Here is a 56,291-nt window from a genome sequence, read left to right as displayed (position 1 = left end):
GTCGACGGCGCGCGCTTTGCGCTCAAGCAATATCCCCGGCAAGCATCCGATCCGCGCGACCGGCTGGCTACGGAGTTCAGGGCCCTTCAGTTCATGCGACAGGCCGGTGCGACGCAGGTACCGGCGCCGCTGGCCTCTGATCCCATGTCAGGGTTCGCACTGTATGACTGGATCGACGGACAGTCCCCCGTGGCAAATGCGTCCACGGTCGAGGCGGCGATAGCATTCGTGGGCGAACTGCTTAAGCTTTCCGGCCACCAAACCGCTGCCATGATGCCGACCGCGTCCGAGGCCTGCTTCAGTCCCGCAGATATTGTTGCGCAGGTGGAGCGGCGGTTTGCGGTGCTGAAGGACGCCGCGGCTTCGCACGCACATCTCGATGCTTTTCTCGCCGTCCGATTTGCCGGAACTGCCGTTCGTACGGTGGAGCGTGCGAAGGAACTGTGCCGTGGAGAGCATGTGGATTTCGACGCACCGCTCGATTCGTCCGCCCGTTGCCTTAGTCCGTCCGATTTCGGTTTTCACAACGCATTGCAGCGGCCGGATGGGCGTCTCGTGTTCCTGGATTTCGAATATTTCGGCTGGGATGACCCGGTGAAGCTGACATGCGATTTCATGTTGCATCCCGGCATGAATTTGTCGCCCGATCTTGCGCGGCAATTCCGCCAGGGCATGGTCGGCCTGTTCGGCGCAGAACGCGGTTTCGACGTGCGACTGCGCGTCTGCCTGCCGCTCTATGCCCTGCGATGGACAATGATCCTGCTCAACGAATTCCTGCCCGAGCGATGGGCGCGCAGGGTCGCGGCCGGCGTTCAGGCCGAGCACCGCGACGTGTTGGAGCAACAGCTCGAGAAAGCGAAGGCGATGCTTGCCAGAGCCGAGACCGCGGATAGCTCGACCTAGCGGGTCAGCGTATTTGCCGGTGCGGTGCTGCCAAGCCGGGGCAGGGCAAACAGCTTCTCGGCAACGAGATTGACGAAATAGCGCGAACCTTCGCGGGTGAAGTGCGCGGCATCCCACGCCATTGGAATATCGGGTGCGTCCGGCACCATGGTCAGGCAACCATCCGTATTGCACAGCTGCTTGATTGGCGAAATGTACTCGATCCCGAGGGTGGCGGCCCGCCCGGCCATATCGCGATCGATATCCTCCATGTGGTGGACCACTCCGAAGGTCATGCGGCCGGGCAACGTCGCCGAATGGTGCTCACCGACATAGCGTGACAGCACATCGGGCAGCGTTCCCTCCCAATGCGGCACCGGGCCTATCAGGACAATTCTTTCAACCCCCATGTTCCTCAGGATTTCCACCGTCCCGGCAAGTCGGTCGAGCGCGTCCTCTTTCTCCGATTGCGGCCAGTCATGAGCTAGCACGACGACTTTGGGTTTGATCTCCCCAAATTCCTTTCGGATCGAGTCGTTGATCGGACGGCAGAGCGGAACGCCAACCTTGTCGAAATCAAAGACGGGCGGACAGGAACTCGACGTGAATTGAGCGATGGCGAACCTGTCGCTTGCCGGGTTGTCCTTGATCCCGCGGTAAAGATGGGCGCCATGGGAGTCGCCCCAGATGGCCAGCACCGGAGCGCCGGCAGCGATCTTGTCTGCCTCGACACAAATCGGCGAGAAAATCTGCTCCTTGCCGAACAGCAGGCAGTGGTCGTTCCTGTAGTCGATCCAGTAGTTGTATTTCCGGTACTGCAGCACGCTCGCAACGTTGTCCAGGTTTCGTTGCGGAAGCCCGTTGGTGATATTGGCTGCAAAGCCGGCGCCGAGCACCGCTGCCATGATTGCGGCAGTCGCCGTCGCCGATAGGCTGAGGGAACGCCAGCGAGATTTGCTGCGCCTGAGCGGAAGCTCAACGACGACATACGTGAGCCATGCAAGAAGAACGCTCAATGCCATGGCGCCGACAAGTTGGGCCGTGGAGGGAACGAGCACGTTCGTTCGGATGAAATACAGGACGGGCCAGTGCCAAAGATAAAGCGGATAGCTGATCAGACCGATGAAGACGATCGCGCGATTTGAAAGGACATTTCGGTTGAGCCACGCCTGCTGGCCGGCCGAAATCAGCAGGAACGCACCTCCCACCGGCAATAATGCGCGCCAGCCGGGAAAGAGACTGTCCTTGTTCAGACGGTAGAGAGCAATCGCGATCAGGCATAATCCAATGACGGATTCCAGGTCGGCGAGCGAGATCGTGCGGCCGGTGCGAGCCTGAAAGGACTGGTCGATGGCGGATTTGACCCGTGTCGCGCCCGAAAGTTTGAACCAGGCGAGAACTGCCCCGGCCAGTAGCTCCCAAAATCGGGCGTGCGGCAGGTAGAAGGCGTCGGCCGCCTCGATCCTGACCGCGTAGCAATTCGCCGCGAATGAAACGACCATGATGGCGACGATGACCGGCAACTGCTTCATGCGCGCGCGAGCGCACAGGTAAAGTACCAGCGGCCAAACGATATAAAATTGCTCTTCAACGCCCAGCGACCACAGATGCAGCAGCGGCTTCGCCTCTGCTGCGGTGTCGAAATATCCCGATTGCCGCCAGAACAGGATGTTTGCCACGAAGGTCGTGCCGGCCTCGATCTCCTGACCGAGTTGCTGATATTTGTGAGGCACCAGCGTGAACCAGCCGAAGATCAGGCACGATCCCAGGACCACGATCAGCGCAGGGAAAATCCGCAATATGCGCCGGGCATAGAAGTCGGCGAAGCTGAAGCTGTTCTGATCCAGACCTTTCATGATGATCGAGGAGATCAGAAAGCCGGAGATCACGAAAAAGATGTCGACTCCGACATACCCGCCCGGCGCGAGGCCGGGAAACGCGTGGAACGCGACGACCGAAACGACTGCAATCGCTCGGAGTCCATCGATATCGGGACGATAGTCGACGCTTTCGTTTTGGCCGATGGGAGAGTTGTTCATAAACGCGAATTCAGGGCTGAGGCCAGGCCGCTCAGGACCACGACGATGACGGTGAAGACACAAGCTCACGCAGTGGAACGTTTGAGCAATGCACGATGGGCGACTGCCTGTGCACCGACGGCCCTGATAGCATCCGCACCCGGGCGGGGGAAGTAATCACAGCGGGGGGATTGCGGGCAAGCGAAAGCGCCGCAGCTTGTCTACGCGAAGGCGGAATCTCCATGACGGCGACCGGAAGGCCGCGTCGCGTGAAAGGCCTTCATCCAACGCCTGGTCCGGATAACGAGATCAGTTCTTGATTGGCGCGATAAAGCCGGTATGCATTTTCATAGCCTGCTCGCGAAGGTCGTAACCGGCTGACGCGGCAATTGTAGTATTCTTTGTGTCGGAATATGTAATGATTACAATTGGTTGCTATCGAATTTATCGCGCGGCGCGCGATGGCGGGCGGCGTCTGCTTTCGAGAACGAACGTGCATCGGCAGAAGGGTGCCACGTCCCGATGAGTTCAAGCGCACAGCACGGTGACGGCGAGGCTTCATTCGAGCGCAGTGCCGAGTCTGATCGGGCAGCATCGCAGGTCGCCTTGTTGGCACCCGCTCTCGCCGAGATTCCCACCCGATTCTGGTTCTCGATCCACGTAGCTTTGACCGTCTTCATCGCATGTGCGCTGCTGTGGGTGGCGCTGAAGAGCGCAATTGCCTCGGGCGTCGATCTGACTCATTCGGAACTGCGCGACCGCATTCTGTACCTGCCGTTCTATATGTTCGGCCCAGTGGCGGTCGTCCTGGCCAATTGGCGCGTCGCTGCGCGTCAGATGCCGCCGCCCGGCAATGCCATCTTGCTGTTTGCAATCGTCGGTCTCACCCACCTCGGTCTGTTGGCTGCAAGCACGGGTCTGCAATTCCTGTTCCTGTGCATGGCTCTGGCGAGTGTTGTCGCTGCGCTTCGCTGGCGGCGCGGACAATACGAGCCGGCGGTCATCGCTGCGTCGACCGCCCGCCGCGTGAATTGGGTCGACGCGATTGCGATCGTCGCCATCTGCATGCTGCTTCTCCCTGCAAGTAGCGACCGGCTGGCCGCGCACATCGGCATCAGCATCGCGAAGATCAGCTATTTCGTTGGTCCGGGGCTTTACAGCTACGGCTCTCATTTGACGCCTGGTCTGGATTTCTACTCTCACTACGGCCCGGGGCTGGGGCCGGCCTTCTCGTACCTGATGGGATCAGGCTGGAGAAACGTAGCGATCAGCGCCGTCGAGCTGACCGTCGCAATCACCTTGTTGTTCTATGGCGCCGAGTATCTGTTGCTGATGTTTTTGACCGGCAGTCGGCTGCTGGCATTCGCCGCGCCCGTTTTCACCGCGGTACTGAACTTCTCGACTTATCTTGCGTTCGATGCCCCCTCGGCATATCCGGCCCGATATCCATTGCTGTTTCCGTTCGTGCTCGCCTTCGGCTGGTTCTGTGGAGGGCGGCAGCGCTTGGCGCCCGTGCTCGTGATGTCGATCTTCGCCGGCATCTCCTTGTTCTGGCATACCGAGGTCGGGCTCTATCTGATCCTGGCGGGATGCGGCGGGATATTCATCTCACGCTGCAATCGGCCGCTTGAGCTCGCTACGATCGTCATTTTCGTGGTCGGATCGATCGCGATGTTCTTTGCCGTGTCTTGGCTATTTCTGGGGCCGTCGTCGCTATCCTGGTCGTTTCTGACTGCCGCCGTGCAGCCGATCATGGCCTACGCAGGAGGGTGGGACGGCGAGGTGGTGCGGTGGAATACGATCTGGAGCGTGTTCTACAACCTTCCCCTGCCGACCGTCGCCATCGTCACGATCGGCGGGCTCTGGTTTTTCATGTGGTGCCGGCCTGACGCCTTGAGCGTGCGCGAACGGCAGGTCGCAGGTGTACTGGCGATGCTGTCCTTTGTCGGTCTCGGCATGCTGACGAAATGGATCAATCGTTCGCTGGATGCCGAGTGGCACCAGAATGCCGCGCCGCTCATCGTTGTGATCTGCTGGTGGGGGCATTTTCTCTGGAGCACTTCCGGAGCGCGTATCGCCCTCGCAAAAGCGGGCAGGGCCACGCGTGTCGGCGTGGCGGCTGCGCCTTTTCTTGCGGCCGGATTGTTTCTTCTCAAGGTCACCGATCGCGCGAACCCGTATCCTTACGGGCTGCCGGCCTACATAGCCTATCCCAGCCTTGCCAAGGCGATCGTCGCACCCTCGCATCTGTACGACGAGCTTTCCTACCGCGACTATTTCGCGAGCACCGACACGATGGGGTGGGATTGGCCGCAGCTACTGACCGGGATATCGGCCGACGACATCGCGTTGATCCAGCGGCATGTTCCGCCTCATCAGCGTGCCCTGGTGGTATCACTCGTCGACTGGGCCTATCTGGCTGAAGCGCAACGCCCGCCGAAATCGGTCTTCATGCCGCTGATGTTCGCGTTTGACCCCGCCTTCGTCGACCGCTCGTTCAGGGATGCCGACCTCGTCTTTGTCGATAACCGTCCCCTGAACCAAGCCCCGGACGCCTCCGAGCAGCTTGTCAATCTGATCAACAAGGATTATGCCCCAACGAGCGAGCGCTCCACCACCTTGACGCTCTATCGCCTGAAGAAATCCGCGGAACAACCCCGTCCCGAAAGCCCTCCACGATGACTGCCGATTCGGTTGCTCTTGCCCGGTCTCCAAAGAGCCTGCCACTTGATGAACGATCGATCTGGTTGCGGCGCCTGGTGGTGGACGCCCTGGTCGGTGGTGAGCGCGGTCACGTCGGCTCGTCGATGTCGCCGATCGAAATTCTGCGCGTGCTCTATGACGACGTGCTGCGCCATCGGCCCAGCGAGCCGGGCTGGTCGCTGCGCGATCGCTGCATTCTGAGCAAGGGCCATGGATGCCTCGCCCTCTATGCGCTGCTGGCCGACAAGGGTTACTTCCCGACCGATCTGCTCAAGACGTTCTGCCGCAAGGGATCGATCCTCGGCGGTCACCCCGAGCACGGCAAGGTGCCCGGCGTCGAGGCCTCGACCGGCGCGCTCGGCCACGGCCTCTCGATCGGCGTTGGCATGGCGCTGGCCGCCCGCATGCAGAAGCGCGACAGCCGCGTCTTCGTGATCATGGGTGACGGCGAAATCAACGAGGGCTCGGTATGGGAAGCGGCGCTTTCCGCAGGCAAGCACAAGCTGTCCAATCTCGTCGCCATCATTGACTACAACAAGATCCAGTCTGCCGGCGCGACCGCTCACATCCAGGAACTGGAGCCGCTGCTCGACAAGTGGCGGGCTTTCGGATTTGCGGCCGAGGAGGTCGATGGCCATGACGTTGCAAAGCTGCAGAAGCTTTTCGCACGTGTGCCGCTCGATGCCGGCCGGCCAACTGCGATCGTCTGCCACACCGTGAAGGGGAAGGGGCTCCCGTTCGCCGAGCACGACCCCGAATGGCATCACAAGTCGAAGGTTACAGCCGAGCTCGGCGAGCGCCTTTATGCCGCCTTGGAGCCGCGCTGATGCGACAGACCTGCGTTAACATGGTGTACGAGCTGGCCAAGGCCGATGACCGCGTCGTCTTCATCGGATCCGACCTCAGCCCCGGCCTGCTGGCCGGCATGCAGGAACAGTTTCCGGACCGCTGGTACATGGAAGGCGTCTCGGAGCAGAACGTCATCGGCATGGCAGCCGGCATGGCCCTGGACGGTGCGATTCCCTATGTCAATACGATTGCGACCTTCATCACCCGCCGCTGCTACGAGCAGGTCGCTGTCGATCTATGCGTGCACGACCTGCCGGTGAGGCTGATCGCGAACGGCGGCGGGCTGGTCTACGCACCGCTGGGCCCCACGCATGAAGCGATCGAGGATATCGCGATCATGCGGGCGCTGCCCAACATGACCGTGGTCGCGCCGGCCGACGCCGAGGAGATGAAGCGGTTCATGGCCGTGTCGGTGGACTGGCCGCACCCGATCTACATACGGCTCGGCAAGGGCGGCGACCGGGTGGTGACCAGGCCGGAGCATGGCTTCGCGATCGGGCAAGCCTATCTGCTGCGCGAAGCCGAGGGCGGAAAATCGAACCCGGTCCTGCTCGTCGGAACCGGCGTTGCAACCACGCAGGCGCTGCAGGCCGCAGAGATGCTGGCGGCGGACGGCATCGCCTGTCACGTTCTGCACATGCCGACGGTGAAGCCGTTGGATGTCGCCGCCATTGAAAAATACGCGCGCGCATCCCGTCTCGTCGTCACGGTCGAAGAACATACGGTCATTGGTGGCCTCGGCAGTGCCGTCACCGATGCGCTGGTCGAGCGCTTCGACGGGCGCGTGCCGAGGATACGCCGGATCGGCATTCCCGATGTCTTCGCCAGCGACTACGGCAACCAGGAATGGCTGATGGAAACGTTCGGCCTGCATGCCGCAAACATCGCCGACGTGGTACGGAAGGCCGTTGGCTCCGACTAACAAGGTTCCCAGAACAGTCGCCTCGCTTTGAAAATCGGAAAGACCCTGTGACCATGCAGCTCTGCCGTCTCTGCCGCTCCGATCGGTTGCGCCCGGTCATCGACCTCGGACCCATGCCGATTGCCCACCGGATGTTGCGTCAACGGGACGAGAGCGAAGAGCGTTTTCCGTTCGCCGTGAAAGTCTGCGATGCCTGCGGACTGCCGCAAATCGCCGAGCCGATCGATCCCGATATCCTGTATCGCGACTTCAACTTCAACTTCAGCAGCTGGAAGGTCGAGCCGCACGAGCCCGACGAGCTCGACACCATCCACTCCTTCGTCAAGCCGAGAAGTGTCTTCGAGATCGGCTGCAACGACGGCCGTTTCCTCGAAGAGCTGCGCAAGCGCGGTGCAGAGGCCCTTGTCGGCGTCGAGCCGAATTCAGTATCGAGCGAGATTGCCCGAAAGCGCGGGCTCGAAGTCCATTGCGACATGGTGAGCCCGGCGATCTGTCAGGACGCCGTCGCACGTCACGGCAAGTTCGACCTCGTGGTGTCGCGCCAGGTCCTCGAGCACATCGGCGATTTCGAGAATTTCTTCGATTGTATCGACCGCACGCTCTCCGATGACGGTTACCTGTTCATCGCCGTTCCGGATTTCGCGCCGGGCCGCGCGGCCGGCGACATCTCCGTCCTGTGGGAGGAGCACGTCAACTACTTCACGGAGGAGACGCTGCTGGCCTTGCTCGCGCGCAAGGGGTTCGAGGCCGTTGCCGTCAAAAAGTACAATTTCAGCGGCGGCTCGCTTGCAGTGACGGCACGCCGCAGCAAGCTGAACCCGCCGGCGTTCGACGGCGGCGCATCGGCTGCGGCGGCGGAGAAGTTCGGCGAGTTGGCCCGCGACTATGGGCGCCGCCTGGTTCCCGCGCTCTCGCGCCTGAAGGCCAAAGGGACGGACATCGTGATGTATGGCGCCGGATGCCGGGCCTGCACGTACACCAACTCGCTCGAGCTCGGTTCGCTGGTCGATTTCGCCATCGACGATCAGAAGGAGCGTCAGGGCCTGTTCATGCCGGGCTCTCGCATCGCGATCCGTTCGCCGGATGAGCTGAAGAAGTCGTCGGCGCCTCTCGTTTGTCTCCTCGCGGTGAACAACGAGAATGAAGCCGTGGTGACGGCGAAGCTGAAAAACATGCTCGACCGGCCGCACGCCATCTTCTCGATCTTCGCGCCCGCCGACATCTGGCGGGAGCTTGATCGCCTCGAGACGCTGTAGGGATCAAGCCGGCGAGGAGCCGGCTTGGTCGGGACCTCCGCGGCTCACTTCAGGCTGATGTTCTGCATCATCTTGATGTTGAAGTACCGGGGGTCGTTGAGCGAGTTCGGCAGACGGCCGGACTTGAAGGCGTCGACCAGCCCCGACACGGCCTGCTCGATCGTGTGCGTCGGCGCAAAGCCGAGCTCGCGGCGGATCTTCTCCGACGAGACGTGGTATGAGCGCAGATCGTCGGTCGGCTCCACCGCGACGTCGACATTGCTGCCGACCACCGACTTGACGATATCGGCGATCTTCATCAGCGAGTGATTCTCGTAGCCGATATTGTAGGTCTTGCCGTCGATCTTCGCGTCGTCCTGCTGCAGCAGGAACAGATAGGCCGCGGACATGTCCTCGATGTGCAGGTTGGGTCTGCGCTGCGTTCCGCCGAACACGCGAATGCGGCCCGTGTTGACCGCGAGATTGGTCAGGATGTTGACGACGACGTCGAGCCGCTGCCGCGGCGCGTAACCGCAGACGGTGGCGGGACGGACGGTGCATGTGACGAACCCCGACGCGGCCTCCTCGGCAAGGTCGGTCTCGCACATCGCCTTGAATTTCGAGTAGTCGGTCAGCGGCTCACAGGACAGATCCTCCGTCACCTCGGCCTCGTCCTTGATGCCGTAGACGCTGGACGAGGACGCGTAGATGAAGCGCTTGATGCCGGCCTTCTTCGCGGCGCGCACCATCGGCCGGAAGCAATCGTAATTGATGGATTTTCCGAGCGACGGGTCGAGTTCGAACGACGGGTCGTTGGAGATGCAGGCGAGATGGATCACCGCGTTGTTGCCGCGCAGGGCCTCGTTGATCGCGGCCTCGTCGCGGATGTCGCCCTTGATCAGGCGCAAATTGGGGTTGTTGCGGACGGCGTCGAAGACGTCCTCGCCGTACATGAACAGGTCGAGCACGGTGACCTTGTGGCCCGCGGCGAGCAAATGGGGAACCAGCACGCTGCCGACATAGCCGGCGCCACCGGTGACCATCACATTCCATTTTTGATCAATCACTGTCGTTCTCCAGAATTGCCGTTCGCGTTACTTCAGCAACGCGGTGACGAATTTGACCAGTGGCACCTTTTCGACCGAACTGCGGTGGCCGACGATACCGACCTTGATCGCGCCTGCAGCGTTGCCGATGAAGGCGACGTCCTCGATATTGCCGCCGGCGGCGACCAGAGGCGCGGTGATCGTCAGGAAGGCGTCCCCCGCGCCGACGGTGTCGACGACTGTCTTGGTGAAAGCGGGAACGCGCGCCACGCCGGTCTTCGACGAGAAGGGGTAGCAGCCGAACGAGCCGTGCGTGATGATCATGTTGTCGCAGTCGATCTTGCCGTGCAGTCCGTTCTCGATCACCGACGCGATGTCGCTGAACTTGTCGGTGGCCGCCAGCCGGGCTTCCGGCGCGTCGATGCAGAGGTAGTCGGCCCGCGGATATTTCGTGACCAGATTATAGCCGTGGTTTCCGCTGTTGCTCTGGGCGTTGATCGCCAGGAACTTGGAGTTGGCGATCAGGGCATCGATCGTGCTTGGCGCGATCATGCCGTGACCGAAATCGGTGACGATCACCACGTCCCCGCCGCGAACGCGCTCGGCGGTGATTTGGTCGATCTCCTTCCGCTCGGCCTCGTCGAGCGGCGTGTCGTCCATGGTGTATACTTCGAAGAGCTTGTGCAGATATCCAAGCTCGACGTACCGCAATTTGCGGGTCGTCGGACGGCCCTGAATGCGGATCGGCGTGAGCGTGACGTTCGGGCGGACATGCGCGCGGATGAACTCTTCCGGGTAGTCGTTGCCACCGAGCGTCGTGACGATCTCCACGGACTTGCAGAAGCTCGCCACGTGATTGGCCGCGGCAATGACGCCGCCGGCAAATTGCTCGCCGTTCTTGAACAGTGTGGCGACGATGTTTTCCTTCGAGGCCTTTCCGAGCGCCGTGACGTACTGGTATTCGTCGATGATGGTGTCGCCGACCAGCACGACGTGCATGTCCTGGATCTTGTCGATCAGCTTCAGCAGGCGTTCGGCGCCGCCGCCTTCGCGCACCTTCTGGAGGTAGTCGCGCAGGGGGGGATCGTAGATGTCGAAGTAGCGATTCATCAGCGACGACGAGCTGAAGGTGACGTCGCGCGTGAAGACGACGCGGCCGCCATGGCGTTCGACGACCTCCCGCTCGGTGGCGATCTTGCCGGTGACGTCATCCTCGGGATTTTCGTAGTCCGAACCCTTCACGTAGATGTCGGGGCGTACGGCATCGAGGATCGGCTCGGCGCTCGAGGTCCGGTTGATTCCGACCCAGTCGACCGTGCCGAGCGCGGCCAGCATCTCCGCGCGCATGTTCTCCGGAAAGATCGGCCGTCCCGGTCCCTTGTTGACGAAACGGTCGGCCGTCACGGTCACGATGACGACGTCGGCCTCGTTGCGCGCTGCCAGGATGTGCCGGACATGGCCGAGATGCACGAGATCGAACACGCCGTGGCAGAGTGCGACGGTCCGGCCTTCTGCCTGCGCGGCCCGCGCGATCGCGGCCAGTTCCTCGATCGTCTTGATCTTCTCGTGCGGGGCCGGATGGCCGGTCGGCTTGTCTGTCGGAGCATTACCCATGTGAATTACCTAAAGCGCAGGTCGGTCTCGGTTGACCGACCCGGAAATGATCGGTTGGCGGCGAGAGCATTGAGTTCGAACGCGTCGGCTCAACGGCTTGCCTTCTGCGACGTGCCGGACGCCGAATCGTTTTCGCCACCAAGATATTTGAACCAGTCCTTGGTGGCGTCGGCGATCTTGTCCACCGTCCAAAGGGGAGCGTCCTTGTACTGGTCCATCGACTTCAGCATCGTCGCGACGCCGACCTCGAACTTCACTTTCGGGGTCCATTTCAGGACCCGCTTGATCTTGGTGATGTCGGCGTAGGTGCAGTCGGGCTCGCCGGGCCGCTTGGGAATGTGGACCTTGTCGCCGCCGAGAAGCTCGACCAGCCGGTTGACGCTGTAGGTGTTGTCGGAGCCGACGTTGAATATCTCGTTCGAGACCTCCGAGCGCGCGGCGGTCACGAAGGCATCGGCGACATCGCTGACGAAGGTGAAGTCGCGGGTCTGCTCGCCATCGCCAACCACCGTGAAGGGCTTGCCGGCGAGCTTCTGCGCCATGAAGACGCCGAACACCGCACCGTAAGTGCCCGTGGTACGGTGGCGCGGCCCGTACACGTTGAACAGACGCAGCGCGACCGCGGGCAGCTTGTAGACCTGGCACCAATGCATGACGCACTGCTCACCGAGATTCTTGGTGAGCGCATAGGGATACATCGGACGGATCTCGGCGCTCTCCGGGGTCGGATAGGCGTTGGGAATTCCGTAGCAGGACGACGATGCGGCGTAAACGAAGCGGCTGGCGCGAGCCTGCCGCGCGGCCTCGAGAACGTTGACCGTGCCGTCGACATTGGCGCGATGATAGGGGATCGGGGACTCGATCGAGGGAACGATGTCGGCCAGCGCCGCGAGATGGAAGACCCAGTCGACACCGTTGAAATACGGTCTGATCGAATCGAGGTCGGTGACGTCGGCCCGCACGATGTTGAGCTGGCTCGAATTGGCACGCGCGGCCAGATTTTCGGGCCGTCCGATCACGAAATTGTCGAGCGCGATGACCTCGTGGCCGTCATCCAGGAGGCGATCGACGAGGTGACTTCCAATGAAGCCGGCGCCGCCAGTAACGATGCATTTCATGGGGAACATCCGTGACGCGAATGCCCAGCGAAACAGGCTCGCCAATGTTTGAGTGAAACCCGAAAGCCGACTACCAGCCGCTCGCAAACTTTGCAAGTATTATACCTTTGCAATCCCTGGTAATAGCCGGTATCACCCCGTCATGTTGCAATCGAGCCGCCAGCCCATGCCAGCCGAGTCCGTCGATCCCGATCACAAGGCTTTTCTCGACGATTACGTGCAACGCCTCCATCGCGCGACGGCGGCGGACGACGGTGTTTTTGCCAGGATCTCCGCCACGCGCGCGGCCTGGTTGCGCGCCCGCGAGCAGGGTGGCCGCGTCATCTTCATCGGCAACGGCGGCTCGGCCGGTATCGCCTCGCATCTGGCTATCGATCTGGCGAAGAACGCCGCTGTGCCCGCACTGTGCTTCAGCGATGCAAGCATGATGTCGTGCCTTGCCAACGACTACGGCTTCGAGGACTGGATCGCGCATGCCGTGCGGTTGAGCGCCCGCGCCGGCGACTGTCTGGTCGCGATCAGCTCGTCGGGGCGTTCGAAGAACATCCTCAATGCGGTTGCACAGGCACGGACGATGAAGCTCGGCGTGATCACGCTGTCGGGCATGAACGAGGACAACCCCCTGCGCAACCTCGGGGACATCAATTTCTGGGCCGACAGCCGCAGCTACAACATCGTCGAGACCACGCACCAGTTCTGGATGATGGCCGCGATCGACCTCGTTATCGGTCGCGCGGAATATCCGGCATCCTGAGGCGGGCATCCGATGCAGTCGCGGCTCAAGCAGGCGGTCCTGTTTTCAGTAAAACTTCTGCTGTCGATCGCCGTGCTGGTCTACATCGCGCGCGGTCTCGACCTGCATGCGTTGCGGACTCACCTCGTCTCCGTCGATCCGTTCCTGTTCGTGCTCGCGCTCGCGCTGATATTCGTTCAGACCTTCGCGCTCAACGGCCGGTGGGAGCTGATCATGCGCGCGCTCGGCGTGTCGCTGGACTGGCTGGCCGGCTGGCGAATCCTCATGATCAGCCTCTGGTTCAATCAGGTATTGCCGTCGTCGGTCGGCGGCGATGCGGTGCGAATGTGGCTGCTGCGCCAGCGTGGCGTGCAGTGGCCGGAAGCGGTCAAGGGCGTTGCAGCGGACCGTTTCACGGCGTTGATCGGGCTGATCGTGCTGATGGTGGCCGGATTGCCGTTCCTGATGTCGCGCGTGTCCAATCAGGCCGCGATCCTGGCCATCGGCGGGCTGACATTGGCGGGCGTCGCCGGCACCGTGGTGCTGTTGACGCTCGATCGCCTGCCCAAGCGCCTCATCGCGTTTCCCGCGATCGAGAGCTTCGTCCGGTTCGGAACGCTCGTCAGATTCCTTCTCCTGCAATCCGAGCACCGCGGTTTGCTTTTCGGATCGGCGCTCCTCATCCATCTCGTGACGGCGGCGGCTTGTTATGCCCTGGCCCGCGGCGTAGGAGCGCAACTCTCGGTGGTGGACGCCGCCGTTCTGATTCCGCCGGTGATCCTGCTGACCGCAGTTCCGATCTCGATCAGCGGCTGGGGCGTTCGTGAAGGGGCGATGGTCGCCTGTCTCGGTCTGGCGGGCGTTCCTTCCGAGGAAGCGCTGTCGGTTTCAATCCTGCTGGGTGCCGTCAGCGTCCTCATCGGTCTCGCAGGCGGCGTGATCTGGCTGGCAAGTCCGGAGCGCGGCTCATATTCGGCGGACAAGGCAGCGAAGGCTGCGGAAGCATCGGCGGACTACGGGCTGGCGAAAGCCGAGGAGGTATCGAGCCACCCTTGATCGCTCTTGAATCATTGCCGCCGATCTGATCTCCACAGGGTAGGATTGCCTCACCCGCGCGTGTCTCCGTTTTCCGGTCCCACAATGAAAAACCTGTTCTACGTTCGTCATACCTGCCGCCTTTGTCATTCGGACAAGCAGGAACTGGTCGTCCCCATGGCTGGCATGCCCATTGGCACGCCGAACTTCCAGGTGCCGGACGCCAGCGTCGACGATCCCGTCTTTCGGGCCGCCGTGCCGATGGCGCTGCACCTGTGCGCAGACTGCGGCCACCTCCAGATTCTCCATGTCGGCAATCCGGAGATCCAGTACCGCAACTACGTCTACACGACCTCGCTCTCGCTCGGCCTGCGGGAGCATTTCGCAGGCTATGCCAACGACGTCATCAGCCGTTTCGGGATTGCGCCGGGCTCGCTGGTCGTCGAACTCGGCAGCAATGACGGCTCGCTGCTCGGCTTCTTCAAAGAGCGCGGCATGCGGGTACTGGGTGTCGATCCCGCCGTCGACATCGCGCGGCGTGCGACGGAAGCGGGGATCGAGACTATCGGCGATTTCTTCACCGATGCCATTGGTCACCGCATTCTGCAGAGCCATGGTGCGGCCAGCGTCGTCATCGCCAATAACATGATCGCCAATGTCGACAATCTCGATCCGCTGGTGATCGGGGTTCGCGACGTGCTTGCGCCGGACGGGTTGTTCGTTTTCGAGACGCAATACGGCGTTGACGTCACCGAGAAGAACCTTCTCGACACTGTCTACCACGAGCATCTGTCGTATTTTAACATCAAGCCGCTGACGCGCTTCTTCGCGCGGCTCGGCATGGAATTGATCGACGTCCAGCACATCTGGACCAAGGGCGGTTCGATCCGCGTGACGGTGCAGCGCGTTGGCGGCGCCAAGAAGCCGTCTGCGGAGGTTGCCCGCTTCGTCGCCGAGGAAGACCGGCTCGGCGTCGACCGGCCGGCCTATTATGCGCCCTATGCGAAGAGAATCGCCGCCATCCGGGACGAGCTGGTCGCGATGGCCGATGCCGCCCACGCGCGCGGTCAGCTGGTGGCCGGCTACGGCGTCTCCGTCGGCACCACGACCCTGCTGCCGCAGTTCGGCCTGGAGAACAAGATCGACTTCCTGGTGGACGACGACCCCAAGAAGGCGAACGTGATGGCCGGCCCGGGATACGACATTTCGATTCTGCCGCCCGCAGCCCTTTACGAGCGCAAGCCGGCGTTCGTCGTCGTCTTCGCCTGGCGCTATGTGGATCCGATCCGGGCCAAGCATGCCCGTTATTTCGCCGAGGGCGGAAAGTTCGTGGTGCCGCTGCCCGGTATCTCCGTGGTCGATCGGGCCGACTGACCGTGCCAGGTCGCTAAAGGGGGGCAGGAGAGGGACCCCTTTACTGTCGTTCTGCAAGGAACCGGCTGAAGCTCCGGGACGGCGCTTTGGCAGGGGCAGATAAGCCCTTGATCGGCCTGGGCTCTGTTCGGTCGTCCGGGGAGGTCGGGTTGTCCGCGCGAGCCCTCTCTATCTTGACCTTTGGTCCCATCCGCAGTAGATACCCCGCACTCGCTGCCGGCCCGTTAAACGCGGATTTCCGGCGCGGCTTTGAAATCCCCGAACAATCGAGCCCGGTTTCCGGCTCATCCTTCAAGACAGAGGGCTGGGCCAACGGCGGCTGTTCGGATCCCTGAAATTCATTCGCGTCTGTCGACGGACGTTGGACATCAAACGATGGCAGTCAGCCCGTTCAAGTTCTTGCAGGAAGTGCGCTCGGAGACCGCCAAGGTCACCTGGCCAACCCGCCGCGAGACCACGATCACCACCATCATGGTGTTCGTGATGGTCGCCGTGGCCTCGATCTTCTTCTTCGCCGCCGACCAGATCATCCGCTACCTCATCACCTTCCTTCTGGGCATCCACTGATGGCAACAGCAACGGCTCAATTGTCTGACAAGCGCTGGTACATCGTCCACGCCTATTCGAATTTCGAAAAGAAGGTCGCCGAATCGATCCGCGAGCAGGCCAAGCAGCGCGGGCTCGAGGAGCTGTTCGAGCTGGTGCTGGTCCCGACCGAGAAGGTCACGGAAGTGCGCCGCGGCCGCAAGATCGACGCCGAGCGCAAGTTCTTCCCGGGCTACGTGCTGGTGAAGATGAAGCTGACCGACGAGGCGTTTCATCTGATCAAGAACACGCCGAAGGTGACGGGCTTCCTCGGCGCCGAAAACAAGCCGATGCCGATCTCGGAATCCGAGGCCATGCGCATCCTGCACCAGGTGCAGGAGGGCGTGGAACGGCCGAAGGCGTCGGTGTCGTTCGAGATCGGCGAGAACGTGCGCGTGGCCGACGGCCCGTTCGCCTCGTTCTCGGGTGTGGTCGAGGAAATCGACGAGGCGCGCTCGCGCGTGAAGGTCGCGGTGTCGATCTTCGGCCGCGCCACGCCGGTCGAGCTGGAATTCGGTCAGGTCGAGAAGGTCTGACCGGACGACGCGTGAAGCGAAGCTTCGCGCGAAAATAGGCCGTGGGAGGAAGAGGGCGGTTGCCAGCCGCGCTCGATCCCAACCACGGAACCTGAAACCGCCGGTCCAGGCCGGCACAACAGGAGTGATACATGGCAAAGAAAGTGACCGGATACCTGAAGCTTCAGGTCCCGGCCGGTGCGGCGAATCCTTCGCCCCCGATCGGTCCCGCGCTCGGTCAGCGTGGTCTCAACATCATGGAGTTCTGCAAGGCGTTCAACGCCCAGACCCAGAAGGAAGAGAAGAACACCCCGATCCCGGTGGTCATCACCATCTATGCGGACCGTTCCTTCACCTTCGAGATGAAGACGCCGCCGATGTCCTTCTTCCTCAAGCAGGCTGCAAAAATCCAGTCCGGCTCGAAGGCGCCGGGCCGCGACAAGGCCGGCGCGGTGACCAAGGCGCAGGTGCGCGAGATCGCCGAGAAGAAGATGAAGGATCTCAATTGCGACACCATCGAATCGGCCATGAAGATGGTCGAGGGCTCTGCCCGCTCGATGGGTCTGGAAGTGGCGGGGTAAGGGCTCATGGCAATCGGAAAGCGTTTGAACAAAGCCCGCGAAGGTGTTGACCGCGAAAAGCTTTACCCGCTCGCGGACGCCATCAAGATGGTCAAGGAACGCGCGAAAGCGAAGTTCGACGAGACCATCGAGGTCGCGATCAATCTCGGCGTCGATCCGCGCCACGCCGACCAGATGGTCCGCGGCGTCGTGACCCTGCCGAACGGCACCGGCCGTACGCTCCGCGTCGGCGTGTTCGCCCGCGGCGCCAAGGCCGACGAGGCCAAGGCTGCGGGCGCCGACGTCGTCGGCGCCGAAGACCTGGTCGAGAAGGTGCAGAACGGCTCGATCGATTTCGACCGCTGTATCGCCACCCCCGACATGATGCCGCTGGTCGGCCGTCTCGGTAAGGTGCTCGGCCCGCGCGGCCTGATGCCGAACCCGAAGATCGGCACCGTGACCATGGACGTCACCGGTGCGGTGAAGGGTGCCAAGGGCGGATCGGTCGAGTTCCGTGTCGAGAAGGCCGGCATCCTGCAGGCCGGCGTCGGCAAGGCCTCGTTCTCCGAGGAGAAACTGGTCGAGAACATCAAGGCGCTCGCGGACGCGGTCTCCAAGGCCAAGCCCGCCGGCTCCAAGGGAACCTACATCCAGCGCGTTGCGGTGTCCTCGACGATGGGCCCCGGCGTGAAGGTCGAGCCGGGCACCATTCTCGGCTAGGGTTTGAAAATTGCATGAGGTGAGGGGCGGAATCGGGCGACCGATTCCGCCCCTCATCGTTTGTGGCGACGTTTACCGGAAACAAGAACAATGGCTGACAAGGTCCTGATCTACTCGCGCTTTCCCAAGACGATGATGGTGCGTTTCGCCGAGCGGTTCGAACTGCTCGATACCGGCGGCAAGCCCGCGCGTGAAGTGTTTTCGGCCGATGAACTGAGTGGCATCCGCGCGCTGCTCACCGCGGGCGGCACGCCGCTCGACGCGGAGGCGATGGACCTGTTTCCGAAGCTCGGCGCCATCGTCTGCTACGGCACCGGCTATGACGGCATCGACCTGAAGGCGGCCGCAGCCCGCAACATCGAAGTCGGCCACAGCCCGGGCGCCAATGCGGCCTCGGTCGCCGACATCGCGATGACCCTGATGCTCGCGACGACGCGGCGGATCCTGGCTGCCGACCAATATGTCCGCAGCGGCGATTGGGCCGCCTCGAAGCCGTCGCCGATGATGCGGCCCCAGGCCGGCATGCCCGGCCGCCGCATCGGCGTCTACGGCATGGGCGAGATCGGTCGCAAGATCGCCGCGCGCTGTGCCGCCTTCGAGAGCGAAATCGGCTATTTCAGCCGGACTAAGTACGATTTGCCCTATCAATATTTCCCGACCCTGGAGGCGCTGGCCGATTGGTGCAGCGTGCTGATGATCGCGGTCCGGGCAGGGGCCGACACCCAGCATGTCGTCAATGCGGACATCCTGAAGCGCCTGGGCGCGGACGGCTATGTCGTCAACATCTCCCGCGGCTCTGTCATCGACGAGAAGGCCCTGGTAGCGGCCCTGACCGACAAGACCATTGCGGGGGCCGGCCTCGACGTCTTCGACAACGAACCGCACGCCCCCGACGCCCTGACGGCGCTCGCTAACGTAGTGCTCGCGCCGCATATCGGCGGTCACACCCTCGAATCGCACGTCGCCATGCAGGATTGCGTGCTGACGAATCTAGGCGCGTTCTTCGAGGGCAAGTCGCTGCCTCATGGGGTCAAATGAGCCTGAATCAGCCCTTGTCGGCCCAGGACAGGCATCCGCGGCAACGGATTGGAACTGGTGTGAATTTTGCTCTTGGCAAGCAGGCTCCGAGCGGTTAAAGAACCGCTTCCGGACGTGCCGGCCTCGGCTGGCGCGTTCGTGCACGCATTCCGAAAACCCGACAAGACAGGAGATCATTCCTTTTCAGGACGTCCGTAAGGATTTGCCGGAAAAGGGAAGAAAACCCGTCGGTTGGTGGAGTGCGGGCAGAGGTCGGGCGGTTCGCCGGCTGACCTTGTCCTGTCCAAGACTGCAGGCGCCCGCGGGGAATCTCGATTTCTCAACGGCTTAATCGCATGGCCTGCATAGACGGGTGAAGACCGGATTTCACTTCGCGCCCAGCTTTACGGCTGGCTCCGCGGAACGGCTCTGGTTCGGACCTCGACACGCCGTGGGCCTTAGCGGGCTCCCGGAGGGCAGGCTTTGAATTGTCGTCTTGCCCGGCGTGTCCGATGGGTTTTGGCCCTGAGGTTCAGGTTTGGGCGGGACGATGGGTGCAACCCGGCGGTCCCGCTTTCGCGATGACCGCCAACCGGAAAGAGCTTGCTGTGGAACGAGCGGCAAAAAAGGAAGCGGTCGAACAGCTCAATGGGGTCTTCAAGACCACGAGCGTCGCGGTCGTTGCCCAATATTCCGGCCTGACCGTTGCCCAGATGCAGAAGCTGCGGACGCAGATGAAGCAGGCTGGCGCCTCGGTGAAGGTCTCGAAGAACCGTCTCGCCAAAATTGCTCTTGAAGGCACTGACGTCGTTGCCATCGGTCCCATGCTGAAGGGACCGACCGTGATCGCCACTTCGAATGATCCGGTAGCGGCGCCAAAGGTCGCCGTCGAATTCGCCAAGACGAACGAAAAGTTCGTCATCATCGGCGGCTCGATGGGAACGACCGTCCTGAATGTCGACGGCGTGAAGGCTCTTGCCTCGCTGCCGTCGCTTGACGAGCTGCGTGCAAAGATCGTCGGCCTGCTTGTGGCCCCGGCGACCAAGCTCGCTCAGCTCGCCAATGCGCCCGCGGGCAAGCTCGCGCGCGTCATCCAGGCTCATGCCTCAAAGGGCGAAGCGGCCTGACGCCCTTCGCAAAACTCAAACCCGAACCAGACTTACATTCAAGGAAACTGAACAATGGCTGACTTGCAGAAGATCGTTGACGACCTCTCGAGCCTCACCGTGCTCGAAGCTGCCGAACTCGCGAAGCTCCTCGAAGAAAAGTGGGGCGTGTCCGCCGCTGCGGCAGTGGCCGTTGCCGGTCCCGCCGCTGCTGCCGCCGCTCCGGCGGAAGAGAAGACCGAGTTCACGGTCGTTCTGGCCGCCGCCGGCGACAAGAAGATCGAGGTCATCAAGGAAGTCCGCGCCATCACCGGCCTGGGCCTGAAGGAAGCAAAGGACCTCGTCGAGGGCGCGCCGAAGCCTGTCAAGGAAGGCGTGAACAAGGACGAAGCCGAGAAGATCAAGGTCCAGCTCGAGAAGGCTGGCGCAAAGGTCGAGCTCAAGTAAGCAACGCTTACTGGCACAAGATCCCGGCGAGCGTCAGCGAAACCGGGATCTCGGACCATCCCGAAAGGGTGGGCCAGATGCAAAAGGCGTGCGACGGAACGTCCCGACGCAGGCCGAACACGGAAAAGTGTGGGGATTTGAGGGTTTACCCCTCGAATCTCCACTATTGTCGCCCCATATCGGGTCGGCAGCACGAAAGCGCGGTGGGCAGGGATGCCGGATTTCCCTGTAAGCCGTTGGGAGAGCAAGCTATTTCGGGCTTTTGCAGTCCGTGAAGACGATCGTTGTGACGGGCGGGCGTGCCTATGCGCCCCGCGCGTCGTTTTGCGTTTTGAAGATCTGAAGAACAGATTCAGGACATGACGGCCTGAAACTGGATTTTTGGTCCCCAAAACGGGTTCGAAAAATTCAACCCGGGGAGTGGTGGCAGCCGCTTCTTGGACGACGCGCCCCGAGCGGGCGACGAAATGAGAGGCCACGATGGCGCAGCAGACATTCACCGGTCGCAAACGCGTTCGCAAGTTCTTCGGACACATCAAGGAAGTCGCCGAGATGCCGAACCTCATCGAGGTTCAGAAGGCATCCTATGACCAGTTCCTGATGGTCGACGAACCCGCGGGCGGACGCCTCGACGAGGGTCTGCAGGCGGTGTTCCGCTCGGTGTTCCCGATCTCGGACTTCTCGGGCACCTCGATGCTGGAATTCGTCCGCTACGAGTTCGAACAGCCGAAGTACGACGTCGACGAGTGCCGCCAGCGCGGCATGACCTTCGCGGCACCGCTCAAGGTGACGCTGCGCCTCATCGTGTTCGATATCGACGAGGAAACCGGCGCGAAGTCGGTGAAGGACATCAAGGAGCAGGACGTCTACATGGGCGACATCCCGCTCATGACGATGAACGGCACCTTCATCGTCAACGGCACCGAGCGCGTCATCGTCTCGCAGATGCACCGGTCGCCCGGCGTGTTCTTCGACCACGACAAGGGCAAGACCCATTCCTCGGGCAAGCTGCTGTTCGCCGCCCGTGTCATCCCGTATCGCGGTTCCTGGCTCGACATCGAGTTCGACGCCAAGGACATCGTGTATGCGCGTATCGACCGTCGCCGCAAGATTCCGGTGACGTCGCTGATGTTCGCGCTCGGTCTCGACGGCGAGGCGATCCTGTCCACGTTCTACAAGAAGATCCTCTACAAGCGGACCAAGGAAGGCTGGCGCGTTCCGTTCGACGCCAACCGTTTCCGCGGTTACTCGACCATCAACGACCTGATCGACGCCGACACCGGCAAGGTCGTGCTCGAGGCCGGCAAGAAGCTCACCGTCCGCGGTGCGCGTCAGATGCAGGAGAAGGGGCTGAAGGCGCTGCGCCTGTCGGATGAGGAGCTCGTCGGCAACTATCTCGCCGAGGACCTCGTCAATCCCAAGACCGGCGAGATCCACGCGGAAGCCGGTGAAGAGATCACCGACAAGTCCATGAAGGCCCTCAACGAGCACGGCTACAAGGAGTTGCCGCTGCTCGACATCGACCATGTCAATGTCGGCGCCTACATCCGCAATACGCTCTCGGCCGACAAGAACATGACGCGCGAGGACGCGCTGTTCGACATCTATCGCGTGATGCGTCCGGGCGAGCCGCCGACGCTGGATTCGGCGCAGGCGATGTTCCAGTCGCTGTTCTTCGATTCCGAGCGTTACGACCTCTCCGCGGTCGGCCGCGTCAAGATGAACATGCGCCTCGACCTCGATGCGCCCGACACCCAGCGCACGCTGCGCAAGGAAGACATCCTCTCCGTCATCAAGACGCTGGTGGATTTGCGCGACGGCAAGGGCGAAATCGACGACATCGACCATCTCGGCAACCGCCGTGTGCGCTCGGTCGGCGAGCTCATGGAGAATCAGTACCGCATCGGCCTCCTGCGCATGGAGCGCGCGATCAAGGAGCGCATGTCCTCGGTCGACATCGACACGGTCATGCCGCAGGACCTGATCAACGCCAAGCCGGCGGCTGCCGCCGTGCGCGAGTTCTTCGGCTCCTCGCAGCTCTCGCAGTTCATGGACCAGACCAACCCGCTGTCGGAGATCACCCACAAGCGCCGTCTCTCGGCGCTCGGACCGGGCGGTCTGACCCGCGAGCGCGCCGGCTTCGAGGTGCGCGACGTGCATCCGACGCATTACGGCCGCATCTGCCCGATCGAGACGCCGGAAGGTCCGAACATCGGCCTGATCAACTCGCTCGCGACCTTCGCGCGCGTGAACAAGTACGGCTTCGTCGAGACGCCCTACCGCAAGGTCAAGGACGGCCGGGTCACCGACGAGGTCGTGTACCTCTCGGCGATGGAAGAGGGCCGCTACACGGTCGCGCAGGCCAACGTGCCGCTCGACCCGAAGGGCCGCTTCACCGAAGACCTCGTGGTCTGCCGTCACGCCGGCGAAGTCTTGCCGGTGACGCCGGACAAGGTCGACTACATGGACGTGTCGCCGAAGCAGCTCGTTTCGGTTGCCGCGGCGCTGATCCCGTTCCTCGAGAACGACGACGCCAACCGCGCGCTGATGGGCTCGAACATGCAGCGCCAGGCGGTGCCGCTGGTTCGCGCCGAGGCTCCGTTCGTCGGCACCGGCATGGAAGGCGTCGTTGCGCGTGACTCGGGTGCCGCGATCGCGGCGCGCCGTTCGGGCGTGATCGACCAGATCGACGCGACCCGCGTCGTCATCCGCGCCACGGAAGATCTCGATCCGACCAAGTCGGGCGTCGATATCTACCGTCTGATGAAGTACCAGCGCTCCAACCAGTCGACCTGCATCAACCAGCGTCCGCTGGTGAAGGTCGGCGACATCGTCAAGAAGGGCGACATCATCGCCGACGGTCCGTCGACCGATCTCGGCGAGCTCGCGCTCGGCCGGAACGTGCTCGTCGCGTTCATGCCGTGGAACGGCTACAACTTCGAAGACTCGATCCTGCTCTCCGAGCGGATCGTGAAGGAAGACGTCTTCACCTCGATCCATATCGAGGAATTCGAGGTGATGGCCCGCGACACCAAGCTCGGGCCCGAGGAAATCACCCGCGACATTCCGAACGTTTCGGAAGAAGCGCTGAAGAACCTCGACGAAGCCGGCATCGTGTACATCGGCGCGGAAGTGCGCGCCGGCGACATCCTGGTCGGCAAGATCACGCCGAAGGGCGAAAGCCCGATGACGCCGGAAGAAAAGCTCCTGCGTGCCATCTTCGGCGAGAAGGCCTCCGACGTTCGCGACACCTCGCTGCGCGTTCCTCCGGGCGTGCAGGGCACGATCGTGGAAGTGCGCGTGTTCAACCGTCACGGCGTCGACAAGGACGAGCGCGCTCTGGCGATCGAGCGGGAAGAGATCGAGCGTCTGGCCAAGGACCGCGACGACGAGCAGGCGATCCTGGACCGCAACGTCTACAACCGTCTTGCCGAGCTGCTCGAGGGACGGCAGGGCATCGCCGGTCCGAAGGGCTTCAAGAAGGACACCAAGATCACCCGTGCGGTGCTCGAGGAGTACCCGAAGTCGCAGTGGTGGCTGTTCGCTTCGCCGAACGACAAGCTGATGGCCGAAATCGAGGCCATGCGGAAGCAGTACGACGAGTCGAAGAAGGGGCTGGAACAGCGCTTCCTCGACAAGGTCGAGAAGCTTCAGCGCGGCGACGAGCTGCCGCCCGGCGTGATGAAGATGGTCAAGGTCTTCGTCGCGGTGAAGCGCAAGATCCAGCCCGGCGACAAGATGGCCGGCCGCCATGGCAACAAGGGCGTGGTGTCGAAGATCGTGCCGATCGAGGACATGCCGTTCCTCGAAGACGGTACGCACGCCGACATCGTGCTCAACCCGCTGGGCGTGCCCTCGCGCATGAACGTCGGACAGATCCTCGAGACCCATCTCGGCTGGGCCTGCGCCGGCCTCGGCAAGCGCATCGGCCAGACGGTCGATGCCTATTTGTCGAAGCAGGACATCAGGCCGCTGAAGGAAACCTTGAAGAAGGTCTACGGCGAGGACGAGACGATCAAGTCGCTCAACGACAACGAGTTGATCGAGCTCGGCCACAATCTGAGCCGCGGCGTGCCGATCGCGACGCCGGTGTTCGACGGCGCCAAGGAAGCCGACATCGAGGAGATGCTGAAGCTTGCCGGTCTGGACGCTTCGGGTCAGTCGACCGTGTATGACGGCCGCACCGGCGATGCGTTCGATCGCAAGGTGACGGTGGGCTACATCTACATGCTCAAGCTGCACCATCTGGTCGACGACAAGATCCATGCGCGTTCGATCGGTCCGTACTCGCTCGTCACCCAGCAGCCGCTGGGCGGCAAGGCGCAGTTCGGCGGCCAGCGCTTCGGCGAAATGGAGGTGTGGGCGCTCGAAGCTTACGGCGCGGCGTACACGCTCCAGGAGATGCTGACGGTGAAGTCGGACGACGTCGCCGGCCGCACCAAGGTGTACGAGGCGATCGTGCGCGGCGACGACACGTTCGAGGCCGGTATTCCGGAATCGTTCAACGTGCTGGTCAAGGAAATGCGCTCGCTCGGCCTCAACGTCGACCTGCACAATTCCAAGGTGGGTCCGGCGCCGACGTCGGAAGCGGCCGAGTAAAACGACCTTTCATGCCCGGCCTTCACGGCCGGGCATCGGCGCCCGACCCGAGGCCTTGAGGGCAGGGCGCCCCGCTCGAGTGATTTTCGAATTTGCGGCCGTAGGCGACCGGCACGCGAGGAGAAGACGATGAACCAAGAAATTATGAATCTCTTCAACCCGACGACTCCGGCTCAGGTCTTCGACCAGATCCGGATCTCGATCGCGTCTCCAGAGAAGATTCTGTCCTGGTCCTACGGCGAGATCAAGAAGCCGGAGACCATCAACTACCGTACCTTCAAGCCCGAGCGCGACGGCCTGTTCTGCGCCCGCATCTTCGGGCCGATCAAGGACTACGAGTGCTTGTGCGGCAAGTACAAGCGCATGAAGTACAAGGGCATCATCTGCGAGAAGTGCTCGGTCGAGGTCACGCTGTCGCGCGTCCGGCGCGAGCGCATGGGCCATATCGAGCTCGCAGCCCCCGTCGCCCACATCTGGTTCCTGAAGTCGCTGCCCTCGCGCATCGGCCTTCTGCTGGACATGACGCTGAAGGATCTCGAGCGGATCCTCTACTTCGAATATTACGTCGTGCTCGAGCCGGGCCTTACCGCGCTGAAGGACCGTCAGCTGCTGTCGGAAGACGAGTATCTGAAGGCGCAGGACGAGTACGGCCAGGATTCCTTCACCGCCATGATCGGCGCTGAGGCGATCCGCGAGCTGCTCAAGGGCATGGATCTCGAGAAGCTCGAGGCCTCCTTGCGCATCGAGATGCAGGAGACCGACTCCGACATCAAGCACAAGAAGCTCGCCAAGCGCCTGAAGATCGTGGAAGCGTTCCGCCACTCCGGCAACAAGCCGGAATGGATGATCATGACCGTGGTCCCGGTGATTCCGCCGGACCTGCGTCCGCTTGTGCCGCTGGACGGCGGCCGCTTCGCGACCTCGGACCTCAACGACCTCTACCGCCGCGTCATCAATCGCAACAACCGCTTGAAGCGACTGATGGAGCTGCGCGCCCCGGACATCATCATCCGCAACGAGAAGCGCATGCTTCAGGAAGCGGTCGATGCGCTGTTCGACAACGGCCGCCGCGGCCGCGTCATCACGGGCGCCAACAAGCGTCCGCTGAAGTCGCTCGCCGACATGCTCAAGGGCAAGCAGGGCCGCTTCCGTCAGAACCTGCTCGGCAAGCGTGTCGACTATTCGGGCCGTTCGGTGATCGTGGTCGGTCCCGAGCTGCGCCTGCATCAGTGCGGCCTGCCGAAGAAGATGGCGCTCGAGCTGTTCAAGCCGTTCATCTACTCGCGGCTTGACGCGAAGGGCCTGTCCACGACCGTGAAGCAGGCCAAGAAGCTGGTCGAGAAGGAGCGGCCCGAGGTCTGGGACATCCTGGACGAGGTCATCCGCGAGCATCCAGTGCTGCTCAACCGAGCGCCGACGCTGCATCGCCTCGGCATCCAGGCGTTCGAGCCCGTGCTGATCGAGGGCAAGGCGATCCAGCTCCACCCGCTGGTCTGCGCCGCGTTCAACGCCGATTTCGACGGCGACCAGATGGCCGTGCACGTTCCGCTGTCGCTCGAGGCGCAGCTGGAAGCGCGCGTCCTGATGATGTCGACCAACAACATCCTGCATCCGGCGAACGGCCAGCCGATCATCGTGCCGTCGCAGGACATCGTGCTCGGTCTCTACTACGTCTCCATCATGCGCGAAGGCCTGCCCGGCGAGGGCAAGATCTTCGGCGACATGGCCGAGCTCGAGCATGCGCTGCACGCGAAGGTCATCCACCTGCACACCAAGATCAAGTATCGGTGGCAGGGCATGGACGAGACCGGCAAGGTCTCAACGCGCTGGATCGAGACCACCGCAGGCCGCGTCATGCTCGGCAATCTCCTGCCGAAGAACCCGCGCATTTCGTACGAGATCATCAACAAGCTGATGACCAAGCGCGAGATCTCCGGCGTCATCGACCAGGTCTACCGCCACTGCGGTCAGAAGGAGACGGTGATCTTCTGCGACCGCATCATGGCGCTCGGCTTCTACAACGCGTTCAAGGCCGGCATCTCGTTCGGCAAGGACGACATGGTCGTTCCGCACTCCAAGTGGAAGATCGTCGACACCACCCGTACGCTGGCGAAGGATTTCGAGCAGCAGTACAACGATGGTCTGATCACCCATGGCGAGAAGTACAACAAGGTCGTCGACGCCTGGTCGAAGGCCACGGAAGAAATCGCCAAGGCGATGATGAAGGAGATCTCCTCGACCAAGAAGACGGCGAGCGGGGCGGATGCCGACATCAACTCGATCTACATGATGGCTCACTCCGGTGCCCGCGGTTCGCCGGCCCAGATGCGCCAGCTCGCCGGCATGCGCGGCCTGATGGCCAAGCCGTCGGGCGAGATCATCGAGACGCCGATCATCTCGAACTTCAAGGAAGGCCTCTCGGTTCTCGAGTACTTCAACTCGACCCACGGCGCCCGCAAGGGCCTCGCGGACACCGCGTTGAAGACCGCGAACTCCGGCTACCTGACCCGTCGTCTGGTCGACGTCGCGCAGGACTGCATCATCACGCAGAACGACTGCGGCACCAAGCTCGGCATCAAGATGCGCGCCATCGTCGATGCCGGCACCGTGGTTGCCTCGCTCGGTTCGCGCATCCTGGGCCGCACGGCCTGCGAAGACGTGCGCGACAGCTCGGGCAAGGTGATCATCAAGCGCGGTACGCTTATGGAAGAGAGCCATCTGGACGCCATCCATCAGGGTGGTGTGCAGGAGGTGAAGATCCGCTCGGCACTGACCTGCGAACTCGTCAACGGCATCTGCGGCATGTGCTACGGCCGCGACCTTGCCCGCGGCACGCCGGTCAACCACGGTGAAGCCGTCGGCGTCATCGCGGCGCAGTCGATCGGCGAGCCGGGCACCCAGCTGACCATGCGCACCTTCCACATCGGCGGTGCGGCGCAGCTCAACGAGCAGTCGTTCGTCGAATCCAACTTCGACGGCAAGATCGTGATCCGGAACAAGGCCATCGCCCGAAACAGCGAAGGTCATCTGGTCGCGATGGTCCGCAACATGGTGATCGCGATCGTCGATGCCGACGGCACCGAGCGTGCGACGCACCGTATCCAGTACGGTTCGCGCCTGCATGTCGACGAAGGCGACACCGTCAAGCGCGGCCAACGCATCGTTGAGTGGGATCCCTACACCCGTCCGCTCCTCACCGAAGTCGAAGGTACCATCGGCTTCGAGGATCTGGTCGAAGGGCAGTCGATCTCGGAAACGCTGGACGAAGCCACCGGTATCGCCAAGCGCGTGGTCATCGACTGGCGCTCGACCCGCGGCGGCGCGGACCTGCGTCCGGCCATCGTGGTCAAGGGCAAGGACGGCAAGGTGCTCAAGCTCGCCCGTGGCGGCGATGCCCGCTACATGCTGTCCGTCGATGCCATTCTCTCGGTCGACGTCGGAGCCAAGGTCAACCCGGGTGACATCCTCGCCCGTGTCTCGACCGAAAGCGCCAAGACGCGTGACATCACCGGCGGTCTGCCGCGGGTGGCGGAACTGTTCGAGGCCCGGCGTCCGAAGGATGCGGCGATCATCGCCGAAATCGCGGGCACCATCCGGTTCGGGCGCGACTACAAGAACAAGCGTCGCATCTCGATCGAGCCGATGGACAAGACCGACGAGGCGCGCGAGTACCTGATCCCGAAGGGCAAGCACATCCACCTTCAGGACGGCGACGTCGTCGAAAAGGGCGACTTCATCGTGGAAGGCAACCCGGCGCCGCACGACATTCTGGCGGTGAAGGGCATCGAGGAGCTCGCGGCCTATCTGGTCAACGAGATCCAGGAGGTCTACCGGCTCCAGGGCGTGCTCATCAACGACAAGCACATCGAGGTGATTGTCCGTCAGATGCTCCAGAAGGTGGAAGTCACCGACCAGGGCGACACGGACATGATCTCGGGCGAGCAGGTCGACAAGATCGAGTTCGACGCGCTGAACGAGAAGGCCAAGGAAGAGGGCAAGAAGATCGCCACGGGTACGCCGGTTCTGCTCGGCATCACCAAGGCGAGCCTCCAGACCCGTTCCTTCTTCTCGGCGGCCTCGTTCCAGGAGACCACCCGCGTCCTCACGGAAGCGGCGGTCAACGGCAAGGTCGATCCGCTCGAAGGCCTCAAGGAGAACGTCATCGTCGGCCGGCTGATCCCGGCAGGCACCGGCGCCTCGATGGCCAAGATCCGCGAAGTCGCGATGAAGCGCGACAAGCTGATCCTGGACGAGCGCGAGAAGCAGGCGGCCGTCGTGTCGCCCGCGCCGGAAGCGGAGCCGATGGCGCTGCCGCCCGCGGAATGATGGTTCATCCGTAGGAATACCGAGGACAATGAAAAGGCCGGCGCAAGCCGGCCTTTTTGCTGCTTTGTTTGCCTGTTGCGGTGCAAGATCAACATTTGTTCATCTTTCCTTCAGGCGCAAAAGCGCTTCTGCTAGGAGAGTTTAGACCGGTGGATCCCGTGACAGGGGCAGGGCCGGAGACCACGGAACTCTCATGCTTGATCTGGCAATCGTAGGCGGCGGCCCCGGCGGGCTGATGAGCGCTTGGTATCTGAAGCGCAAGCTCGGCGATCTCTGCCGCGTCACCATCTACGAGGCATCCGACCGGCTCGGCGGCAAGATCGTCACGCGTAAATTCGATTCCGCGCCCGCGATGTACGAGGCCGGCGTCGCCGAGATCTACGACTACTCGATGACCGGGCCGGATCCGCTGCGCGAACTGATCCAGCATTTCGGCCTGCAGACCATTCCGATGGACGCCGAACAGGTGCAGTTCGGCGGCGAGCTGCTCAACGACGTCGCCGGCATGCGCCGCAAATACGGCGCCAGGACTGCGGCCGCGATCGAGACGTTCCGCGAGCGCTGCGCCGAGGCGATGTCGCCGATCGAATATTACGAAGGCGTCGGCGCGCACGACAACGAGAACCCCTGGGCCTACAAGACCGCCGAGCAGGTGCTCGACGAGGAGGTCGAGGACGAGACCGCAAAGCGTTTCTTCAAGGTGATGGCACGCTCGGACATTGCGACCGAGAGCCACAACACCAACGGCCTCAACGCGCTCAAGAACTATCTGATGGATGTCGACGGCTATATCGGCCTCTATTCCATCCAGAACGGCAACGAGCAGCTGATCGAGTGCCTGCAGTCGGAGGTCAATGCCGACATCCAGCTCAATCACCGCGTGCTCACCGTCGGCAAGGCGCCGACGGGCCGCTACCAGCTCAAGATGATGAACGGCAAGGGCCCGGAGACGCGCGACTTCGATCTCGTGCTGGTCTGCCTGCCGCATTCCTGGCTTGCCACCATGGGCTGGGAGGGCGAGCAGCTCCGCAAGTCGATGGTCAAGCACGTTTCCTATTTCGACCGCCCCGCGCATTATTTGCGCGTCTCGATCCTGTTCGACACGCCGTTCTGGGGCGACAAGATCACGGGCGCCTGGTTCATGTCGGAGGCCTTCGGTGGCTGCTGCGTCTACAACGAAGGCGCGCGTCACGACGTCGGCAACCACGGCGTACTGAACTGGCTGATTCCGGGCTCCGACGCGCTGGCCTTCGCCAATCTCTCCGACCAGGAGCTGATCGACGCCGCGCTGAAATCGCTGCCGGCCTCGCTCGGCGATGCGCGTTCGCATGTCATGGAGGGCAAGATCCACCGCTGGCTGTCGTCGGTGAACGCGATTCCGGGCGGCTTGCCCGTGCGCGACGTCATGACCAATCACCGGCCCGAGCCGAAAGAGCATCCCGGAATCGTCGTGGTCGGCGACTATCTGTTCGACTCGACGCTGAACGGTTTGCTCGACTCCTCGGACGCGGCGACCGACATCATCCTGACCGAGATGATGCGCCTCCGCCGCGAGCGTTCGCAGGACGACAAGCCGCTGTCCGACAAGATCGATCGCGACTATTTCGCAAACTATCGCGGCCTCGGCCCCTATAGCGAGGCGTGGCGTCACTTCACCGATCCGGATTACCTCACCAGGCTGATCGGCATCGTCTGGGGCAAGACCAAGGGTGCCAAGCTATTGGTCGCGGGCTCGGCCAGCGGGGAGCTGGTCGGCGCACTGCGCGATCGCGGCTTTGATGCCTTCGGCATCGAGAACAACCGCGCGATCCACGCCAAAACGCCGAAAGCGCTGAAGAAGTATAACAAGCTCGGCTCGATCACCGACATGCCGTTCAAGGACGGCGCGTTCGACTTCGTGTTCGAGACCAGCCTCTGCCACGTTTCCCCGAAGCAAGTGGTCCGCGGGATCCGGGAGCTGAACCGCGTGGTCAAGACCGGCCTCGTGTTCGGCTCGATCACCTCCGACATGGCCTCGACGGTCATCGACCGCTACGACCTGTTGCGCGGGGTCAGGAAGCTCGGCACTTGGTGGGAATGGTCCGAACTGTTCTTCGGCAACGGCTTCGACCTGTCGATGCACCGCAAGGATTGCACCGACGCGCTCTGGGAGGCGACGCTCGCCGCCAACAAGGGCCCGGGCCAGTGGTACGCCGACGCCGACAGCTTGCGCTATTCCTTCTTCGACAAGGTCGAAGACGAGGACGAGGAGTAGCGGCAAGGACCGAGCCGGATTCGCCATTTGCTTTGCCGAATTCATTCTGATCGCATAGAATCGGTGCAATAGCGGTTTCCGCTATTTTCTGCTTTCTCTGCGGTCATGCCGGCCGTCAGCATCGGTTGGTTTCATGGCGTCCAGGCCTCCTTCTCCCGACAAAAAGAAGCTTGCTGCGGAAGAGGCGGCCGAGCTCGACGACAAGCTCGCCCCCGTCAAGCCCGACCTCGAAGACGACGAGGACGACGAAGACGAGGAGGATGACGAGCTGGAGCTCGACGACGACGATGAGGACGAGGATCTTGTCGTCTTTACCGCGCGCGAGGCTGCCGGCGCGCTCGCGACCATCCTGGGTTTCGTCAAACCCTTCCTGGTCAACTACAAGCGGATGCTGTCCTTCGTGGCGTTCGGCGTCTTCGTCGAGACGCTGTTCAACGTCATCATGCCGCTCAGCCTGAAGTACCTGATCGACGACGCGCTCGGCGAGGAGGATTTCCATGCGCTGTACAAGATCCTCGGGGTGCTCGCGGTCGCCGGCATCTTCACCTCGATCGTCGCGGTCTGGTACGAGCGCTGGGATGCGCGGCTGGCCGCCTGCATCATTTCCGATGTCCGCAAACGGCTGTTCGAGCATGTCCAGGACCTGCCGGCGGCGTATTTCGGCCGTACCAAGCGCGGCGAGATCCTGTCGCGCTTTTCCGTCGACCTCTCGGCCTTCGAAGGTTCGGTCAAGACCTTTGCCAACAGCGCGGCGCTGCCGTTCCTGGAATTGATCGCCGGCATCATCCTGATGCTGTTCCTGAACTGGCAGCTGGCGGCAGTCGCGCTACTGGTGTTCCCGATCACGCTGATCGGCCCGCGCATGCTCACCCCGAAAGCGGTGCAGGCCAATTACGAGCAGAAGCTGAACGAGAGCGCGCTGCTCGGCATGGTGCAGGAGAACGTCGCTGCGCAGGCCGTGATCAAGGCGTTCAGCCTGCAGCGCAAGATGTTCGGTTTCTTCGCTTTCCGCAACGACGAGACGCGCAACAGGATCGCCTCGGCCGCGTTCCTGTCGACCATGGTGGAGCGCACGGTCACCATCTCGGTGCTGCTCCTGCACCTCGTGGTGCTCGCGATCGGCGCCTATCTGGCGACCAAAGGCCAGATCACCATCGGTACTTTCGTCACCTTCGAGAGCGCGTTCTGGGAGGTCTCCTACAACATCGCCCACGTCATGCACTTCATTCCGGTGTCGATCTCTTCGGCCGCCGCGATCCGGCACATTCAGGAGCTGCTCGACGAGCCGACGCGCGGGGCCGATCGTGCCGGTGCGCCGGACCTGCCGCGCATCACCCACGACATCACCTTCGACCGCGTGACGTTCCAGTACGAGGGCAGCCAGACCCCGGTGCTGGACAATCTCAGCCTCAAGCTCGACGTCGGCAAGCGCATCGCCATCGTCGGTCCCTCAGGTTCCGGCAAGAGCACGCTGCTCAATTTGATCCTGCGACTCTACGTGCCCGACGAGGGCCGCGTCACTATCGACGGGGTCGACGTCCGCAAGGTGACGCTGGATTCGCTGCGCCGGAGCATGGCGGTCGTGTTCCAGGAGAACATGCTGTTCAACATGTCGATCCGCGAGAACATCCGCCTCGGCAAGGAAGGCGCGACCGACGAGGAGGTCGAGGAGGCGGCCAGGAAGGCCGAGATCCACCGCTACATCATGAGCCTGCCGCAGCGGTACGACACGCCCGTGGGCGAGCGCGGCGATACCCTCTCGGGCGGCCAGCGCCAGCGGGTCGCGATCGCGCGCGCGGTCATCCGTAATCCTTCCGTGCTGCTGCTGGACGAGGCTACCTCGGCGCTCGACCAGACCACGGAAGCCGCGATCAACCGTACGCTGCTCAAGGTCGCCAAGGGTCGCACCATGATCTGGTCGACTCACCGCCTGACCTCGGTGGTCGAGATGGACGAGATCATCGTGATTTCAGGGGGCAGGGCGATCGAGCGCGGCTCGCATGCCGAGTTGCTGGCGAAGAACGGCACCTACCGCAAGCTGTGGAACGACCAGATCCACCAGCCGCATGGCACGGCGGCTCAGGCCGGCGACGACAGCGACGAGGATGAAGACGACCTCGACGAGGACGATGAGGACGAGGACGACGAGGAGGAGTGACCGAGGAAGTTCGGCTCCAGATGGACAGCTCCTCCAAGAGGCCGCAGCAGCCCCTGAACCGACCAGGCAAGGAAGCGTGCCCAGCGCTGCGCCGCCCAGTAGGGGCTCGTCGCGATCGATACTGAACGGAAGTCGAATGCCCTCGCCGCCGACCATTCGTCGCACGCCCGCTTGACCGGATCGGCATAGAAAGCGGCGATCTTGTCGGTATCCATCCCGTCGGAGGCGAGCCATTGCGGGATGTAGACATTGCAGAGTCGCTCGACGTCGGTGAAGACCTTGTCGCAGCCGGTGCCGGCGGCAGGGCAGGAGGTCGCGAAGGCATCGCCCACCAGCACGAGGCCGGGCTGGCCGCTTGCGTCGTTCACATAGAGATCGACCGGGCGGATCTTGATCTCGCCGGGAACGTCGAATGCGCCGGTGATGCGCTTCAGCCGCGGCAGCGCGGCGTTCAGCGTCTCGGCCGGCGCCCGGCGCAATTCATGCAGCCAGGGATCGTCGAAGCCGCGGTAGACGAACAGATTGGCGCGCATCCTCGCCCCGATCGGAAACAGCGTGAGGTAGGGGATGCGGTCGCTCGGCCGTTCCGAGAAATAGGTCAGCGCCGGGAAGTCGAACGAATTCCGTCCCGCCGGCACCACGTCGAACCCGATTGAGATCGAGTGGCAGGCGCTGATGACTGTTCGCGCGATGCCGAGCTGGCGGCGCAGGCCGACATTGAGGCCGTTGGCGAGCACGACCAGCCGGGCTGAGACCACCTCGTCGTTGGAGAGCGTGATCTTCTGCCGTTCCGGGCTCGTCTCGACCGAGACGGCCTTGGCGCAGATTCGCTCGACGCTGGCAGCGATGTCGTCGCGGACGGCGTTAACGAGGGAATCGTAGAGGATGTTGAATTGGCGGCTGGGGGCCTTGTCGAGGAGTTGGCCGAAGCGGGCGATCCAGTTCTTGCCGACGAAGGTCGCGCGGCGCAGCACCGATTCGGCGATTCCGGTCTTCAGGAATCGCTCGACCTGCACGTGACCACTGAGTTTTTCGACTCGAAAGTCCGCCGGATAGCTCTCATGCGGATCGATCAGGACAGTCGAAATACCGGCGCGGCCGAGCATCGCGGCGGCGGTCGAGCCCGAAAGTCCTCCGCCGATGATGGCAATATCGGTGTAGCGCATGGCGTAAATCTCGGCGAAGGGGGCAGATTGACGCCTCAATCGGAAAGAAAGCCTTAGCAAGGGTAATAAAAGTATATTTTATCCGGGTGTAATTATATTTTGAGGTGGCCGAACCTGCGCTGCGTTCCCATATGGGAAAGGCTTGGTGAGCGCGGCAAACTGGCAAATTCCATAGGCGCGAGAAGCGTTTTGTGACTGTCGTTTCGCCTTGACTTGATCGACTCCCACTTATAGAAAGCGCCTCACTTAACGACAGGCGGTGAGCATCGCCAACGTCGGAACGGGCCACCCGTTGACCTCCAAGGTTCTGTGAACCCCCAAGGGTCGCTAAACACGGGCACCAACCTCGACGAATGCCGCTCAAACGCTGTCGATCATAGCTAGGCAATGCCAGTGCGATTTTAGTTCTCTTGAGCAAGCTCTCTCGAGATCGAATTCGGATGCATGACCTCGGTGCGCGGACCGCAGCTTCAAGCTGACCGGTCTGAATATCGCGGTCCTCTGTGGCGTCGTAACGCTTTCCGCTCAGTGATGGTGCGGTTGGCGCAATTTCGCTTTGTGCGGATTGTCCCGCGGAAGGTGGCCTCGTCGGGCGGGTAGCTCGAAAGAATTTGCGGACCCGGTGACGGGCCGCGGCAAGACAGCGGACCCGCAAGGGGCCGCGGCAGAACACAAAGGGTAAGGCCAGGATGCCGACGATCAACCAGCTGATCGCTCAACCGCGGGAAGTGCAGAAGTCGCGCAAGAAGGTGCCGGCGCTGCAGCAGTCGCCGCAGAAGCGCGGCGTTTGCACGCGCGTTTACACCACGACCCCGAAGAAGCCGAACTCGGCGCTTCGTAAGGTTGCCAAGGTGCGCCTGACCAACGGCTTCGAGGTGATCGGCTACATCCCTGGTGAGGGCCATAACCTCCAGGAGCACTCGGTGGTCATGATCCGCGGCGGCCGCGTCAAGGACTTGCCCGGCGTGCGCTACCACATCCTCCGCGGCGTTCTGGATACCCAGGGCGTCAAGAACCGTAAGCAGCGTCGTTCGAAGTACGGCGCCAAGCGTCCGAAGTAAGCGGGAACCAAGCCTATGTCTCGTCGCCACTCAGCGGAAAAGCGCGAAGTTCTGCCGGATCCGAAGTTCGGGAACATCATCGTCACCAAGTTCATGAACTCGGTGATGTACGCCGGCAAGAAGTCGGTCGCCGAAGGTATCGTCTACGGTGCGTTCGGCATCATCGAAACCAAGACCAAGCAGAACCCGCTCGGCGTGTTCGAGCAGGCGCTCGAGAACGTCATGCCGACCATCGAGGTGCGCTCCCGCCGCGTTGGTGGCGCGACCTACCAGGTTCCGGTCGAGGTTCGCTCGACCCGCCGGCAGGCGCTGGGCATCCGCTGGCTGATCTCCGCTGCGCGCGATCGCAACGAGAAGACCATGACCGAGCGGCTCTCGGCGGAGCTTCTGGACGCGTCGAACAACCGCGGGAACGCCGTCAAGAAGCGTGAAGACGTGCACCGGATGGCGGAAGCCAACCGCGCCTTCTCGCACTATCGCTGGTAACGGCGACACACCCGGACTTGCAAGGAACGACTCATGCCCCGCCAACATGCCATCGAGGATTACCGTAACTTCGGTATCATGGCGCATATCGACGCCGGCAAGACCACGACGACCGAGCGCATCCTCTATTATACCGGCAAGAGCCACAAGATCGGCGAAGTGCACGAAGGTGCTGCGACGATGGATTGGATGGAGCAGGAACAGGAGCGTGGCATCACGATCACCTCGGCTGCCACCACCGCGTTCTGGGCCGGCAAGCGCCTGAACATCATCGACACTCCCGGCCACGTCGACTTCACCATTGAAGTCGAACGTTCGCTGCGCGTGCTCGACGGCGCCGTTTGCGTGCTCGACTCGAACCAGGGCGTCGAGCCCCAGACCGAGACCGTCTGGCGCCAGGGCGACAAGTACAAGGTTCCGCGGATCGTCTTCGCCAACAAGATGGACAAGACCGGCGCCGACTTCTTCAAGTGCCTGTCCGACATCGTCGATCGCCTCGGTGCCAAGCCGATCGCGATCCAGCTTCCGATCGGCGCCGAGAACAACTTCAAGGGTCTCGTCGACCTCGTGAAGATGAAGGGTATCGTTTGGAACGATGAATCGCTCGGCGCGAAGTTCGACTATGTCGACATTCCGGAAGATCTCGTCGAGCAGGCCAAGGAATATCGCGAGAAGATGGTGGAAGCCGCCGTCGAACTCGACGACGACGCATTGGCCGCCTTCCTCGACGGCAACGAGCCGGACGAAGCGACGCTGAAGCGGTTGATCCGCAAGGCGGTGCTTACCGGTGCGTTCTATCCCGTGCTGTGCGGCTCGGCCTTCAAGAACAAGGGCGTGCAGCCGCTGCTCGACGCCGTCGTCGACTATCTGCCGTCGCCGATCGACGTCCCCGCGATCAAGGGCACCGACGACCGCGGCAACGAGGTCGTGCGCAAGGCCGACGACAAGGAGCCGCTCGCGCTGCTCGCGTTCAAGATCATGGACGACCCGTTCGTCGGCACCATCACCTTCTGCCGCATCTACTCGGGCGTCCTGCAGAGCGGCACCGGCGTCGTGAACTCGACGCGCGAGAAGAAGGAGCGCATCGGGCGCATGCTGCTGATGCATGCGAACAACCGCGAAGACATCAAGGAAGCCTATGCCGGCGACATCGTCGCGCTGGCGGGCCTGAAGGAAGCGCGCACCGGTGACACGCTGTGCGATCCCGACAAGCAGGTGATCCTGGAGAAGATGGAATTCCCCGAGCCGGTCATCGAGATCGCGATCGAGCCGAAGTCCAAGGCCGACCAGGAAAAGCTGGGCGTGGCGCTGGCCAAGCTCGCCGCGGAGGATCCGTCCTTCCGGGTGTCGACCGACCAGGAGTCCGGCCAGACCATCCTCAAGGGCATGGGCGAACTCCATCTCGACATCAAGGTCGACATCCTCCGGCGTACCTACAAGGTCGACGCCAACATCGGCGCGCCGCAGGTTGCGTTCCGTGAGCGCGTCACCAAGAGGGCCGAGGTCAAGTACACCCACAAGAAGCAGACCGGCGGTACCGGTCAGTTCGCGGAAGTGTCGATCGTGGTCGAGCCGAACGAGCCCGGCAAGGGTTACGAGTTCGAGTCCAAGATCGTCGGCGGTGCGGTTCCGAAGGAATACATCCCCGGCGTCGAAAAGGGCCTCAACAGCGTGATGGGCTCTGGTGTCGTCGCGGGCTTCCCCGTGGTCGACGTCAAGGTTCAGCTCGTCGACGGCAAGTATCACGACGTCGACTCGTCGGCGCTCGCCTTCGAAATCGCATCGCGCGCGGCGTTCCGCGAAGCGCTGCAGAAGGGAAAGTCCGTCCTGCTCGAGCCGATCATGAAGGTCGAAGTGGTGACCCCGGAAGACTACACCGGCTCGGTCATCGGCGACCTGAATTCCCGGCGCGGTCAGATCCAGGGTCAGGACATGCGCGGCAACGCCAACGTCATCAACGCGATGGTGCCGCTCATGAACATGTTCGGTTACGTGAACAACCTGCGCTCGATGAGCCAGGGTCGCGCGACCTTCACCATGCAGTTCGACCACTACGCAGAAGCGCCGGCCAACGTGTCGGCAGAAGTCCAGAAGAAGTTTGCCTGATTGTCGTCGGTTGAAAGCTGACGATTGAACGGAGAGTCAAATGGCCAAAGCAAAGTTTGAACGTAACAAGCCGCACTGCAACATCGGCACCATCGGTCACGTTGACCATGGCAAGACGTCGTTGACCGCGGCGATCACCAAGGTTCTCGCCGAAGCCGGCGGCGCGACGTTCACCGCGTACGACCAGATCGACAAGGCGCCGGAAGAGAAGGCGCGCGGCATCACGATCTCGACCGCGCACGTCGAGTACGAGACGCCGAACCGCCACTACGCCCACGTCGACTGCCCCGGCCACGCTGACTACGTGAAGAACATGATCACCGGCGCCGCCCAGATGGATGGTGCGATCCTGGTCGTGTCGGCCGCTGACGGCCCGATGCCGCAGACCCGCGAGCACATCCTGCTCGCCCGCCAGGTCGGCGTGCCCGCGCTCGTCGTGTTCCTCAACAAGTGCGACATGGTCGACGATCCGGAGCTGCTTGAGCTCGTCGAGCTCGAAGTCCGCGAACTGCTCTCGAAGTACGAATTCCCGGGCGACAAGATCCCGATCATCAAGGGTTCGGCACTCGCCGCTCTCGAAGATTCGGACAAGAAGCTCGGCCACGACGCCATCCTCGAGCTGATGAAGAACGTCGACGAGTACATTCCGCAGCCGGAGCGTCCGATCGACCAGCCGTTCCTGATGCCGGTTGAAGACGTGTTCTCGATCTCGGGTCGCGGTACCGTCGTGACCGGCCGTGTCGAGCGCGGCATCGTCAAGGTCGGCGAGGAAATCGAGATCGTCGGTCTGCGTGCGACCCAGAAGACCACCGTCACCGGCGTCGAAATGTTCCGTAAGCTGCTCGATCAGGGCCAGGCCGGCGACAACATCGGTGCGCTGCTCCGCGGCACCAAGCGCGAAGACGTCGAGCGCGGTCAGGTGCTGGCGAAGCCGGGTTCGGTCAAGCCGCACACCAAGTTCAAGGCCGAGGCTTACATCCTCACCAAGGAAGAGGGCGGCCGCCACACCCCGTTCTTCACCAACTACCGTCCGCAGTTCTACTTCCGCACCACCGACGTGACCGGTGTCGTGCATCTGCCGGAAGGCACCGAGATGGTGATGCCGGGCGACAACATCGCGATGGAAGTGCACCTGATCGTGCCGATCGCGATGGAAGAGAAGCTCCGCTTCGCGATCCGCGAAGGCGGTCGCACCGTCGGCGCCGGCGTCGTCGCCTCGATCATCGAGTAATTACGAGAATAGGGATCGGCGAGTAGCGAATGGAGACATTCGCTATTCGCTATTCGCCACCCACTGAAGAAAGACCACGGCAATGAACGGCCAAAACATTCGTATCCGGCTCAAGGCGTTCGACCATCGTATCCTCGATACGTCGACCCGCGAGATCGTGAACACGGCGAAGCGCACCGGCGCGCAGGTCCGCGGACCCATTCCGCTGCCCACCCGCATCGAGAAGTTCACCGTCAACCGTTCGCCGCACGTCGACAAGAAGAGCCGCGAACAGTTCGAGATGCGCACCCACAAGCGTCTGCTCGACATCGTCGATCCGACCCCGCAGACCGTCGATGCTTTGATGAAGCTCGACCTGGCCGCCGGTGTCGACGTCGAGATCAAGCTCTAAGATTTTTGGATCACGTTCGCGACTAGCGGACAGAAAGAACAGGAAGCACGCCGATGCGCTCCGGAGTGATCGCACAAAAGGTCGGGATGACGCGGGTCTTTACAGAGGCCGGCGAACATATCCCCGTGACCGTGCTGAAGCTCGGCAATTGCCAGGTCGTAGGCCACCGCACTGAAGAGAAAAACGGTTACGTCGCGCTCCAGCTTGGTTCTGGCAGCCGCAAGACCGTGTACATGCCCAAGGCGGAGCGCGGCCAGTTCGCTGTCGCCAAGGTCGAGCCGAAGCGGCAGGTCGAGGAATTCCGCGTCTCCGCGGATGCCATGATCCCTGTCGGCGCCGAGATTCTCGCCGACCACTTCGTGGTCGGCCAGTTCGTCGACGTCACCGGCACCTCGGTCGGTAAAGGCTTCGCCGGCGGCATGAAGCGCTGGAACTTCGGCGGTCTGCGCGCTACGCACGGCGTGTCGGTCTCGCACCGCTCGATCGGTTCGACCGGCGGCCGTCAGGACCCCGGCAAGACCTGGAAGAACAAGAAGATGCCCGGCCATATGGGTGTCGACCGCATCACCACGCTCAACCTTCGAGTCGTCCAGCTCGATGTCGAGCGCGGCCTGATCCTCGTCGAAGGCGCCGTTCCCGGCTCCAAGGGCGGCTGGATCCGCGTGCGCGACGCCGTCAAGAAGCCGCTGCCTAAGGAAGCTCCGAAGCCCGGCAAGTTCAAGGTTGCTGGCGAAGCGGAAGCCGCCCCGGCTGCGCAGGAGGCGTGAGATGGAATTGAAGGTCACCACCCTCGAAGGTAAGGAAGCCGGCTCGGTCCAGCTCTCCGATACCATTTTCGGTCTCGAGCCGCGCCAGGACATCATTGCACGTTGCGTGCAGTGGCAGCTCAACAAGCGCCAGGCCGGCACGCACAAGGCCAAGGGCCGCGCCGAGATCTGGCGCACCGGCAAGAAGATGTACAAGCAGAAGGGCACCGGCGGTGCTCGTCACGGCTCGGCCCGCGTGCCGCAGTTCCGCGGCGGCGGCCGGGCCTTCGGTCCGGTGGTGCGTTCGCACGCCACCGACCTGCCGAAGAAGGTCCGCGCGCTGGCTCTAAAGCATGCGCTCTCGGCCAAGGCCAAGGACGGCGATCTCGTCGTGATCGACAAGGCCGCGCTGGAAGCCGCCAAGACCAAGGCGCTGCTCGGCCACTTCTCGGGTCTGGGGCTCACCAACGCCCTGATCATCGACGGCGCCGAGCTCAACAACGGCTTTGCGGCTGCGGCCCGCAACATTCCGAACATGGACGTGCTGCCGATCCAGGGCATCAACGTCTATGACATCCTGCGCCGTCAGAAGCTCGTTCTGACCAAGGCCGCCATCGATGCGCTGGAGGCGCGCTTCAAATGACGAAGAACATCGAGCCTCGCCACTACGACGTGATCCTGTCGCCGGTCGTGACCGAAAAGGCGACGATCGCCTCGGAGCACAACAAGGTGCTGTTCAAGGTGGCCGCGAAGGCGACCAAGCCGCAGATCAAGGAAGCGATCGAGAAGCTGTTCGACGTCAAGGTCAAGAGCGTCAACACGCTGGTCCGCAAGGGCAAGACCAAGATCTTCCGCGGCAATCTCGGCTCGCAGTCGAACACCAAGCGCGCGATCGTGACCCTCGAAGAGGGCCACCGGATCGACGTCACCACCGGTCTGTAAGGTCGTACGACGATGGCACTGAAGACATTCAATCCCACGACGCCGGGCCAGCGCCAGCTGGTCATGGTCGATCGTTCGGCGCTCTACAAGGGCAAGCCGGTCAAGGCGCTCACCGAAGGCAAGCACTCCTCGGGCGGCCGCAACAACACCGGTCGCATCACCGTGCGCTTCCGCGGCGGTGGTCACAAGCGGACGCTGCGCGTCGTCGACTTCAAGCGTGACAGGCTCGATGCGCCCGCGACGGTCGAGCGGCTGGAATACGATCCGAACCGCACCGCGTTCATCGCGCTCGTCAAGTACGAGGACGGCACCCAGGCCTATATCCTGGCGCCGCAGCGCCTGGCCGTCGGCGATTCCGTCGTTGCCGGCAACTATGTCGACGTGAAGCCGGGCAACGTCATGCCGCTCGGCAACATGCCGGTCGGCACGATCATCCACAACATCGAGGTCAAGATCGGGAAGGGCGGCCAGCTGGCCCGTTCCGCGGGCACCTATGCCCAGCTCGTCGGTCGCGACCATGACTACGTGATCATCCGCCTGAATTCGGGCGAGCAGCGCCTGGTGCACGGCCGGTGCCGCGGCACGATCGGCGCGGTGTCGAACCCGGATCACATGAACACGTCGATCGGCAAGGCCGGCCGCAACCGTTGGCTGGGCCGCAAGCCGCACAACCGCGGCGTTTCGATGAACCCGATCGACCATCCGCACGGCGGTGGTGAAGGTCGTACCTCGGGCGGTCGCCACCCGGTCACTCCGTGGGGCAAGCCGACCAAGGGCAAGAAGACCCGCAGCAACAAGTCGACCAACAAATTCATTCTCCTAAGCCGCCACAAGCGGAAGAAGTAAGGAACGCCGGACATGGTTCGTTCAGTCTGGAAAGGCCCGTTCGTCGAGGGTTCTCTGCTCAAGAAGGCAGATGCCGCGCGCGCGTCCGGCCGTCACGACGTCATCAAGATCTGGAGCCGTCGCTCGACGATCCTGCCGCAGTTCGTCGGCCTGACCTTCGGCGTCTACAACGGTCAGAAGCACGTGCCCGTGGCCGTCAACGAGGAAATGGTCGGTCACAAGTTCGGCGAGTTCTCGCCGACCCGGACCTTCCATGGCCACTCCGGGGACAAGAAAGCCAAGAAGGCTTGAGGATTAAACGATGAGCAAACCTAAGCGCGAACGGAGCCTCGCCGAGAACGAGGCCAAGGCGGTCGCCCGGATGCTGCGGGTGAGCCCGCAGAAGCTCAACCTGGTCGCCCAGCTCATTCGCGGCCGGAAGGCGGCTGCTGCGCTCGCCGACCTGCAGTTTTCGCGCAAGCGGATCGCGGTTGACGTGAAGAAGTGCCTGGAATCGGCTATTGCCAACGCCGAGAACAACCACGACCTCGACGTCGACGATCTCGTCGTGGCGCAGGCCTTCGTCGGCAACGGCCTCGTGATGAAGCGCTTTGCCCCCCGCGGCCGTGGCCGCTCGGGCCGTGTCTACAAACCATTTTCACAGCTGACGATCATCGTTCGTCAGGTCGAAGCCGAAGCAGCGGCTTAAGGGACGCAGGAGAAAACGATGGGTCAAAAGATCAATCCGATCGGCCTGCGTCTGGGCATCAACCGGACCTGGGATTCGCGCTGGTTCGCCGGCAAGCAGGAATACGGCAAGCTGCTGCACGAGGATGTCAAGATCCGCGAGATCCTGCACAAGGAGCTCAAGCAGGCGGCCGTCGCCCGCATCGTGATCGAGCGTCCGCACAAGAAGTGCCGCGTCACCATCCACTCGGCTCGTCCGGGCGTGGTGATCGGCAAGAAGGGTGCCGACATCGACAAGCTTCGCAAGAAGGTCGCGGACATCACCTCGTCCGACGTCGTCATCAACATCGTCGAAATCCGCAAGCCGGAGCTCGATGCGACGCTGGTGGCCGAATCGATCGCGCAGCAGCTGGAGCGCCGCGTGGCGTTCCGCCGCGCCATGAAGCGCGCCGTTCAGTCGGCGATGCGTCTCGGCGCGGAAGGCATCCGAATCAACTGCTCGGGACGTCTGGGCGGTGCGGAAATCGCGCGTATGGAATGGTACCGCGAAGGTCGCGTGCCGCTGCACACGCTGCGTGCCGACATCGACTACGGCGTTGCGACCGCGTTCACGACCTTCGGCACCTGCGGCGTCAAGGTCTGGATCTTCAAGGGCGAGATCCTCGAGCACGATCCGATGGCCCAGGACAAGAGAATGGCCGAAGGCGAGACCAGCGGCGGTGGTGATCGCGGTGGCCGTGGGCGCCGTGACAACGCTGCGGCCTGACGCCAGCACAGAGAATTTGAGGGCTTGAAGCCATGATGCAACCTAAGAAAACGAAGTTCCGGAAGGCGCATAAGGGCCGTATCCACGGCGTTGCGTCTTCGGGGGCGACGTTGGCCTTCGGCCAGTTCGGCCTGAAGGCGACCGAGCCTGAACGCGTCACCGCGCGCCAGATCGAAGCCGCTCGCCGCGCGCTGACCCGCCACATGAAGCGTGCGGGCCGCGTCTGGATCCGCGTGTTCCCGGACGTTCCGGTGTCGAAGAAGCCGGCCGAAGTCCGCATGGGCTCCGGCAAGGGTTCGCCGGAACTGTGGGTCGCGCGCGTCAAGCCGGGCCGGGTGCTGTTCGAGATCGACGGCGTCAACACCCAGACGGCGCGTGAGGCGCTGACCCTGGCGGCCGCCAAGTTGCCGATCAAGACGCGCTTCGTCGAGCGCATTGCGGAGTAATGGCCATGGCACAGATGAAGATCGAAGACATCCGCGCGATGAGCCCCGACCAGCAGGATGACGCCATCCTGAACCTGAAGAAGGAGCGCTTCAACCTGCGCTTCCAGCGTGCCACGGGGCAGCTCGAGAACACCTCGCGCCTGCGCGAGGCTCGTCGTGACATCGCCCGGATCAAGACCGTCGCCGCGCAAAAGCGCGCGAAGAAGAAGTAAGAGGCTTACGAAGATGCCGAAACGTACTTTGCAGGGCGTGGTCGTCAGCGACAAGCAAGCCAAGACCATCGTGGTGCGCGTTGATCGCCGCTTCACGCACCCGATCTACAAGAAGACGATCCGTCGTTCGAAGAACTACCACGCGCACGACGAGAGCAACGAATTCAAGCCGGGCGACATGGTGTGGATCGAGGAATCGAAGCCGATTTCGAAGTTGAAGCGCTGGGTCGTGATCCGGGGCGAACACAAGAAAAGCGCCTGATCTGTTGGCTTTAGCCGACTGACTTCAGGGAAATGTTGAGCGCCGGCTGGGCTGGCGCAAAGAGAAGAGGACGAGGTGCATCAATGATTCAGATGCAGACCAACCTCGACGTGGCCGATAATTCTGGCGCACGCCGTGTCATGTGTATCAAGGTGCTCGGGGGCTCCAAGCGCCGCTACGCCACGATCGGCGACATCATCGTCGTCTCGATCAAGGAAGCGATTCCGCGTGGCAAGGTGAAGAAGGGCGACGTGATGAAGGCCGTCGTGGTGCGCGTCCGCAAGGACATCCGCCGCGCCGACGGTTCGGTCATCCGCTTCGACCGCAACGCCGCCGTTCTGATCAACAACCAGTCCGAGCCGGTCGGCACCCGTATCTTCGGGCCCGTGCCGCGCGAGCTGCGCGCCAAGAATCACATGAAGATCATCTCGCTCGCGCCGGAGGTGCTGTGATGGCTGCGAAGATCCGCAAGGGCGACAAGGTCGTCGTGCTGACCGGTCGCGACAAGGGCCGCACCGGCGAGGTGTTCGAGGTGCGTCCCGACGCCGGCACGGCCCTGGTGCGCGGAATCAACATGGTCAAGCGTCACCAGAAGCAGACGCAGGCCCAGGAGGGCGGCATCATCTCGAAGGAGTCGCCGATCCAACTGTCTAACATCGCGTATGTCGGCAAGGATGGAAAGCCGACCCGCGTCGGATTCAAGATTCTGGCGGACGGCAAGAAGGTCCGCATCGCCAAGAGCTCGGGAGCTGAGATCGATGGCTGAGGCCGCTTACACGCCGCGCCTGCGCGCGGAATACGACGCGAAGATCCGCACCTCCATGACCGAGAAGTTCGGTTATGAGAACGTGATGCAGGTTCCGCGCCTGGACAAGATCGTGCTGAACATGGGCGTTGGCGATTCCGTCAACGACCGCAAGAAGGCCGAGACGGCAGCCGCCGAACTGACCCAGATCGCCGGCCAGAAGGCGATCGTGACCTACTCGCGTATCGCGATCGCGACCTTCAAGCTGCGTGAGAACCAGCCGATCGGCTGCAAGGTCACGCTGCGCAAGGCCCGCATGTACGAGTTCATCGATCGCCTTGTGACGGTCGCGCTGCCGCGCGTCCGCGACTTCCGCGGCCTGAACCCGAAGAGCTTCGACGGCCGCGGCAACTACTCGCTCGGCATCAAGGAGCACATCATTTTCCCCGAGATCGACTTCGACAAGGTCACGGAAGCCCGCGGTATGGACATCACCGTCTGCACCACGGCCAAGACCGACGAAGAGGCGAGGGCCTTGTTGACCGCTTTCAATTTCCCGTTCCGGCAGTGAGACGCTGACCTAAAGCCTCTCAAACGCGGATACCCAGGAGCCAAGCATGGCAAAGAAGAGTTCAATCGAGAAGAACAACCGGCGCAAGCGGATGACGAAGAACGCCGCCCCGAAGCGCGCGCGGTTGAAGGCGATCATCGCCGACAAGACGCTGCCGATGGAGGAGCGGTTTGCCGCGACCCTGAAGCTGGCGGAAATGCCGCGCAACTCGTCGGCGACCCGCATCCGTCTGCGTTGCGAGCTGTCGGGCCGTCCGCGCTCGATCTACCGCAAGAACAAGCTGTCCCGTATCGCGCTGCGCGAGCTTGGCTCCAAGGGCATGGTCCCGGGCCTCGTGAAGTCCAGCTGGTAAGGAGGGTCGTTTAGATGTCTACGCACGATCCAATCAGCGATCTGATCACCCGTATCCGCAACGCGCAGATGCGCTCCAAGAACAAGGTCTCCACGCCTGGCTCGAAGATGCGCGAGAACGTCCTCGAAGTGCTGAAGAGCGAGGGCTACATCCGCGGTTACGCCACGCTCGAGCATTCCTCGGGCCGCAGCGAGATCGAGATCGAGCTGAAGTATTTCGACGGCGAGCCCGTCATCCGCGAGATCGAGCGGGTCTCCAAGCCTGGGCGTCGCGTTTACGCCTCGGTGAAGAACCTGCCGCGGGTCAACAACGGACTCGGCATTTCGGTGTTGTCGACGCCGAAGGGAATCATGGCCGACCACAGTGCGCGTGAAGCGAACGTGGGCGGTGAAGTTCTCTTCACGGTGTTCTGAGAAGGATTTTTGATCCATGTCACGTGTTGGCAAAAGGCCTGTTGCGGTGCCGTCGGGTGTGACCGCGACCGTCGATGGGCAGACCGTCAAGATGAAGGGGCCGAAGGGCCAGCTTCAGTTCGTCGTCCATGACGACGTCGAGGTGAAGCTCGAGAACGGCCAGGTGAAGGTGAACCCGCGGGTCGAGACCAATCGCGCGCGGGCGCTGTACGGCACGGCTCGCGCCCAGGTCGCGAATCTGGTCGAAGGCGTCACCAAGGGCTTCGAAAAGAAGCTCGAAATCACCGGCGTCGGTTACCGCGCCGCGATGCAGGGCAAGAACCTGCAGCTCGCGCTCGGCTACAGCCACGATGTGGTCTACGCGATCCCGGAAGGGATCACGATCACCGTGCCGAAGCCGACCGAGATCACGGTGACCGGCAGCGACATCCAGCGCGTCGGCCAGGTCGCCGCCGAGATTCGCTCCTATCGTCCGCCGGAGCCCTACAAGGGCAAGGGCGTGAAGTATGTTGGCGAATTCATCTTCCGCAAGGAAGGCAAGAAGAAGTAACGGAGCCGGTCATGACGAAAGCCAAGGTTACGAATGCCCGGCGCAAGCGGAGTGTGCGGCTCAAGTTGCGCCGCTCCGGTGGCGGCCGTCCGCGTCTGTCGGTGTTCCGCTCGTCCAAGCACATCTACGCCCAGGTCATCGACGATCTGAAGGGCGAGACGCTGGCCTCCGCCTCGTCGCTCGAGAAGTCGATGCGCGACGGCGGCAAGACCGGCGCCGACATCGATGCGGCGAAGGCGGTCGGCAAGCTGCTGGCCGAGCGCGCCGCCGAGAAGGGCGTCAAGGAAGTCGTGTTCGATCGCGGCAGCTATCTCTATCACGGGCGCGTCAAGGCTCTTGCCGACGCGGCGCGTGAGAGCGGGCTGAGCTTCTAACAGAATTTGAGGATTGAGGCGTAAGCCTCTGAAGGATTGGAAAAATGGCAGAACGCGAACAACGTGGTGGACGCGATCAACGCGGCGGACGTGACCGTCAGCAGCGCGAGGAGCGCGACAGCGAGTTCGTCGACAAGCTCGTTCACATCAACCGCGTGGCCAAGGTCGTCAAGGGCGGCAAGCGCTTCGGTTTCGCAGCGCTGGTCGTGATCGGCGACCAGAAGGGCCGCGCCGGTTTCGGTCACGGCAAGGCGCGCGAAGTGCCCGAGGCGATCCGCAAGGCAACCGAGTCCGCCAAGCGCAACCTGACGCGCGTGTCGCTGCGCGAGGGCCGTACGCTGCATCACGACATCGCCGGCCGTCATGGCGCGGGTCGTGTCTACCTGCGTGCAGCTCCCGCGGGTACCGGCATCATCGCCGGCGGTCCGATGCGCGCCGTGTTCGAGACGCTCGGCGTCCAGGACGTGGTGGCGAAGTCGATCGGCTCGTCGAACCCCTACAACATGGTGCGCGCGACCTTCGATGCGCTGAAGCACCAGGATTCGCCGCGTTCGGTCGCAGCCCGCCGCAACATCAAGGTCTCCACCCTTCAGGCGCGTCGCATCGGCGGCGATGCCGAAGTGGCTGCTGACTAACGGAAGCTTTTCGGAGTAGACCACGATGGCCAAGGCCGCAAAGACGATCAAGCTCGAGCAGACCGGCAGCGCGATTCGCCGCCATCACTCGCAGCGTTCGACGCTGATCGGGCTCAAGCTCAACAAGATCGGCCGCACCAGTGAACTGCCGGATACCCCGGCGGTCCGCGGCATGATCGAGAAGGTTCACCATCTCGTCCGCATCGTCGACGAGAAGTAAGCAAGGGCGCGCGATCCCGAAGTCCGGCACCGGCTTTCGGCGAAGATCATGCGCAAGAAACAAGGAGAAGGGCGATGAAGCTCAGCGATATCGCCGACAACGCCGGCTCGCGCAAGAAGCGTATGCGCGTCGGCCGCGGCATCGGTTCCGGCAAGGGCAAGCAATCCGGCCGCGGTGGCAAGGGCCAGACCGCGCGTTCGGGCGTGCGCATCAAGGGTTTCGAAGGCGGCCAGATGCCGTTGCATCGCCGTCTGCCCAAGCGCGGCTTCAACAACATCTTCCGCATCGAGTTCGCCGAGATCAATCTCGACCGGCTCCAGGAAGCGGTCGATGCCAAGAAGATCGATGCCGGCAGCGTCGTGAATGTCGAGGCCCTGGTGAAGGGCGGCGTGCTGCGTCGCCCCAAGGGCGGGCTGCGGCTGCTCGGCCGCGGCGAGCTCAAGTCCAAGCTCAACATTGAAGTGCACGGCGCCACCAAGACCGCGATTGCCGCGGTCGAGAAGGCCGGCGGTTCGGTGAAGATTCTCGCCCCTGCCAAGGAAGAAGGCGAGGCGGCGTAACAACTGCGTCATTGGCCCGCGGCTCGCGGGCCTTTACGCATGTGGGACGTGGACTTATCGAAGCCGAGCCCCAGATAATGTCCGGCGTCCGCTATATAGTAGCCCGGCCGCGGGCATGACGGCGCAACAGGCGGCGGGAGAAAGTCCAAGATGGTCTCTGCAGCGGAACAACTGGCAGCCAATCTCAATTTCGGCGCGTTTGCCAAGGCCGACGAGCTGAAGAAGCGCATCTGGTTCACCCTGGGTGCGCTGCTCGTTTATCGGCTCGGGACCTACATCCCGCTGCCCGGCATCGATCCCAACATCTGGGAGCAGGTGTTCCGCTCCCAGGCGGGCGGCATCCTCGGCATGTTCAACATGTTCGCCGGCGGCGGCATCCACCGCATGGCGATCTTCGCGCTGAACATCATGCCGTACATCTCGGCCTCGATCATCATCCAGCTCCTCACCACCGTCTCGCCGCAGCTCGAGGCGCTGAAGAAGGAAGGCGAGGCCGGCCGCAAGCTGCTGAACCAGTACACCCGCTATCTCACGGTCATCCTGGCCGCGTTCCAGTCCTACGGCATCGCCGTGGGCCTCGAGGGCGCCGGCAACGTCGTCAGCGACCCCGGCATGTTCTTCCGCCTGTCCACGGCGATCACGCTGACCGGCGGCACCATGTTCCTGATGTGGCTGGGCGAGCAGATCACCTCGCGCGGCATCGGCAACGGCATCTCGCTGATCATTCTCTCCGGCATCGTCGCCGAGCTGCCGGCGGCGCTCGCCAACATGCTCGAGCTCGGCCGTCAGGGGGCGATGTCGACCGGCCTGATCCTGGTCGTCATCATCATGGCGGTCGCCGTGATCGCCTTCATCGTGTTCATGGAGCGCGCCCAGCGCCGGCTCTTGATCCAGTATCCCAAGCGCCAGGTCGGCAACAAGATGTTCGAAGGCCAGTCCTCGCATCTGCCGCTCAAGCTCAACACCTCGGGCGTGATCCCGCCGATCTTCGCGTCCTCGCTGCTGCTGCTGCCGACCACGGTTGCGAATTTCAACGCGGGCAAGGGACCGGAATGGTTCCAGTGGATCACGACCCAGCTCGGCCACGGCCGGCCGCTGTTCCTGATCATGTATCTCGCGCTGATCGTCTTCTTCGCGTTCTTCTACACCGCGATCGTGTTCAACCCGACCGAGACCGCGGACAATCTGAAGAAGCACGGCGGCTTCATTCCGGGCATCCGCCCCGGTGAGCGCACGGCGGAATATATCGACTACGTGTTGTCGCGCATCACCGTGCTCGGAGCGGTCTATCTGGCGATCGTCTGCTTGATCCCGGAGATCCTGATCTCCTACGCCTCGGTGCCGTTCTACTTCGGCGGCACATCGCTGCTGATCGTCGTCAGCGTCACCATGGACACGGTGGCGCAGGTGCAAGGCTATCTGCTGGCCCATCAGTATGAGGGCCTGATCCGTAAGTCGAAGCTGCGCGGCCGCCGTAGATGAGCAGGGAGCTCGCGCGCCGGATCGCTTTCACGATTGGCGCGCTGCTCCTTTTCAGGCTGGGCACCCAGATCCCGTTCGCAGGGATGGGTGCTTCGAGCCTGTCGTTCTCCGCCGAGCATGTGGGCCGCTTTTCGATCTTTGCACTCGGTATCTTTCCTTATCTGAGTGCTGCGATCGTCATTCGGCTTCCTTCGCTGGTATGGCAGGGCCTGAGCTCGCTCGAGAGGTCGGGCGAGCGCGGCCGGCGCAGGATCTCCGGCTACACGCTGATCCTGACTTTCGCGTTTGGGGCCTTCCAGGCCTACGGCTACGCCTCGGCCGTCCGGACAATTCCGGCACTGGTTCCCAATCCGGACGAATGGTCCGTGCTCGCGGCCACGGCCTCGGTCGTCGGTGGTGTGTTCGTCCTGATCTGGCTCAGTGAACAGATCACCCGCCACGGCATCGGCAATGGTCTGGCGCTGCTGCTCAGCGTCAATTTTCTGGTTCATATCCCGGGCGACGTTGCCGGCATCGCAGGCCTGCTGCAGAGCGGTGAAATCTCCGGCGATCTCGTGCTGGTCCACGCCGTCTTCTGGTTCGCGCTCGTCGCCCTGATCGTCTTTGTTGAGGGCGCGCGACGGAATGTCCGGGTCGAGTTCGCCGAACGCAAAGTCGGCGATCGTCTGCTGCCCGCGTGCTCGGCGGTTCTTCCGATCAAGATCAACAACGCCGGCTTTCTGGTGCCGGCCACCGTGGCGCCGTGGATCTGGTTTCTGCCGCTGGCTGGCCTGACCTACATCTTTGGTGCCGATACGCCATGGGTCGCCGCCGCCTACCGGCAACTTGAGCTTGGCACGCTGGCGCACGTGGTCCTCGGATCGGTTGCGGTCTTCGTGCTTGCGTTCGTCTACACCGCCTATGTGGTCGATCCCGAGCACACGGCCCAATCCTTGGCTGCACGCGACGGCAGCATCACCGGTGTCGCACCCGGCGAGGCGACGGCCGGCTATCTCGATCGCGTCGTATCATTGACGACGGTCGTCGGAGCCGTCTACCTGACGGCATTGCAGTTGATTCCGGAGGTCTTCGAGCTTTACCGGATCGGGCTGCCTTATAGTATGATCATCGATGGTGGTGCGGCGCTGGTTGTGGTTTGCACCGCTCTTGATATCAAAACACAGGTGCGCGACGTATCGCTCACCAATCCGGGGGGCGTACGCCGATGAGAATTATACTTCTGGGACCGCCGGGATCGGGCAAGGGGACCCAGGCGCAGCGGCTGGTACAGCGCTACAGCATCGTCCAGCTTTCGACCGGTGAGATGTTGCGCGCGGCCGTGGCGGCGGGAACGCCGGTCGGGCTCAAGGCCAAGGAAATCATGGCCAGCGGCGGCCTCGTTCCCGACGAGGTCGTGGTCGGAATCATCTCCGATCGCATCGACCAGCCGGACGCGAAGAACGGTTTCATCCTCGACGGTTTCCCGCGCACCGTGCCGCAGGCCGAGGCGCTGGACGAGTTGCTCAAGCACAAGCACCTCAAGCTCGACGCGGTGATCGAGCTCCGCGTCAACGAGAGCGCGCTGCTGAACCGTGTCGAGACCCGCGTTGCCCAGATGCGGGAGCGCGGCGAGGAGGTCCGGATCGACGATACCCCGGAGGTCCTGACCAGGCGTTTAGCCAGCTACCGCAACCAGACGGAACCCCTGATTCACTACTATTCCGAGCGGCGGAAGCTCTCGACCATCGACGGCATGATGGCCATCGACGAGGTGACCCGCGCCATCCACCGCCTGCTCCTGGCGCTCGGGGCGGTCGAGCCCAAGACGCATGCCCGCAGCGCGGCCAAGACGGGCCCCGCCAAGACGACGGCCAAGAAGGCCAAAGCGGCCAAAAAGCCGGTGAAAACAGCCAAAAAGGCTGCGAAATCCGCCAAAAAGGCCACCAAGAAGGCCGTGAAGGGTGCCAAGAAGGCGGCCAGGAAGACCGTCAAGAAGGCGACAAAGAAGGCGGCCAAAAAGACGGTCAAGAAGGCCGTCAAAAAGGGTGCCAAAAAGGCCGCAAAAAAGGTCACGAAAAGGCGAGCCAAGCGCTAGCGGCGGTTGACGAAAGCCCCCTGAATCCCCTAATAAGCCCCGCATCCAAGTCGGATAGTTTCAAACGATGCCGGGCCCCAGGAAGACCAGGGGTGGGCGTCGTGTTCGCGTTTGTGAACACCTGCCCGAGAAACCAAGCACTTAAAGACCGGTTCCTGACGAGGGATCGGCAACAGGAGAGAAGGCCGTGGCCCGTATTGCCGGCGTGAACATTCCGACCAACAAGCGCGTTCTCATCGCGCTCCAGTACATCCATGGCATCGGCCAGAAGATCGCCGGTGAGATCATGGAGAAGGTGAAGATCCCCGCGGATCGTCGCGTCAATCAGCTCAGCGATGCTGAGGTGCTCCAGATCCGCGAAGTGATCGACCGCGACTATCTCGTCGAGGGCGACCTGCGTCGTGAGGTCGGCATCAACATCAAGCGTCTGATGGACCTCGGCTGCTATCGCGGCCTGCGCCATCGTCGCGGCCTGCCGGTGCGCGGTCAGCGGACCCACACCAATGCGCGCACGCGCAAGGGCCCGGCCAAGGCCATCGCCGGCAAGAAGAAGTAAGTTTTCGAATCCAATCACGGCGTGTGGCGAAAGGGGATGGCCCGTTCGCCACACGCCTTTCGTTCCACAGGTGTAGCCGCTGGCATTACGGCGGCGTTTGAGATCTCCAGGAAAGGTACTCCATGGGCAAGGAAGCCACCCGCGTTCGTCGTCGTGAGCGCAAGAACATCGCCTCCGGCGTCGCGCACGTGAACTCGTCGTTCAACAACACGACCATCACCATCACCGACGCGCAGGGCAACACGATTGCCTGGTCTTCCGCCGGCACGATGGGCTTCAAGGGCTCGCGCAAGTCGACCCCGTACGCCGCGCAGGTTGCCGCCGAGGACGTGTCCAAGAAGGCGCAGGAGCACGGCATGCGCACGCTGGAAGTCGAAGTCGCCGGTCCCGGTTCGGGCCGCGAATCGGCGCTCCGCGCGCTCCAGGCCGCGGGCTTCACCGTCACCTCGATCCGCGACGTGACCACGATCCCGCACAACGGTTGCCGTCCCCGCAAGCGTCGGCGCGTTTGATACGAGGTCGCGGGCGCCATCGTCGCCTGCGATGACTTTTTTTAAGAAGCTGCGGGTGCGACCCGCGGCCTTTCTCCAACGCCAGAATCTGCAATCGCAGTTCGACTGGCCCGTATGGGTGAAACAGTGACGATCCAGAAAAATTGGCAAGAACTGATTCGGCCGAACAAGCTCCAGGTGACCCCCGGAAGCGATTCGAACCGCTTTGCGACCATCGTCGCCGAGCCGCTCGAGCGCGGCTTCGGCCAGACGCTCGGCAACGCGCTGCGCCGCATCCTGCTCTCCTCGCTCCAGGGCGCGGCGGTGCAGTCGGTGCACATCGACGGCGTGCTGCACGAGTTCTCCTCGATCGCGGGCGTCCGTGAGGACGTCACCGACATCGTGCTGAACATCAAGGACATCTCGATCAAGATGCAGGGCGAAGGCCCCAAGCGCATGGTCGTCAAGAAGTCGGGCCCGGGCGTCGTCACCGCCGGCGACATCCAGACCGTCGGCGACGTCGTGGTGCTCAATCCGGACCTGCAGATCTGCACCCTCGACGAGGGCGCCGAGATTCGCATGGAGTTCACGGTCGCCACCGGCAAGGGCTACGTGCCCGCCGAGCGCAACCGTCCCGAGGACGCGCCGATCGGCCTGATCCCGGTCGACAGCCTGTACTCGCCGGTCCGCAAGGTCTCCTACAAGGTCGAGAACACCCGCGAGGGCCAGATCCTCGACTATGACAAGCTGACCATGACGATCGAGACCAACGGCGCGATCTCGCCGGATGACTCGGTGGCCTACGCCGCCCGCATCCTGCAGGATCAGCTCAACGTGTTCGTCAACTTCGAAGAGCCGCGCAAGGAAGTCGCCCAGGAGATCATCCCGGACCTCGCCTTCAACCCGGCCTTCCTCAAGAAGGTGGACGAGCTCGAGCTGTCGGTGCGTTCGGCCAACTGCTTGAAGAACGACAACATCGTCTACATCGGCGACCTCGTGCAGAAGTCGGAAGCCGAAATGCTCCGCACCCCGAACTTCGGTCGCAAGTCGCTGAACGAGATCAAGGAAGTGCTGGCCCAGATGGGTCTGCATCTCGGCATGGAAGTGCCGGGCTGGCCGCCGGAGAACATCGACGAGCTCGCCAAGCGCTTCGAGGATCACTACTGATCCGAGCTACGACAGGCTAAAGCGCGAGTTCATCGCGCTTTAGCGGGCGAACGCAGGCAGCCCACCTGAGCAACAAGTCCGACGAACCGTCGCGACGAAGACAAGTCAAGGAATAGATCAATGCGTCACGGCAAGGTTCATCGGAAGCTCAACCGCACTGCCGAGCATCGCCGCGCGATGTTCGCCAACATGTGCGCCGCGCTGATCAAGCACGAGCAGATCGTCACCACGCTGCCGAAGGCGAAGGAGCTGCGTCCGATCGTCGAGAAGCTCGTCACCCTCGGCAAGAAGGGCGGTCTCGCCATGCGCCGCCAGGCCATCTCCGAGATGCGCGACAAGGATCAGGTCAGGAAGCTGTTCGACGTCCTGGCGACCCGCTACAAGGACCGCCAGGGCGGCTACACCCGCATCATCAAGGCCGGCTTCCGCTACGGCGACAACGCCGCGATGGCCGTGATCGAGTTCGTCGATCGCGACGTCGATGCCAAGGGCCAGGATTCCGGTCCGGTGCAGGAGAAGGAAGCCGAGGCGGCGTAAGCCGACCGGCATTTCAGTTTTCAGAAAGCGGCGCCCCAGGGCGCCGCTTTTTTTATAGCGCGGCGATATCTCATGCCGCGCACGATCGTTTTGTTGAAGGCAATGCGGGCCGGGGGGCTGACATGAGGATTGTGGTTGGGATTGCGCTGGCGATGCTGATGTCGCCGGCCACCTGCGAGACGCTGGTCGAGCGCGGCGCCTATCTCGTCAACAGCGTGATGGTCTGCCACAACTGCCACACCCCGCGCGCGCCGCAGGGCCTCGATCTCTCGCGCGCATTGTCGGGCGGGCAGACCTTCGACGAGCCGGCATTCAAGGTCACCGGTTCCAACATCACGCCGGACAAGGACACCGGGATCGGCAATTGGAGCGACGCCGAGCTGAAGCGGTTTCTCGTCAACGGCAACAGGCCGAACGGGAC

General features: G+C 62.8%; 57 protein-coding genes (2 of these 57 cut by a window edge). 52 read left to right on the top strand and 5 right to left on the bottom strand.

Annotation, left to right across the window (positions count from 1 at the left end; genetic code table 11):
* Positions 1-903: the 3' portion of a phosphotransferase gene (locus tag NR187_RS28165; protein ID WP_349643120.1), read on the top strand. 399 nt of this gene lie to the left of the window's left edge; only the last 903 of its 1,302 coding nucleotides appear in the window; its start codon lies beyond the left edge, outside the window; the stop codon is at positions 901-903.
* Here the strand turns inward: NR187_RS28165 and NR187_RS28160 are convergent.
* Positions 900-2,921, bottom strand: coding sequence for an acyltransferase family protein (locus NR187_RS28160; RefSeq protein ID WP_211386674.1), 2,022 nt, complete (start codon positions 2,919-2,921; stop codon positions 900-902). The genes NR187_RS28165 and NR187_RS28160 overlap by 4 nt on opposite strands.
* 501 nt (positions 2,922-3,422) lie before the next feature.
* Here NR187_RS28160 and NR187_RS28155 point away from each other — a divergent pair.
* The 4 genes from NR187_RS28155 to NR187_RS28140 all read left to right on the top strand — a co-directional run bounded on the left by NR187_RS28155 (position 3,423) and on the right by NR187_RS28140 (position 8,630).
* Entirely contained in the window at positions 3,423-5,582 is a 2,160-nt protein-coding gene (locus tag NR187_RS28155) for a hypothetical protein (RefSeq protein ID WP_211386673.1), read from the top strand.
* A 65-nt stretch (positions 5,583-5,647) separates the two neighbouring features.
* The gene (locus NR187_RS28150; RefSeq protein ID WP_249129550.1) at positions 5,648-6,430 is read left to right on the top strand and encodes a transketolase; all 783 of its coding nucleotides are present in this window, start codon (positions 5,648-5,650) and stop codon (positions 6,428-6,430) included.
* A complete protein-coding gene (locus tag NR187_RS28145) occupies positions 6,361-7,374 on the top strand; it encodes a transketolase family protein (RefSeq protein ID WP_256808397.1) in 1,014 nt (337 codons plus the stop codon). The genes NR187_RS28150 and NR187_RS28145 overlap by 70 nt, the downstream gene beginning before the upstream one ends.
* Positions 7,375-7,427: 53 nt before the next feature.
* Positions 7,428-8,630 carry a class I SAM-dependent methyltransferase gene (locus NR187_RS28140; protein WP_211386719.1) on the top strand — a complete coding sequence of 401 codons (1,203 nt, stop codon included), beginning with the start codon at positions 7,428-7,430 and terminating at the stop codon, positions 8,628-8,630.
* Positions 8,631-8,674: 44 nt separating this feature from the next.
* Here the strand turns inward: NR187_RS28140 and NR187_RS28135 are convergent, their stop codons facing one another.
* The 3 genes from NR187_RS28135 to NR187_RS28125 form a co-directional block, all read right to left on the bottom strand.
* Positions 8,675-9,676 carry an NAD(P)-dependent oxidoreductase gene (locus NR187_RS28135; RefSeq protein WP_211386670.1) on the bottom strand — a complete coding sequence of 334 codons (1,002 nt, stop codon included), beginning with the start codon at positions 9,674-9,676 and terminating at the stop codon, positions 8,675-8,677.
* Positions 9,677-9,703: 27 nt separating this feature from the next.
* Complete coding sequence (locus tag NR187_RS28130; protein ID WP_211386669.1) at positions 9,704-11,269, bottom strand: PfkB family carbohydrate kinase; 1,566 nt, start codon at positions 11,267-11,269, stop codon at positions 9,704-9,706.
* An 89-nt stretch (positions 11,270-11,358) separates the two neighbouring features.
* Positions 11,359-12,387, bottom strand: a complete 1,029-nt coding sequence (locus NR187_RS28125; RefSeq protein ID WP_256808395.1) for an SDR family oxidoreductase — start codon at positions 12,385-12,387, stop codon at positions 11,359-11,361.
* A gap of 166 nt (positions 12,388-12,553) precedes the next feature.
* On the opposite strand from NR187_RS28125, the gene NR187_RS28120 reads away from it, so the two are divergent.
* The 14 genes from NR187_RS28120 (at position 12,554) to NR187_RS28055 (ending at position 33,816) form a co-directional block, all read left to right on the top strand.
* Positions 12,554-13,141: an SIS domain-containing protein gene (locus tag NR187_RS28120; protein WP_249129548.1), complete on the top strand. Its 588-nt coding sequence runs from the start codon at positions 12,554-12,556 to the stop codon at positions 13,139-13,141.
* A gap of 12 nt (positions 13,142-13,153) precedes the next feature.
* Complete coding sequence (locus NR187_RS28115) at positions 13,154-14,176, top strand: lysylphosphatidylglycerol synthase transmembrane domain-containing protein (RefSeq protein ID WP_256808389.1); 1,023 nt, start codon at positions 13,154-13,156, stop codon at positions 14,174-14,176.
* Positions 14,177-14,260: 84 nt separating this feature from the next.
* The gene (locus NR187_RS28110; RefSeq protein ID WP_211386666.1) at positions 14,261-15,529 is read left to right on the top strand and encodes a class I SAM-dependent methyltransferase; all 1,269 of its coding nucleotides are present in this window, start codon (positions 14,261-14,263) and stop codon (positions 15,527-15,529) included.
* A gap of 375 nt (positions 15,530-15,904) precedes the next feature.
* Positions 15,905-16,096, top strand: coding sequence for a preprotein translocase subunit SecE (gene secE, locus NR187_RS28105; protein WP_007611620.1), 192 nt, complete (start codon positions 15,905-15,907; stop codon positions 16,094-16,096).
* Positions 16,096-16,650, top strand: coding sequence for a transcription termination/antitermination protein NusG (gene nusG, locus NR187_RS28100; protein WP_008136441.1), 555 nt, complete (start codon positions 16,096-16,098; stop codon positions 16,648-16,650). The genes secE and nusG overlap by 1 nt, the downstream gene beginning before the upstream one ends.
* Positions 16,651-16,781: 131 nt before the next feature.
* Positions 16,782-17,210: a 50S ribosomal protein L11 gene (gene rplK / locus NR187_RS28095; RefSeq protein WP_045008228.1), complete on the top strand. Its 429-nt coding sequence runs from the start codon at positions 16,782-16,784 to the stop codon at positions 17,208-17,210.
* 6 nt (positions 17,211-17,216) lie between these two features.
* Positions 17,217-17,909, top strand: a complete 693-nt coding sequence (gene rplA / locus NR187_RS28090; RefSeq protein WP_014494487.1) for a 50S ribosomal protein L1 — start codon at positions 17,217-17,219, stop codon at positions 17,907-17,909.
* A gap of 90 nt (positions 17,910-17,999) precedes the next feature.
* Complete coding sequence (locus tag NR187_RS28085; RefSeq protein WP_256808382.1) at positions 18,000-18,947, top strand: 2-hydroxyacid dehydrogenase; 948 nt, start codon at positions 18,000-18,002, stop codon at positions 18,945-18,947.
* A gap of 587 nt (positions 18,948-19,534) precedes the next feature.
* Positions 19,535-20,053, top strand: a complete 519-nt coding sequence (gene rplJ, locus NR187_RS28080) for a 50S ribosomal protein L10 (RefSeq protein ID WP_211386664.1) — start codon at positions 19,535-19,537, stop codon at positions 20,051-20,053.
* A 54-nt stretch (positions 20,054-20,107) separates the two neighbouring features.
* The gene (gene rplL / locus NR187_RS28075) at positions 20,108-20,479 is read left to right on the top strand and encodes a 50S ribosomal protein L7/L12 (protein ID WP_211386663.1); all 372 of its coding nucleotides are present in this window, start codon (positions 20,108-20,110) and stop codon (positions 20,477-20,479) included.
* Positions 20,480-20,959: 480 nt separating this feature from the next.
* Positions 20,960-25,078 carry a DNA-directed RNA polymerase subunit beta gene (gene rpoB / locus NR187_RS28070; protein WP_211386662.1) on the top strand — a complete coding sequence of 1,373 codons (4,119 nt, stop codon included), beginning with the start codon at positions 20,960-20,962 and terminating at the stop codon, positions 25,076-25,078.
* A gap of 129 nt (positions 25,079-25,207) precedes the next feature.
* Positions 25,208-29,404, top strand: a complete 4,197-nt coding sequence (rpoC, locus tag NR187_RS28065) for a DNA-directed RNA polymerase subunit beta' (RefSeq protein WP_211386661.1) — start codon at positions 25,208-25,210, stop codon at positions 29,402-29,404.
* Positions 29,405-29,597: 193 nt separating this feature from the next.
* Entirely contained in the window at positions 29,598-31,658 is a 2,061-nt protein-coding gene (locus NR187_RS28060) for an FAD-dependent oxidoreductase (RefSeq protein ID WP_211386660.1), read from the top strand.
* Positions 31,659-31,791: 133 nt separating this feature from the next.
* Positions 31,792-33,816, top strand: coding sequence for an ABC transporter ATP-binding protein (locus tag NR187_RS28055; RefSeq protein WP_256808380.1), 2,025 nt, complete (start codon positions 31,792-31,794; stop codon positions 33,814-33,816).
* Here the strand turns inward: NR187_RS28055 and NR187_RS28050 are convergent.
* On the bottom strand, positions 33,738-34,982 hold the full coding sequence (locus tag NR187_RS28050) for an NAD(P)/FAD-dependent oxidoreductase (RefSeq protein ID WP_256808379.1): 1,245 nt from the start codon (positions 34,980-34,982) through the stop codon (positions 33,738-33,740). The two genes, NR187_RS28055 and NR187_RS28050, sit on opposite strands and share 79 nt — an antisense overlap.
* Before the next feature lie 689 nt (positions 34,983-35,671).
* Between NR187_RS28050 and rpsL the strand changes: the two genes are divergently transcribed.
* The 33 genes from rpsL to NR187_RS27885 form a co-directional block, all read left to right on the top strand.
* Complete coding sequence (rpsL, locus tag NR187_RS28045) at positions 35,672-36,043, top strand: 30S ribosomal protein S12 (RefSeq protein WP_007603006.1); 372 nt, start codon at positions 35,672-35,674, stop codon at positions 36,041-36,043.
* A gap of 15 nt (positions 36,044-36,058) precedes the next feature.
* Positions 36,059-36,529: a 30S ribosomal protein S7 gene (gene rpsG, locus NR187_RS28040; protein ID WP_018322260.1), complete on the top strand. Its 471-nt coding sequence runs from the start codon at positions 36,059-36,061 to the stop codon at positions 36,527-36,529.
* A 33-nt stretch (positions 36,530-36,562) separates the two neighbouring features.
* Positions 36,563-38,635, top strand: a complete 2,073-nt coding sequence (gene fusA, locus NR187_RS28035; RefSeq protein ID WP_211386657.1) for an elongation factor G — start codon at positions 36,563-36,565, stop codon at positions 38,633-38,635.
* 40 nt (positions 38,636-38,675) lie between these two features.
* On the top strand, positions 38,676-39,866 hold the full coding sequence (tuf, locus tag NR187_RS28030) for an elongation factor Tu (protein WP_200455586.1): 1,191 nt from the start codon (positions 38,676-38,678) through the stop codon (positions 39,864-39,866).
* An 82-nt stretch (positions 39,867-39,948) separates the two neighbouring features.
* The gene (rpsJ, locus tag NR187_RS28025) at positions 39,949-40,257 is read left to right on the top strand and encodes a 30S ribosomal protein S10 (protein ID WP_002712302.1); all 309 of its coding nucleotides are present in this window, start codon (positions 39,949-39,951) and stop codon (positions 40,255-40,257) included.
* 53 nt (positions 40,258-40,310) lie between these two features.
* Entirely contained in the window at positions 40,311-41,024 is a 714-nt protein-coding gene (gene rplC, locus NR187_RS28020) for a 50S ribosomal protein L3 (RefSeq protein ID WP_211386656.1), read from the top strand.
* Position 41,025: 1 nt separating this feature from the next.
* Positions 41,026-41,646, top strand: coding sequence for a 50S ribosomal protein L4 (rplD, locus tag NR187_RS28015; RefSeq protein ID WP_074116741.1), 621 nt, complete (start codon positions 41,026-41,028; stop codon positions 41,644-41,646).
* A complete protein-coding gene (locus NR187_RS28010) occupies positions 41,643-41,945 on the top strand; it encodes a 50S ribosomal protein L23 (protein ID WP_211386655.1) in 303 nt (100 codons plus the stop codon). The genes rplD and NR187_RS28010 overlap by 4 nt, the downstream gene beginning before the upstream one ends.
* A 12-nt stretch (positions 41,946-41,957) precedes the next feature.
* Positions 41,958-42,791, top strand: coding sequence for a 50S ribosomal protein L2 (gene rplB, locus NR187_RS28005; RefSeq protein WP_211386654.1), 834 nt, complete (start codon positions 41,958-41,960; stop codon positions 42,789-42,791).
* Between the two features lie 12 nt (positions 42,792-42,803).
* Complete coding sequence (gene rpsS / locus NR187_RS28000; RefSeq protein WP_008136357.1) at positions 42,804-43,082, top strand: 30S ribosomal protein S19; 279 nt, start codon at positions 42,804-42,806, stop codon at positions 43,080-43,082.
* A gap of 10 nt (positions 43,083-43,092) precedes the next feature.
* Positions 43,093-43,479: a 50S ribosomal protein L22 gene (gene rplV / locus NR187_RS27995; RefSeq protein ID WP_211386653.1), complete on the top strand. Its 387-nt coding sequence runs from the start codon at positions 43,093-43,095 to the stop codon at positions 43,477-43,479.
* Between the two features lie 18 nt (positions 43,480-43,497).
* The gene (gene rpsC / locus NR187_RS27990) at positions 43,498-44,223 is read left to right on the top strand and encodes a 30S ribosomal protein S3 (RefSeq protein WP_129268065.1); all 726 of its coding nucleotides are present in this window, start codon (positions 43,498-43,500) and stop codon (positions 44,221-44,223) included.
* A 32-nt stretch (positions 44,224-44,255) separates the two neighbouring features.
* The gene (gene rplP / locus NR187_RS27985) at positions 44,256-44,669 is read left to right on the top strand and encodes a 50S ribosomal protein L16 (protein ID WP_008136349.1); all 414 of its coding nucleotides are present in this window, start codon (positions 44,256-44,258) and stop codon (positions 44,667-44,669) included.
* Between the two features lie 5 nt (positions 44,670-44,674).
* On the top strand, positions 44,675-44,881 hold the full coding sequence (gene rpmC, locus NR187_RS27980) for a 50S ribosomal protein L29 (RefSeq protein WP_140982250.1): 207 nt from the start codon (positions 44,675-44,677) through the stop codon (positions 44,879-44,881).
* Positions 44,882-44,894: 13 nt separating this feature from the next.
* A complete protein-coding gene (gene rpsQ / locus NR187_RS27975) occupies positions 44,895-45,143 on the top strand; it encodes a 30S ribosomal protein S17 (protein WP_007603028.1) in 249 nt (82 codons plus the stop codon).
* 83 nt (positions 45,144-45,226) lie between these two features.
* Entirely contained in the window at positions 45,227-45,595 is a 369-nt protein-coding gene (gene rplN / locus NR187_RS27970; protein WP_007603030.1) for a 50S ribosomal protein L14, read from the top strand.
* Entirely contained in the window at positions 45,595-45,909 is a 315-nt protein-coding gene (rplX, locus tag NR187_RS27965; RefSeq protein WP_007603031.1) for a 50S ribosomal protein L24, read from the top strand. Before rplN ends, rplX begins: the two co-directional genes overlap by 1 nt.
* On the top strand, positions 45,902-46,459 hold the full coding sequence (gene rplE / locus NR187_RS27960) for a 50S ribosomal protein L5 (RefSeq protein WP_211386652.1): 558 nt from the start codon (positions 45,902-45,904) through the stop codon (positions 46,457-46,459). Before rplX ends, rplE begins: the two co-directional genes overlap by 8 nt.
* 46 nt (positions 46,460-46,505) lie before the next feature.
* Positions 46,506-46,811, top strand: coding sequence for a 30S ribosomal protein S14 (rpsN, locus tag NR187_RS27955; RefSeq protein WP_211386651.1), 306 nt, complete (start codon positions 46,506-46,508; stop codon positions 46,809-46,811).
* 14 nt (positions 46,812-46,825) lie between these two features.
* Complete coding sequence (rpsH, locus tag NR187_RS27950) at positions 46,826-47,224, top strand: 30S ribosomal protein S8 (protein WP_007603034.1); 399 nt, start codon at positions 46,826-46,828, stop codon at positions 47,222-47,224.
* A 16-nt stretch (positions 47,225-47,240) separates the two neighbouring features.
* Entirely contained in the window at positions 47,241-47,774 is a 534-nt protein-coding gene (rplF, locus tag NR187_RS27945; protein WP_027549201.1) for a 50S ribosomal protein L6, read from the top strand.
* 11 nt (positions 47,775-47,785) lie between these two features.
* Positions 47,786-48,148 carry a 50S ribosomal protein L18 gene (gene rplR, locus NR187_RS27940; protein WP_211386650.1) on the top strand — a complete coding sequence of 121 codons (363 nt, stop codon included), beginning with the start codon at positions 47,786-47,788 and terminating at the stop codon, positions 48,146-48,148.
* A 44-nt stretch (positions 48,149-48,192) separates the two neighbouring features.
* Positions 48,193-48,783: a 30S ribosomal protein S5 gene (rpsE, locus tag NR187_RS27935; protein ID WP_211386649.1), complete on the top strand. Its 591-nt coding sequence runs from the start codon at positions 48,193-48,195 to the stop codon at positions 48,781-48,783.
* Between the two features lie 25 nt (positions 48,784-48,808).
* A complete protein-coding gene (rpmD, locus tag NR187_RS27930) occupies positions 48,809-49,003 on the top strand; it encodes a 50S ribosomal protein L30 (RefSeq protein ID WP_011088137.1) in 195 nt (64 codons plus the stop codon).
* Positions 49,004-49,077: 74 nt separating this feature from the next.
* Entirely contained in the window at positions 49,078-49,563 is a 486-nt protein-coding gene (gene rplO / locus NR187_RS27925) for a 50S ribosomal protein L15 (RefSeq protein ID WP_211386648.1), read from the top strand.
* Between the two features lie 150 nt (positions 49,564-49,713).
* Complete coding sequence (gene secY, locus NR187_RS27920) at positions 49,714-51,045, top strand: preprotein translocase subunit SecY (RefSeq protein ID WP_211386647.1); 1,332 nt, start codon at positions 49,714-49,716, stop codon at positions 51,043-51,045.
* Positions 51,042-52,253 (top strand): preprotein translocase subunit SecY, encoded by a 1,212-nt coding sequence (locus tag NR187_RS27915; RefSeq protein ID WP_256808357.1) that lies wholly within the window; start codon positions 51,042-51,044, stop codon positions 52,251-52,253. The genes secY and NR187_RS27915 overlap by 4 nt, the downstream gene beginning before the upstream one ends.
* Complete coding sequence (locus tag NR187_RS27910) at positions 52,250-53,119, top strand: adenylate kinase (protein WP_211386645.1); 870 nt, start codon at positions 52,250-52,252, stop codon at positions 53,117-53,119. Before NR187_RS27915 ends, NR187_RS27910 begins: the two co-directional genes overlap by 4 nt.
* 187 nt (positions 53,120-53,306) lie before the next feature.
* Positions 53,307-53,675 carry a 30S ribosomal protein S13 gene (rpsM, locus tag NR187_RS27905; protein WP_211386644.1) on the top strand — a complete coding sequence of 123 codons (369 nt, stop codon included), beginning with the start codon at positions 53,307-53,309 and terminating at the stop codon, positions 53,673-53,675.
* A gap of 122 nt (positions 53,676-53,797) precedes the next feature.
* Positions 53,798-54,187 carry a 30S ribosomal protein S11 gene (rpsK, locus tag NR187_RS27900; protein ID WP_007603045.1) on the top strand — a complete coding sequence of 130 codons (390 nt, stop codon included), beginning with the start codon at positions 53,798-53,800 and terminating at the stop codon, positions 54,185-54,187.
* A gap of 114 nt (positions 54,188-54,301) precedes the next feature.
* Positions 54,302-55,333 carry a DNA-directed RNA polymerase subunit alpha gene (locus NR187_RS27895; RefSeq protein WP_063195091.1) on the top strand — a complete coding sequence of 344 codons (1,032 nt, stop codon included), beginning with the start codon at positions 54,302-54,304 and terminating at the stop codon, positions 55,331-55,333.
* Positions 55,334-55,453: 120 nt separating this feature from the next.
* Positions 55,454-55,870: a 50S ribosomal protein L17 gene (gene rplQ, locus NR187_RS27890; RefSeq protein ID WP_211386643.1), complete on the top strand. Its 417-nt coding sequence runs from the start codon at positions 55,454-55,456 to the stop codon at positions 55,868-55,870.
* Positions 55,871-55,992: 122 nt separating this feature from the next.
* Positions 55,993-56,291 carry the 5' end (the start) of a cytochrome c gene (locus NR187_RS27885; protein ID WP_256808349.1) on the top strand. It continues 538 nt past the right edge of the window, so the window shows 299 of its 837 coding nt (coding positions 1-299); its start codon is at positions 55,993-55,995; its stop codon lies beyond the right edge, outside the window.

The organism is Bradyrhizobium sp. Bra64 (assembly GCF_024519875.1).
In the GTDB taxonomy this organism is placed as follows: Bacteria; Pseudomonadota; Alphaproteobacteria; order Rhizobiales; family Xanthobacteraceae; genus Bradyrhizobium; species Bradyrhizobium japonicum_G.
Note: the sequence above shows the minus strand (reverse complement) of the source record. Positions and strands in the feature narration are given on the sequence as shown.

What these genes read in the sequence shown, in the direction of transcription:
- NR187_RS28110 (WP_211386666.1), top strand. Translation starts at nt 14,261, where the DNA reads ATGAAAAACCTGTTCTACGTTCGTCATACCTGCCGCCTTTGTCATTCG.
- rpsJ (WP_002712302.1), top strand. Translation starts at nt 39,949, where the DNA reads ATGAACGGCCAAAACATTCGTATCCGGCTCAAGGCGTTCGACCATCGT.
- rpsK (WP_007603045.1), top strand. Translation starts at nt 53,798, where the DNA reads ATGGGCAAGGAAGCCACCCGCGTTCGTCGTCGTGAGCGCAAGAACATC.
- rplN (WP_007603030.1), top strand. Translation starts at nt 45,227, where the DNA reads ATGATTCAGATGCAGACCAACCTCGACGTGGCCGATAATTCTGGCGCA.
- rpmC (WP_140982250.1), top strand. Translation starts at nt 44,675, where the DNA reads ATGGCACAGATGAAGATCGAAGACATCCGCGCGATGAGCCCCGACCAG.
- rplR (WP_211386650.1), top strand. Translation starts at nt 47,786, where the DNA reads ATGACGAAAGCCAAGGTTACGAATGCCCGGCGCAAGCGGAGTGTGCGG.
- rplE (WP_211386652.1), top strand. Translation starts at nt 45,902, where the DNA reads ATGGCTGAGGCCGCTTACACGCCGCGCCTGCGCGCGGAATACGACGCG.
- tuf (WP_200455586.1), top strand. Translation starts at nt 38,676, where the DNA reads ATGGCCAAAGCAAAGTTTGAACGTAACAAGCCGCACTGCAACATCGGC.
- rpsG (WP_018322260.1), top strand. Translation starts at nt 36,059, where the DNA reads ATGTCTCGTCGCCACTCAGCGGAAAAGCGCGAAGTTCTGCCGGATCCG.
- NR187_RS28085 (WP_256808382.1), top strand. Translation starts at nt 18,000, where the DNA reads ATGGCTGACAAGGTCCTGATCTACTCGCGCTTTCCCAAGACGATGATG.
- NR187_RS28160 (WP_211386674.1), bottom strand. Translation starts at nt 2,921, where the DNA reads ATGAACAACTCTCCCATCGGCCAAAACGAAAGCGTCGACTATCGTCCC.
- NR187_RS28155 (WP_211386673.1), top strand. Translation starts at nt 3,423, where the DNA reads ATGAGTTCAAGCGCACAGCACGGTGACGGCGAGGCTTCATTCGAGCGC.
- rplX (WP_007603031.1), top strand. Translation starts at nt 45,595, where the DNA reads ATGGCTGCGAAGATCCGCAAGGGCGACAAGGTCGTCGTGCTGACCGGT.
- rpsS (WP_008136357.1), top strand. Translation starts at nt 42,804, where the DNA reads ATGGTTCGTTCAGTCTGGAAAGGCCCGTTCGTCGAGGGTTCTCTGCTC.
- NR187_RS28010 (WP_211386655.1), top strand. Translation starts at nt 41,643, where the DNA reads ATGACGAAGAACATCGAGCCTCGCCACTACGACGTGATCCTGTCGCCG.
- NR187_RS28050 (WP_256808379.1), bottom strand. Translation starts at nt 34,982, where the DNA reads ATGCGCTACACCGATATTGCCATCATCGGCGGAGGACTTTCGGGCTCG.
- NR187_RS28060 (WP_211386660.1), top strand. Translation starts at nt 29,598, where the DNA reads ATGCTTGATCTGGCAATCGTAGGCGGCGGCCCCGGCGGGCTGATGAGC.
- rplO (WP_211386648.1), top strand. Translation starts at nt 49,078, where the DNA reads ATGAAGCTCAGCGATATCGCCGACAACGCCGGCTCGCGCAAGAAGCGT.
- secE (WP_007611620.1), top strand. Translation starts at nt 15,905, where the DNA reads ATGGCAGTCAGCCCGTTCAAGTTCTTGCAGGAAGTGCGCTCGGAGACC.
- rpsL (WP_007603006.1), top strand. Translation starts at nt 35,672, where the DNA reads ATGCCGACGATCAACCAGCTGATCGCTCAACCGCGGGAAGTGCAGAAG.
- rplA (WP_014494487.1), top strand. Translation starts at nt 17,217, where the DNA reads ATGGCAATCGGAAAGCGTTTGAACAAAGCCCGCGAAGGTGTTGACCGC.
- NR187_RS27910 (WP_211386645.1), top strand. Translation starts at nt 52,250, where the DNA reads ATGAGAATTATACTTCTGGGACCGCCGGGATCGGGCAAGGGGACCCAG.
- NR187_RS27895 (WP_063195091.1), top strand. Translation starts at nt 54,302, where the DNA reads ATGGGTGAAACAGTGACGATCCAGAAAAATTGGCAAGAACTGATTCGG.
- rpoC (WP_211386661.1), top strand. Translation starts at nt 25,208, where the DNA reads ATGAACCAAGAAATTATGAATCTCTTCAACCCGACGACTCCGGCTCAG.
- rpsQ (WP_007603028.1), top strand. Translation starts at nt 44,895, where the DNA reads ATGCCGAAACGTACTTTGCAGGGCGTGGTCGTCAGCGACAAGCAAGCC.
- rpoB (WP_211386662.1), top strand. Translation starts at nt 20,960, where the DNA reads ATGGCGCAGCAGACATTCACCGGTCGCAAACGCGTTCGCAAGTTCTTC.
- NR187_RS28125 (WP_256808395.1), bottom strand. Translation starts at nt 12,387, where the DNA reads ATGAAATGCATCGTTACTGGCGGCGCCGGCTTCATTGGAAGTCACCTC.
- rplL (WP_211386663.1), top strand. Translation starts at nt 20,108, where the DNA reads ATGGCTGACTTGCAGAAGATCGTTGACGACCTCTCGAGCCTCACCGTG.
- rpmD (WP_011088137.1), top strand. Translation starts at nt 48,809, where the DNA reads ATGGCCAAGGCCGCAAAGACGATCAAGCTCGAGCAGACCGGCAGCGCG.
- rpsN (WP_211386651.1), top strand. Translation starts at nt 46,506, where the DNA reads ATGGCAAAGAAGAGTTCAATCGAGAAGAACAACCGGCGCAAGCGGATG.
- rplV (WP_211386653.1), top strand. Translation starts at nt 43,093, where the DNA reads ATGAGCAAACCTAAGCGCGAACGGAGCCTCGCCGAGAACGAGGCCAAG.
- rplP (WP_008136349.1), top strand. Translation starts at nt 44,256, where the DNA reads ATGATGCAACCTAAGAAAACGAAGTTCCGGAAGGCGCATAAGGGCCGT.
- NR187_RS28130 (WP_211386669.1), bottom strand. Translation starts at nt 11,269, where the DNA reads ATGGGTAATGCTCCGACAGACAAGCCGACCGGCCATCCGGCCCCGCAC.
- rpsH (WP_007603034.1), top strand. Translation starts at nt 46,826, where the DNA reads ATGTCTACGCACGATCCAATCAGCGATCTGATCACCCGTATCCGCAAC.
- rpsC (WP_129268065.1), top strand. Translation starts at nt 43,498, where the DNA reads ATGGGTCAAAAGATCAATCCGATCGGCCTGCGTCTGGGCATCAACCGG.
- NR187_RS28145 (WP_256808397.1), top strand. Translation starts at nt 6,361, where the DNA reads ATGGCATCACAAGTCGAAGGTTACAGCCGAGCTCGGCGAGCGCCTTTA.
- rpsE (WP_211386649.1), top strand. Translation starts at nt 48,193, where the DNA reads ATGGCAGAACGCGAACAACGTGGTGGACGCGATCAACGCGGCGGACGT.
- rplC (WP_211386656.1), top strand. Translation starts at nt 40,311, where the DNA reads ATGCGCTCCGGAGTGATCGCACAAAAGGTCGGGATGACGCGGGTCTTT.
- rplD (WP_074116741.1), top strand. Translation starts at nt 41,026, where the DNA reads ATGGAATTGAAGGTCACCACCCTCGAAGGTAAGGAAGCCGGCTCGGTC.
- NR187_RS28055 (WP_256808380.1), top strand. Translation starts at nt 31,792, where the DNA reads ATGGCGTCCAGGCCTCCTTCTCCCGACAAAAAGAAGCTTGCTGCGGAA.
- fusA (WP_211386657.1), top strand. Translation starts at nt 36,563, where the DNA reads ATGCCCCGCCAACATGCCATCGAGGATTACCGTAACTTCGGTATCATG.
- secY (WP_211386647.1), top strand. Translation starts at nt 49,714, where the DNA reads ATGGTCTCTGCAGCGGAACAACTGGCAGCCAATCTCAATTTCGGCGCG.
- rplB (WP_211386654.1), top strand. Translation starts at nt 41,958, where the DNA reads ATGGCACTGAAGACATTCAATCCCACGACGCCGGGCCAGCGCCAGCTG.
- rplQ (WP_211386643.1), top strand. Translation starts at nt 55,454, where the DNA reads ATGCGTCACGGCAAGGTTCATCGGAAGCTCAACCGCACTGCCGAGCAT.
- rplF (WP_027549201.1), top strand. Translation starts at nt 47,241, where the DNA reads ATGTCACGTGTTGGCAAAAGGCCTGTTGCGGTGCCGTCGGGTGTGACC.
- NR187_RS28120 (WP_249129548.1), top strand. Translation starts at nt 12,554, where the DNA reads ATGCCAGCCGAGTCCGTCGATCCCGATCACAAGGCTTTTCTCGACGAT.
- NR187_RS27915 (WP_256808357.1), top strand. Translation starts at nt 51,042, where the DNA reads ATGAGCAGGGAGCTCGCGCGCCGGATCGCTTTCACGATTGGCGCGCTG.
- nusG (WP_008136441.1), top strand. Translation starts at nt 16,096, where the DNA reads ATGGCAACAGCAACGGCTCAATTGTCTGACAAGCGCTGGTACATCGTC.
- NR187_RS28115 (WP_256808389.1), top strand. Translation starts at nt 13,154, where the DNA reads ATGCAGTCGCGGCTCAAGCAGGCGGTCCTGTTTTCAGTAAAACTTCTG.
- rplK (WP_045008228.1), top strand. Translation starts at nt 16,782, where the DNA reads ATGGCAAAGAAAGTGACCGGATACCTGAAGCTTCAGGTCCCGGCCGGT.
- NR187_RS28140 (WP_211386719.1), top strand. Translation starts at nt 7,428, where the DNA reads ATGCAGCTCTGCCGTCTCTGCCGCTCCGATCGGTTGCGCCCGGTCATC.